This window comes from Micromonospora sp. NPDC007271 (assembly GCF_040634005.1).
In the GTDB taxonomy this organism is placed as follows: Bacteria; Actinomycetota; Actinomycetes; order Mycobacteriales; family Micromonosporaceae; genus Micromonospora.
This window is the reverse complement of sequence record NZ_JBEYER010000019.1, coordinates 1-57,474: the sequence shown is the minus strand read 5'-3', so window position 1 is coordinate 57,474 and position 57,474 is coordinate 1. Positions and strand designations below refer to the sequence as shown.

Genomic DNA, 57,474 nt, shown 5'->3' with positions numbered 1-57,474 from the left:
CGGCGCCGAAGGTGGCCGCGGCGGCCAGCCCCAGACCGACCGTGCCGGCGAGGAGCACCGGGGTGCGCTGGGCGCGGCCGATGAACGGCCGGGCCCGCAGCAGCGACAGCAGGGCCAGGACCAGGCAGAGCAGCACCGCCGGCAGCCGGCCGTTGTCGGCGAGCACCACCTGGCCGCCGAGCACCAGCAGCGCGACCGTCCACAGCAGACCGGTGAGGAACGCGTCGGCCCGCTCGCTGTTGCGCAGCACCTGCGGGCCGTCGACCGACTCGGAGTCGGTCTTCAGGTCGTCCGGCCCGGTCGGGATCGACGGCACCGGCAGCCGGGCCAGCCGGTAGGCGAGCATCGGCAGCGCCGGCAGGGCGCCGAACGCGATGGTGGCCACCACCGCCGCGGCGGCTGCCGCGCCCATGCCGTCGAAGGCCAGGCAGAGCACCGCGCCGAAGCCGACGGCCGCGCCCACCGCGACCGCCCCGAGGAACAGCGGCAGCCGGTCGCCGACGGCCAGCGCGGCGACCGCGCCGAAGAGCACGACCGCGGTCGCGGCCAGCAGCACGTGCGGGCTGGCCAGGTCGGCCGGTTTCCGGTCCCCGGCCAGGACCAGCAGGCCGCCGATCGCCGCGTAGCCGAGGCCGGCCATGGCCAGCACCGCGCCGGTCCGGCTGTCGCCGGCCGCCCGGGACAGCACCGCGGCGCTCACCACCAGGGCGACCGCCACGACCAGCGCGGCCAGCGCGCCGGGCAGCTGCGGCGGGCCGGCGAAGAGCGCCATGGCCGCGCCGGCCGCCAGGGCCACCCCGGCGAAGAGCACCGCGAACGCACGGGTGGTGCCGACCTGCCAGGTGCCCGGGCGCTGGCTGGTCGCGGTGGCGACGGCGTCCACCACGTCGTCGAAGACGATCTCCGGGGCGGCGGCGGCCCGGGGGTTGAAGTAGAGCACCTCGCCGTCGCGCACGCCGAGCTGAGCGGGGGTACGCCCACCGTCCAGCGGCTGCCCGCCGAGCCGGGACAGGCTCCAGCCGCCGTGCCGCACACCCTCGTCGGCGAGGTCCTCGCCGGCGTACCGCAGCAGCGTGGGCAGCAGATCGGCCAGCGGAACGTCCGATGGCAGCGCCAGATCCATCCTGGTCCGCGGCGCCACGATGGTGATCCGGCTCAGCCCGCCGGTCGCCGCCTTCGTCGCCACTGGGGGCCTCCTCGTGCTCGCCTACGATTCACCTCGGCCGGTGGCGTCGCCCCGGTATGGGACCACGACGCCTCGGGCAGATTACCTACGATGGTGGTCGCATAGGATGCCCACCCGGCGGCTCCGGTCGGTCGCGAAGCTGCAGGGCCGATCGAGGAGAGTGACCAGTTGTCTCCGGAAGGTCGTGGCGCACCGCCGGGTGCAGTCGCCTGGACAGAAGGGCGGCCGGGCCTCCCAGACCCAGAGATGAGCACGGGAGGCGAGCGGTGAAGGTCACCCGGGTCGCTTACTCGATGGAACTGAATCCGGGTAAGTACGCCGCTCTGCTCGAGCAGGCGCGTCGGCTGGGCCGGGTTCGTAGTGAGGTGTGGCAGCGGTACGGGGCGGTTGCCGGTGTGGGGTCCGGACTTCGCGACCGGCTGGTGCGGGATCGCTGGTTGGCTGACGGTACGCACGTGCAGTTTGGTGTGTTGGCGAACGTTCCCGGCAACGCCGCCTACACCTCACAAACCTGTCACCGCTGCGGCCGGTTCGGCCGCCGTAGTGGGGACCGGTTTCACTGCACCTCGTGCGGGGTGGTGTGGCAGGCCGACGTGAACGCCGCGATCAACATCCTGCACCGAGCCGGCGACCCCGACATCGCCCTGCACACCCCACACTTTGTGGTGAAGCAGATCCTGCAGGACCGGACCGATCGCCACCGGACCAGACTGCCGGTCCAGGACTCCAGCCCGGTAACCGCCGAGCGGAGAGCGAAATATCCAAACCGCTCAGCAATGAGCACGGAGAAGCAGGAAATGCCGTGAGCACAGTGGTGTTCCGCCGGCTTCCGCGTCAACCGGGGCCCGCGCTGCCGCGCGGCGAGGTGCTGCTGGAGTCCCCGCCGGAGCTGCCTGAGCAGCAGCCGCGCGGGATGGGTCAGGTGTTGATGATCCTGCCGATGCTCTGTGGCGTCGGCGCGATGGCCTTCCTCTACGCCGGGCGTGGCGGCGGCATGATGACGTACGTCGCCGGTGGCCTCTTCGGGGTGTCCATGCTGGGCATGGCGATCGGCACGCTCAGCGGCGGCGGCAACGACAAGGCCGAGTTGAACGCCGAGCGGCGCGACTACATGCGCTACCTGGCGCAGATGCGCAAGCGCACCCGGCGGGCCGCCGAGCAACAGCGGGCCGCGATGACCTGGCGGCACCCGGAGCCGGACGCGCTCTGGTCCGTCGCCGCGTCGCGCCGGCTGTGGGAGCGGCGGATCACCGAGGACGACTTCGGTGAGGCGCGCATCGCGCTCGGCCCGCAGCGACTGGCGGTGGAGATCGTGCCGCCGGAGACCAAGCCGGTCGAGGACCTGGAGCCGATGAGCGCGATCGCGCTCCGGCGGTTCGTCCGGGCCCACTCCAGCGTGCCGGACCTGCCCACCGCGGTCTCGCTGCGTGCATTCAGCCGGATCGCGCTGCGCGGCGACCGGGAGCCGGTGCTCGACCTGACCCGGGCCGCCCTGGGCCAGCTGGTCACCTTCCACGCCCCGGACGACCTGATGGTGGCGGTGGTGGCCGCGCCGGACCGGCAGCCGGTGTGGGACTGGGTGAAGTGGCTGCCGCACGCCCAGCACCCGGGACGTACGGACGCGGCGGGTGCCCGCCGGATGGTCTTCGCCAGCCTCGCCGAGGCGGAGGCGGCGCTCGCCAACGAGCTGGCCGGCCGCCCCCGGTTCGCCCCGGAGGCGAAGCCGCTCACCACCGCGCCGCACCTGGTGGTGGTGCTCGACGGCGGCGAGGTCGCCCCGACCTGCGCGCTGATGGGTTCCGGCCTGCTCGGCGCCACCGTGATCGACCTGTCCGGCACCGTGCCCCGCGACGCCGGTCGCTGGCTGCTCTGCCTCGACGCCGGTGACGGCAGCGGGCTGGACCTCGTGCGGGGCCCCACGTCGTCCCGGTTGGGCCGGCCGGACCGGCTCACCGTGGCGGCCGCCGAGGGGCTGGCCCGGCAGATCGCCCCCTACCGGCTCTCCCAACAGCAGGGGGCCACCGCCGAGGAGCCGCTGGCCCGCAGCATGGAGCTGCCGGACCTGCTCGGTGTCGGCGACGCGGCCACGGTGGACGTGCAGCAGACCTGGCGGCCACGCAGCCACCGGGACCGGCTGCGCATCCCGCTCGGCGTCGGGCCGGACGGCAATGTGGTCGAGCTGGACTTCAAGGAGTCCGCGCACGAGGGCATGGGCCCGCACGGCCTGGTGATCGGTGCGACCGGCTCCGGCAAGAGCGAGCTGTTGCGTACGGTCGTCGGGGCGCTGGCCGTGACGCACTCGTCCGAGGAGCTCAACTTCGTCCTGGTCGACTTCAAGGGTGGTGCCACCTTCGCCTCGCTGGACGCGTTGCCGCACACCAGCGCGGTGATCACCAACCTCTCCGACGAGCTGCCGCTGGTCGACCGTATGCGCGACGCGCTGGCCGGCGAGATGAACCGCCGCCAGGAGGTGCTCCGGGCGGCCGGCAACTACGTCTCCCGCTACGACTACGAGAAGGCCCGGGCGGCCGGTGAGCCGCTGGACCCGATGCCCAGCCTGCTGATCATCTGCGACGAGTTCAGCGAGCTGCTGGCCGCCAAGCCGGACTTCATCGACCTGTTCGTCATGATCGGCCGGCTCGGCCGGTCGCTCGGCGTGCACCTGCTGCTGGCGAGCCAGCGGCTGGAGGAGGGGAAGCTCCGAGGGCTCGACACCCACCTGTCGTACCGGATCGGTCTGCGGACGTTCTCCGCGGTCGAGAGCCGCATCGTGCTCGGCGTGCCGGACGCGTACGAGCTGCCGAACGCGCCCGGCCACGGCTACCTCAAGACCGACACCAGCACGATGCTCCGGTTCCGGGCCGCCTACGTCTCCGGGCCGTACCGGGCGCCGGGGCAGGTGCAGCGGTCCACCCGGGCGCAGGTGCAGCGGCGGATCGTCCCGTACGGCATCGACTACGTGCCGGTGCCGGCTCTGCCGACCCCGGCCGAGACCACTCCGGAGCCGGAGCAGGCGGCCGACGGCAAGGCCGTGGCCATGCTGGACGTGCTGATCGACCGGCTCAAGGGGCGGGGCCGCGCGGCGCACCAGGTCTGGCTGCCGCCGCTGGCCGAACCGCCGGGCCTGGGCGAGCTGCTGCCGCCGCTGAGCGTGCACCCGACGTACGGCCTGACCACCGCGAACTGGCCGGGACGGGGCCGGCTCACCGTGCCGGTCGGCATCGTCGACCGCCCGTACGAGCAGCGGCGCGACCCCATGATGGTGGACCTGTCCGGCGCGGGCGGCAACGTGGTGATCGTCGGTGCCTCGCTGAGCGGCAAGAGCACGATGCTGCGCTCGATGCTCGCCTCGCTGGCGCTCACCCACACCCCGCGCGAGGTGCAGTTCTTCTGCCTCGACTTCGGCGGCGGCGCGCTGCGCAGCCTGGAGCGGCTGCCGCACACGTCCGGTGTGGCCGGCCGGCGGGACATCGAGGCGGTCCGGCGGACCGTGGCCGAGGTGGTCGCGATCATCGACGAGCGGGAGCTGCGCTTCACCCAGCACGGCATCGACTCGGTGGCCAGCTACCGCCGCCGCCGGGCGGCCGGTGAGTTCGCCGACGACCCGTTCGGCGACGTCTTCCTGGTGATCGACGGCTGGAACACGCTGCGCCAGGAGTACGAGGAGCTCGAGCAGACCATCACCAACCTGGCCAACCGGGGGCTCGGGTTCGGCGTACACGTGGTCATCACGGCCGTGCGCTGGGCGGAGATCCGGATCAACATGCGGGATCTGCTCGGCACGAAGCTGGAGCTGCGGCTCGGCGACGCGGCCGAGTCGGAGATCGACCGGCGGGCCGCGCAGAACGTGCCGGTCGGCTCGCCGGGCCGCGGTCTGACCCACGACAAGCTGCACTTCCTCGCCGCGATCTCGCGGATCGACGGCAAGCGCGACGTCGAGGACCTGACCGAGGCGTCGGTCGCCCTGGCCGGGCACGTCGCGGCGAACTGGCCGGGCCGCCCGGCACCGAAGGTACGGCTGCTGCCACGCAAGTTGGCGGTCAGCGAGCTGGCGAAGGTGATCGACCGGTCGGTGCCGGGCATCCCGATCGGCGTCAACGAGTCGGCGCTCGCCCCGGTCTACCTGGACCTGGCGAACGAGCCGCACCTGACCGTGTTCGGGGACGCCGAGTGCGGCAAGACAAATCTGCTGCGGCTGATCGCCCGGAGCATCGCCGAGCGCTACACCCCGGCCCAGGCCCGGCTGGTCATCGCCGACTACCGGCGCGGCCTGCTGGGTGCCGTGGAGGGCGACCACCTGCTCGACTACGCGCCGTCCAATCAGGTGTTCAGTCAGGGGCTGGGCTCGATCCGCAGCGCCCTGCAGAACCGGCTGCCCGGCCCGGACGTGACCACCGCCCAGCTGCGCGACCGGAGCTGGTGGAAGGGTCCGGACCTCTACATCCTGGTCGACGACTACGACCTGGTCGCGTCGGGCGGCAACAACCCGCTCAGCGCGTTGCACGAGCTGCTGCCGCAGGCCCGGGACATCGGCCTGCACCTGATCGTCACCCGCCGGGCGGGCGGTGTGGCCCGAGCCCTGTACGAGCCGGTGCTGCAACGCCTGCGCGAGCTGGACTCGCCGGGCCTGCTGATGTCCGGCAACCGGGAGGAGGGCGCGGTCTTCGGCAACCTGCGCCCGAGCCCGCAGCCACCCGGCCGGGGCACGCTCGTCCGGCGGCGGGACGGGCAACAGCTGATCCAGACCGCGTGGTCCGAGCCGAGCTGAGGGGCAGACCGGGTGGAGCCCGAGCGTTAGGCTCCGCATCACGGGAGGGAGGGGTAGGAGCACAGTGGACGTCAGTGACGACACCCGGCGATGGTTCGGCCGGCTCGTGGAGGAAACCCGGAGCCGGTTCGCAGGGCTCGGCCAACTCGGTGCCGACCCGGAACGACTGTACGGAACGGCCGAGGCGCCGGAGGGCGGCGTCACGGCGGTGGTGGCTCCCGGCGGCCTGCCGGTGCGGCTCACGCTGAGCACCTCGGCGCTGCGACTCACCCCCGACGAGCTGGCCGAGCGGATCGTCCGTACCCAGCGGGAGGCCGCCGAGGACGCGGCCCGACGACAGGCCGAGGTGGCCCAGGAGCTGATCGGCCCGGCGGAGCAGGGCCTCGACGTGCGGGCCATGGTGGAGCGGGCGGCGGCGAGCGCACGACTGCGCGAGGCGCAGGAGCGGCTCGACTCGGCCGCCGACGACCTGCGGGGCGGCCCACGGTGAGCGGCGCCGGGTTCCACGTCGACCCGGACGTGCTGCAGCAGGCCGCCGCCGCCCAGGAGGCACTCGCCGAGGGGGCGACACAGACCGCCCGTACGGTCGAGGCGGCGACCGCGCAGGGCAACCTGTTCGGCGTGGTGGGCCAGCTGGCGGGCCTGGACGCGGGCTACCGCGGCTGGGTCGCCGACGAGGTGGCCTCGCTCGACGGCCTCGCCCGCTATCTGGCCGACCTGGCCGACGGGCTGCGCGACAACGCCGCGTCGTACACGTCGGCCGACACGACCAACGCGGAGCACCTCGCCAACCGGTATCCGGAGCGGTGATGAGCCAGCCGAACGCAGTTGACGTCGCGCAGGGCTACCAGCAGGCGCGGGACACCTGGAACCAGGTCACCAGCCCGCTGTCCGAGGGGCTGAACAACGCCCTGGACACCTTGCTCTATCCGTTCGTCTGGCCGCTGCTGCAGCTGCTGGAGCTGTGCATCGGCGACCCCGATCAGCTGGACGCCCACTCGGGCGCCTGGCAGGCGGCCGCCACCCAGCTGCGCCAGCTCGCCGAGCGGGAGCGTGCCGACCTGGCCGCGTTGCGCAACCACTGGGAGGGCCCGGCGGCCGACGCCTACGCCAAGCGGATCACCACGCTGTGCGAGGGGCTGGAGGCGGCGGCCGGCGAGATGGCCCGGACCGCCGACACGCTCGGCGACACCGCGATGGACCTCCGCAACTGCGAGGAGATCATCCGGACGATCATCCGGGAACTGGTCGAGTGGCTGGTCATCACCTGGCTCGCCGCGCAGGCGCTCGCGATCATCACCGCGGGCGCCTCCGAGGCGGCGGCCGCCGTGGCTTCGGCCGCCGAGACCGGCGTGGCAGTCAGCCGGACCACCCGGATCATGGCCCAGCTCCACCGGGCGCTGGAGGCGTACAAGGCCGTGATGGAGGCGCTCAAGGCGATGGGTACGGTCGGCAAGATCGCCGCCTGGACCATCAACAAGCTCTACGGCCCGAAGCACTGGCTCAAGGCGGGAATCAAGCTCGTCACCCCGCTGGACGGCTCGATCGTCGGCGAGGGACTGGAGTCCGTCGGTGACCTGGTCATCGACTCGGCCGCGGACGAGTACGACGACCGGCGGCGCGGCGACGACGGAGACGGCAGCCGGTGGCGACGTACGGTGAGCTCCTGGGTGGATCCGGCGGCGGACCGGATGCCGTGAGGGTGGGAGGGCGATGGACGAGCGGGCGACGCGCCGGGAGCAGCTGCTGACCAGGGTGGCGCAGGCACTGCCACCCGGAGAGACGGTCCGGGAGGCGTGCTGGTTCAGCCGGGTGCCGGGGCGGCGGTCGGCGGGCGAGGTGCTGCGCGCCGAGCTGAACCCGGCGCGGGTGGTCGAAGGGCTGGCCTGGGACGCGGTCGGGATGACCGCCTCGACCGGCCCCGACGTGGCGTGGTACCAGGCGGCCCGGGGCGGGGTGCTGGGCGGCGCCCCAGGTTCCGCCGCCGCGGTCCTGGACGGGCGACTGCCCGAGCCCGCGGTGGTCCAGGTGCTCGCGGTGACCGATCGGCGGATGCTGGTCCTCGCGCCCCGCCGGGTGGCGTCCGACGCTTCGCCGGTGGCCGCCGCCGGTGGGCTGCGGGAGCGGTTGACGGCCGCCGCCCGCCAGGTACGCGCTGCGTGGCAGGGGCCCGGGTCGGCCGGTCCCGCCGCGCCGCTCGACCTGACCTGGGAGATCGACCGGGCCGGTGTCGCCCGCGCGGACGCGATGCCCGGCAACCAGCTTGGCCGCCTGGCGCTGCTCTTCACCGACGGGTCGTGGATCGTGGTCGGTCCGCCCGACGAGGAGGCGGCACGGGTGATGGCGGCCGCGTTGGGCTGACCCGTCCACTGTGGTTTCGCGCCAACCGGAGTGGGGCTGCGGGGGTTGGACGTCGTCCGCTACGGTTCGTTTGAAGTGTCCGTCGGTGGGGTGCGTACGCCTTGCCGCGGGGGAGGGGCGCGGCGGATCCGCCGCCACAAGATGACGGAAGGGTGTGAAGCATGGCGTTCGAGGTCAGTGCAGCGACTCTGCACACCGCCGCGAGTGACGTGCGGTCCACGCGCAGCGACGTCGACGGCGAGCTCAAGAAGCTGTGGAACGTGGTCGACGACCTGGCCATGGCCTGGAAGGGCCAGGCGTCCACGGGTTTCCAGAACCTGATGCAGCGCTGGAACGAGGACACGGTCAAGCTGCTGACGGCGCTGGACAGCATCGCCGACCTGCTCGACAAGTCGGGCACGACGCACCAGGTCAACGACGAAGAGCAGCAGCAGATGCTGGACAAGTTCCACTCTGCTCTCAACCCGTGATCCGCGAAGACAGGCAGAGGAGGAATTCATGAGCATCAAGGTTGACTACGCCGTCCTCGAGAGCAGCAACCAGCAGATGCAGGCCATCTCGCGGACCATCGACGAGAAGCTGGACACGCTGCGCTCGATGCTGACCAAGCTCGAGTGGGAGGGCCAGGACCGCGTCGCGTACGAGCAGCACCAGGCCCAGTGGGACGCCGCCGTGCGGGACATCAACAAGGTTCTGAACGACATCGGCCAGGCGGTCGGCATCGCGCGGGAGAACTACGTCTCCACCGAGATGAGCAACGCCAAGGTGTGGGGCTGAGATAATTCGGCCGGGCGGCTCCGGTCCGGCTCGACCGGGCCGGAGCCGCACTGCGTTGCGCCGTCGAGGTCTTGGGAGGGTCATGCGTACGCGGAAGATGGCGAAACTGGCCGGGGCCGCGCTCGCGCTGTCCACGGTGGTCGGGGCACAGCTGGTCGCGCCGGCGCCAGCGCGGGCCGACACTGTGCGGGACCTGCAGTGGCACCTCGACGCGTTGAAGATCCCCGAGGCCCACAAGATCACCAAGGGGCGGGGAGTCACCGTCGCCGTCTTCGACAGCGCGGTCGACCCGACCACCCCCGACCTGCGCGGCCAGGTGCTGCGCGGGCACAACGTCAGCACCGGCCCGATCGACGGCTGGGGTCGCGACGGCGACGGGCACGGTACGGCGATGGCCGGCGTCATCGCGGCGCGGGGCGGCGGCCCGATGCGGGCGCTCGGCATCGCGCCGGAGGCGAAGATCCTGCCCGTCGCGTACGGCGGGTCGGCCCCCGACGGCGCGGTCGCCGAGGGGATCAGGTGGGCGGTCGACCACGGCGCCGACATCATCAACATGTCGTTCGGCAACCCCGGCAGATCGTCGCCGGAGGTGGTGGCCGCCGTCCGCTACGCCCTCGACAAGGACGTGGTGCTGATCGCCGCGGCCGGCAACACCGCGAAGGGCGCGTTCAGCGTGACCAAGCCGGCGAACACTCCCGGGGTGCTCGCGGTGACCGGGGTGGGTCGGGACGGCTCCTTCTCGTCGGGCAGCGCCCGCGGCCCGGAGGCGGCCCTCGCCGCGCCGATGGAGAAGATCATGGCCCCGCGGCCCACCTCCGACAACGGCTACGGTCTCGACACCGGCACCAGCGACGCCACCGCGATCGTCTCCGGGGTGGCCGCCCTGGTCCGCGCCCGGTACCCGAAGCTCGACGCGGCCAACGTCGTCAACCGATTGATCCGCACCGCGCGGGACAAGGGCCCGGCCGGCCGGGACGACCAGTACGGCTTCGGGACGGTGGACCCGCTCGCCGCGCTGACCCGGTCGGTGCCGGCCGTGACGGCCAATCCCCTGCTCGCCGATGCCCCCACCGGCCCGGCCGCGGGCGAGTCGGCGCAGCCGTTGCCGGAACGGACCGGCAACGACGGCCCGGCGGTCAGCTTCGGGGTGACGAACAAGACGGGCGCCGTGATCCAGGGCGCGCTCTGCCTGCTGGTGCCGGTAGCGGTGGTGGTCCTGGTCGTCGTCCTCCGTCGCCGCTCGCGCCGCCGGGCCCCGGCACCCGGGGCCGGCCGGCCGCCGTACCCACCGGTCCCGCCGTCGGGTCCCGGCTTCCCGCCGCCCGGGCCGGGCGCTCCTCCGGCCGCCCCGTACGGGCAGCCCGCGCCGCACGGCTTCCCGCCGGCCGGCGGCCCGTACGCGCCGCCGCAGGGCGGGCCCCAGGCCCCGTTCGCGCCGCCGGGCGGGCCCTACGCTCCGGTCGCGCCGCCACCGGCCGGTCCGCACGCCACACCGGCCCCCGGGCAGCCGTCGGGGCCTTACGGCCCGCCGGGCGCCGTGCCGCCCGCGCCCCAGTCGCCGCCGGCCGGGGCGCCGCCGACCGGGCCCGCCGGGCACCACCAGTGAGCCATCGAGTCAGTTGGTGACGGGGAGGAACCAAGATGCACGACAACACACCGGGCGGCAGCGCGACCCAGCCGGAGCGGATCGAGGTCGACACACCGAACATTCCGCTCTCGCCGACCATGCCGTTCACCACCCTGAACGGCTACTCGCTGGACAACGTCAACGCCAACGCCGTTCACCAGCCGACGCATCTGCAGGCCACGCCGGGTGGTGCCGGTGCCGAGACGGAGTGGGACGCGTCCACCCTGGACAACGCGATCACCTGGCTCGACGAGCACGCCGACTTCCTGCACAAGCAGTCGTACCAGATGGAGGAGGACATCCGGAAGTGGATGCGCAACCCCTCCGGTGACGCCGCCGCCGCAGCGGCCGCGGGCGGCCAGAAGAGCCCGCTGGGCAGCTTCGAGCGGGCCACCACGCTGGCCGGCAAGCACGCCTCGCTCTACCAGGCGACGCAGCAGAACCTGCGGGCGCTGGCCAAGGAGTTGTGGAAGGCCGCCCACGCGCTGCAAGAGGTCAAGAAGGGCTACGAGACCGCCGAGGAGCGCAACCGGATGAACGCCGACCAGATGCGCCGCACGCTCTCCGGCGCCTCCGACCACGACCTGCAGAGCTGACGGAGGGAGACGGAGATGCCGAGCTGGGAAGAGATGTGCCAGCAGATCGTCGTCGACGGGCGGCCGGGTGACGTCAGCTCCGCGGCGGCGGGTTGGGAGGTGCTGCTGAAGAACCTCACCACGGTCAAGCAGAACCTCGAGACCAACGTCAAGGACCTGAACGAGACCTGGAAGGGCCCGGCGTACGAGGCTTTCAAGACCCACGTGGAGGGGCTGGCCAAGCGGATCGGCGGGGTGGTCGACGACGCCGAGGCCAACGGTGGCATCGCGCCCGCGCTGCGGGATGCCGCGGAGCGGCTGAACGCCGCACAGGCGGCCTTCCCCGTTCCGCTGTCGTGCGTGAACGACATCCTGGAGGCCCGCAACGCCGAGCTGACCATCGGCATCGGGTTCTTCGAGGCGAAGGTCAAGCCGGACTTCCTGGGTCTGGTCGATCCCATCAGCTCGATGATGGACTGGTTCAACGACAAGACCGAGGACGCCGCCAAGGTCTACAACCAGGTCAGCGGCGAGTACCTCGAAATCGAATCCCGGGTACCCGAATCCACCACGACCCGGCCGCCCGACATGAGCGAATGGGAAAAGCCCAAGCTGGACGATGGCGGCGGTGGCGGTGGGGGCGGGGGCGGCGTGCCCGATATCGGTGGCTCCCCCGACACCGGTGGCCTCGGTGACCGTCCCTCGCTGGGCGGCGGCGGCAAGCACCCCAGCATCGGCTCAACCGGGCCCGGCATCGGCTCAGGCGGGCCCGGCATCGGCTCGGGGGCCCACCCCGACCTCTCCTCGGGTGCCGGTGGCTACCACCCGGGCGCTGGCGGTGCCGGCACGGGCAGCCTGGCCGGCGAGTACGGCAGCGGCCTGGCCGGTGCCGGCGGTGGGCTGCCGCCCAGCACCGGGCTCGGTGGGGGTGGTGGCGGCCTGCCTGGTACCACCGGGCTGGGCGGTGCCGGCGGCGGGCCGGGCGGGAGCAGCGGGCTCGGCGGCGCCGGTGGCGGTTTCCTGGGCGGCGGTTCACTCGGTCGGCCCGTCGGCACGCCGATGATGGGCGGCGGGATGGCCGGCGGTGGCCGCGGCGGGACCGGCCGCGGTGCGGCCGGTGGCATGGCCGGGGCCGGGGGCCGGGGCGCGGGTGCCCGGGGAGCCGGCATGGCCGGGATGGGTCACGGCGGCGGGCGGCACGGCGAGCAGGAAGCCAGCCAGGACACCTGGCTGCGCGAGGACGAGGATGTCTGGGGCGGCGACAGCGGCGGAATGCCGGGCATCCTGCGGTAGGTGGTGCGAGTGCGCGTCCGGGGCAACCGGGCGCGCACTCGGACCGACGGTGGAATGCCGACCGGCTCAGGCGTCCCGAGTCGCGGGACGGCGGCCGGGGCGCCAGCCGCGCTGGCGGCCGCGGAGCAGGATCGGCCGCAGCGCCAGCAGGACGGCGGCCAGCAGCCCGCCGACCACCCCCGCCCAGATTGCCGCGGTCCGCTGCCAGCCGAGCGGGTCGGCCGGCGGCGCCGGCTCCGGCATCGCCCCGAGCGGCGGGTCGGTGCGCGTGCCCAGCAGGCTGGTCACCGCCCGGTACGGGTTGACCATCCCGTAGCCGACCTCCGCGTTGTGCCCGTCCGGCGGGTTGTCGGCCGTCCGGGTCAGCCGGTGGGCGACCTCCTTCGGCGTGAGCTCGGGGTGCGCGGCGCGGACCAGGGCGGCCACTCCCGAGACGTACGCCGTGGCGAAGCTGGTGCCGCCATTCGGCACGAACTGGTATCCCGAACCCTGCGGCGCCGGGCCGACGATGTTCAGCCCCGGCCCGGCGACGTCCACGTAGTCGCCGGTCACCGAACTGCCGACGTGTTCGCCCTTGTCGTCGATCCCGGCGACCGCGATGACCCCGGGGTACGCGGCCGGGTACGCGGACTGGTTCTGCTGGTTCTCCTCCCGGTTGCCGGCGGCGGCCACCACGATCACACCCTTGTCGAGGGCGTGGTCGACGGCCTTCTTCAGCGCGGGGTCGTCGAGCGTGACCAGGGACAGGTTGATCACGTCGGCCCCGTTGTCGGCCGCCCAGCGGATGGCCTGGCCGATCTGGGCCGGGATCGACTCGTCGAAGGTGCGCCGGCTGTCCTCCAGCACGCGTACCGGGAGGATCTTCGACTCCGGTGCGATCCCGCTGTACGGCGCGCCCGTGCCCTCCCGCCCGGCGATGATGCCCGCCACCAGGGTGCCGTGGCCGACCTCGTCGCACTGTCCCTTGAGCTCCGTCAGGTGGTTGAAGTCCGCGCCCTCGAGCACCCGGCCGCGGAGCAGCGGGTGGCTCGGCGAGACGCCGGAGTCGATGACCGCCACCGTGACTCCCTCGCCCCGGGTGATCCGCCACGCCGCGGACGGGTCGAGCCGGTCCAACGCCCATGGCGTCTCGGTCGGTGCCGGGTTCCCGGCCGGACCGCACTTCGGTGCGGCCGCGGCGGATGCGGGCGCGGCCAGGGCGCCGCCGAGCAGCGCCACCACCGCCGTTCCACAGAGGACTGACCGGATCCGGTGTCCGGTACGGACGCTCACCGGCGTCCCGTCCGGCCGTAAGCTGTCGCGCACGCGCTGAGATTACCGTCGCCGCGCCCGCGGCAGGGTGACGGGAGCATGGTTCCCGGGTGCAGGCGTCAGGCCTCGGCGCTGGGGTCGGCGGCCGGCTCGGCGGTGAAGAGGGCGAGCAGGGCCCCGACCTGCTGGTCGGCCTCCGCCGGGTGGCGGAAGTGCCCGCTCGGGTTGATCGTGTACTCGTTGCGTCGCCCCACCCGGGTGCGACGCAGGTACCCGCCGGCTTCCAGGTCGGCGACGATCGCCTGGGCGGCCCGCTCGGTCACCCCCACCTCGTCGGCCACGTCCCGTAGCCGGGCGGTCGGGTTGCGCGCGATGGCCAGCAGCACGTGCCCGTGGTTGGTGAGGAAGGTCCAGTTCCGACCGCTCCCGCTCCCGCCCGCTGTCGTCGCCATGATGACCATGGTATGGCCTCGTGTGGTGGAGGCGGTCAAGCGTCTGCCAATGTATGAAATACGTATCACGTAAATCTTGACGTATCTTTGCCTCGGGTGTGACCGTGGTTGGCGCGGCCGTCTCCGCCGCCGACCTGGGCTGACCAGGTCGTTCCCCGCGAGGACGAGGTGACTGCCGTGACGTCGATCACTCCCGCCCATGCGCTCGCCGAGCTGTACGCCGGCAACCGGCGCTTCGTCACCGGCGTACCCCGTCATCCGAATCAGGACGCCGATCACCGCGCCGCCGTCGCCGACGGCCAGCACCCGTTCGCGGTGATCGTCGGCTGCTCCGACTCCCGGCTCGCCGCGGAGATCATCTTCGACCGTGGCCTCGGCGACCTCTTCGTGGTGCGCACCGCCGGCCACACCGTCGGCCCCGAGGTGCTCGGCAGCGTCGAGTACGCGGTGACCGTCCTCGGCGTCCCGCTGGTCGTGGTGCTCGGCCACGACTCGTGCGGGGCGGTGCAGGCCGCGCGCGAGGCGGTCGCCACCGGCACGTCCCCGGCCGGGCACCTCGGCGCGGTGGTCGAGGCCGTCGTGCCCAGCCTGCGCCGGGCCGCCCGGCAGGGCGTCGAGGACGTGGACGGGATCGTCGACATCCACATCGCGCAGACCGTGGAGGCGCTGCTGGCCCGTTCCACCGTGCTCGCCGAGTGGGTGTCCGCCGGCCGGTGCGGGGTGGTCGGGATGTCGTACCGGCTCAACGCGGGCGAGGTGCGGACGGTGGCCGAGGCGCCGGCCGGCACGCCGACCACGGCGGCGGCCGACCGGGTCGGCGGTTAGAGCAGCGACATGTGGACGTGGTCGGTGTGGTCGGAGGGCCCGCTGTAGGACTTCCAGCCGGTCGCCGGGAACCAGATCTGCCGGTTCCAGATCACGTAGTAGATGCCCAGCCGGTCGGCGTTGCGAATGAGGAACGCGGCGAGGTTGTTGCCGTACATCCGCATGTCGTTGTTGTGCCAGCGCGCGAAGCCGCTCCTCTGCAACGACCAGTCGCAGGCCCGGCCCTTGGGATGCTCCCACGGCCCGCCCGGCCGGTAACAGCCGGCGAAGCGGTCGAAGCCGGCGCGCCGGACCTCCTTGTAGGCGTGCAGGGTGCGCGGGGTGATGTAGCCCGAGGTGGTGGGATCCTTCACGCTGCGTGACTCGGGCTTCCAGTCCCCGTCGGCGGTGCGACCGGGCCCGATCCGGGCGACCGGAGAGGTGGCCGAGACCAGGCCGCCGGTGAAGCCGCGCCCGCCCACCAGCGCCAACGCCTTCTCCGCCTCGGCCTTCTGCCGGGCCATGGCGTTCTTCTGCTTCTGCTGCTCCCGCACCTCGACGTCGAGTGCGATCTTGGCCTGCTCCGCGCGGGTCTTCGCCTCGTTGACCGCCGCGAGCTTCTGCGCGTTGACCATGTTCAGCTCGTCCAGCGCGGCGGCCCGTCGGACGAACGAGTCGGGCGTGTTGCTCTCCAGCAGCATGGCCAGGGCGCCGATCCGGCCGGTGCGGTACGACTGCGCGGCGATCTGGCCCACCTGCGGGCGCAGCGCGTCGAGCTCGGCCTGGGTCGCGCTCACCTCGAGGGCCAGTTGGAGCTGGCGCTTCTTCGACTTCTCCAGCTTCGCCTTGGCCTGCAGGTAGCCACGGTTCGCGGCGGCGATGACATCCGTGATGAGCGGCCGGTCGTCGTCCTCCTCGTGCCCCGAGGGGGTGGGGGTGCCGGGTTCGGCCATGGCCGGGGTCGGTCCGGCGGCGAGGGTGAACGCAGCGAGTACGGCCACCACGGGTGTCAACCAGCGGCGCAGGGGTGCCGTCACAGTCTTCCCTTCCATCGACCGCCGACCGGGTTAGCTGCCGGGTTCGGGACGGAAGCAGCCCCTACCGCTGGCGCGGATTCACCCCAGGTACCTGGTTCCCCGGCTCGCCCTCGGGCGATTGGGCGGTGGCACCGCAGGCGCCGGTGCGCGCCTCCAGCGGTGACCGGCAGCGAGGTTACCCGAGAGCCCCCACCGTGATCTACGCCCGGAAGCCGACCAATAGTGCGATTTTGCCGTTGCCGTGCGTGACCAGCATCGCGTTGGACGCCGATCGTCACGCTGTGGAGTGTCACCATGCGGCGTCCGTACTCCCGCCCGGGCCGCGCCGTCCGGCGACCGCCCCGCCGAGTGCCTCCAGTGCGGCGTCCCGCTCGGTCGGCGGCCGGGCGGCCGGGGGTGCCGGCGGCTCGACGTCCGCCCGGTTGCCCCCGCGGGCGGGGGCCACCAGCGCGGCCAGACCGGTGGTCAGCGGTACGGCGGCGATCAGGCCGAGCGTGGCCACCGTGCTGCGGACGATCTCCGTGGCCATGAACTCGCTGGTCAGAATCTGGGTCAACGGGCGCGAGTCGGCGACGAGCAGGAGCAGCAGCGGCAGCGAGGCGCCCGCGTACGCCAGCACGATGGTGTTGACCGTGGAGGCGATGTGCGCCCGGCCCACCCGGGTGGCCGCCCGGTAGAGCTGGAGCCGGGACAGTCCCGGGTTCGCGTACGCCAGCTCGGTGACCGTGGCGGCCTGGGTGACGGTGACGTCGTCCAGCACGCCGAGCGAGCCGATGATGATGCCGGCCAGGAGCAGCCCGTGCAGGTCGACGTCCTGCTGGAACATCGACAGGGTGGTCGCGTCCTCGTCGCCGAAGCCGGTGAGGTGGGTGGCCGCGATGGTGAGGGCGCCGAGAACCCCGGTCAGCACCAGGCTGCCCAGTGTGCCGAGCACCGCCACCGAGGTCTGGGCGGTGATCCCGTGGGTCAGATAGAGCACCACGAACATGATCAGCGCGGCTCCGACGATCGCCACCAGCAGCGGCGACTGGCCGGCAGCGATCCCGGGCAGCACGAAACCGAGCAGGATCGTGAAGCTCGCGATCAGGCCGCCCAGCGCGGCCAGCCCGCGCCAGCGGCCGAACGCGACGATGACGACGGAGAACAGCACGGCCAACCAGATCAGCGGTTTACCGCGCTGGTGCTCGGCGATCTGGTAGCTCTTTGCCGCTGGATCGGCCGGATCCGTCAGCTCGACCAGGACGATCTCGTCGCCCACCTCGACCCGGGGCGCCCCGGGCCCGGCCGGGATCGGCACCTCGATCTGCCGCCCGGCGTCCGGGCCCTGCTCGGCGGTGACGGTGACCGTCCCGCACGGACCGGTCGGCCCATCCGAGCCGCCCTCCGGCGTCCCCGGGGCCGGTGGGCAGGGCTCGCTCACCACCCGGGCCACCGTGCCGTGGTATCGCGGCACGTCCGCGCCGGCCGTCGGCTCGTGGGTCCCGCGCGGCCAGAGCACGAGCGCGGCGACCACCGTGGCCAGGAAGAGCGGCACCACCGCCACGACGAGGATCCGTCGTACCCGCGGCGGGGCGGACGGTGCGGGACGGGTGTGATCGGCACCCATGACGGCTCTCCCAACGATTCACGACGGAACACGTTTCGCCCGGACCGGGCGATTCGCCCGGTTTCTGGCAGGGGGCGACGAGCCTCGCCAGGCCCAACGAACCGGACGACCCGATTGAATCGGCCCCGGACCCGGCGAGTCCTGCCAGCCGTTCAGCCGCGCTTCAGCAGCCGGCCGACGGCGGCCATCATCTCGGTGGCCATCTCGTCGGCGCGGCCCTCGGCGGCGCCCTCCCGCATGCAGTGCCGGGCGTGCCCGTCGAGCAGGCCCAGGCCGACCTTGTCCAGGGCGGCCTGGATGGCGGAGATCTGGGTCAGCACGTCGATGCAGTAGCGGTCGTCCTCGACCATCTTCTCGATGCCGCGGACCTGGCCCTCGATGCGGCGGAGCCGCGCGAGCAGCTGATCCTTGCTGGCGGTGTAGCCCCGGGTCGGGGTCGTCGGTGCGGTCATGGCGTCGAGGATAGCGTACCCCTGAGGGGTATGATATGTTCCTGTCCGCGGCCGATACCCCCACCGGGTACTGGTAATGGAGGGAGATTCGCGATGGTCACCAGCACGTACCAGGTCAAGGGCATGACCTGCGGGCACTGCGTCAACGCGGTCAGCGCCGAGGTGGGCGCGATCCCGGGCGTCAGCGACGTCCAGGTCGACCTGGCCTCCGGTCAGGTCACCGTCACCAGTGAGAGCCCGTTGGACGCGGGGACCGTCCGCGCCGCCGTCGACGAGGCCGGCTACGACCTCGTCGAGGCGTGACGAGTCCCCAGGACCCGAAGAAACCGAGGTAGCACCGATGAACACGGCGACGAAGCTGAGCGGCTTCACCCTCGGCCTCGCGGCGGTGTTCGGCGCGGCGTACGGGGTCGGTCACCTGTCCGGCCCCGTCACGCCCGCCGCCGAGACCCGCCACGACGCCACCGAGCCCGGCCACACCGACGGCGACCACGCGGCCGCCGCCACCGACCACCTGCCCGGCGGGCTCCTCGTCTCCGACCGCGGCTACACCCTTGCGCCGGTGACCGCGCCCGCCGGAGAGTTCGCCTTCCGGATCACCGGCCCGGACGGCCGGCCGGTCACCCGTTACGACGTGGCGCACGACAAGCGCATGCACCTGATCGTCGCGCGGCGCGACCTCTCCGGCTTCCGGCACGTCCACCCGGAACTGGCCCCCGACGGCACCTGGCGGGTCGCCTCGCCGCTCGCCGGGCCGGGTGTCTGGCGGGCGTTCGCCGACTTCACCCCGACCGGCGGCGAGGCGCTGACGCTCGGGGTCGACGTCACCGTCCCCGGCCCCCTGGTGGACCGGCCGCTGCCGCCACCCGCCACCAGCACCACCGTCGACGGCTACACGGTCACCCTCAGCGGCGCCCCGCAGCCCGGCCGCACCAGCCGGCTCACCCTGACCGTGAGCCGGGACGGCCGACCGCTCACCGACCTGCAGCCCTACCTCGGGGCGTACGGGCACCTGGTGGCGCTGCGGCAGGGCGACCTGGCGTACCTGCACGTGCACCCGGAGGGCGCGCCCGGCGACGGGCTGACTCCGGCCGGGCCGGCGGTCATCTTCTCCGCCGAGGTGCCCTCGGCCGGGACGTACCGCCTCTTCCTGGACTTCCGGCACGGCGGCGCGGTGCACACCGCCGAATTCACCGTCGTGGCCGGCGACCCGGGCGCCCCGGGTCACGGGCACAATTGACTGGAGGTGCCGTGATGACATCCACCGCCAAGTCCCTGCCGGTCGCGCCGAACCAGATCGAACTCGCGATCGGGGGCATGACCTGCGCCTCCTGCGCCGCCCGGATCGAGAAGAAGCTCAACCGGATGGACGGCGTCGAGGCCACGGTCAACTACGCCACCGAGAAGGCCAGCGTCCGGTACGCCGACGACGTCACCCCGGACGACCTGATCGCCACCGTGGAGAAGACCGGCTACACGGCCGCCGTGCCGGCACCCGCCACGGCCGACGCCGAGGCGACCACCGAGCCGGTGGACGAGCTGCGCGGGCTGCGTACCCGGCTCTCGGTGTCGGTCGCGCTGGCCGTGCCGGTGATCGCGCTGGCCATGGTGCCGGCCTGGCAGTTCACCTACTGGCAGTGGCTGTCGCTGACCCTGGCCGCCCCGGTCGTGGTCTACGGCGGGCTGCCGTTCCACCGGGCCGCCTGGATCAACCTGCGGCACGGCGCGGCGACCATGGACACCCTGGTGTCGCTGGGCACCCTCGCCGCGTTCGGCTGGTCGCTCTGGGCACTGTTCCTCGGTGACGCCGGGATGCCCGGGATGACCCACCCGTTCCGCCTCGACATCACCCGCAGCGACGGGGCCGGCAACATCTACCTGGAGGCGGCGGCCGGGGTGACGGTGTTCATCCTCGCCGGCCGCTACTTCGAGGCCCGGTCCAAGCGGACCGCCGGCGCCGCCCTGCGCGCCCTGCTCGAGCTGGGCGCCAAGGACGTCGCGGTGCTCCGCGGCGACCGGGAGACCCGGATCCCGGTGGACCAGCTCGCGGTCGGGGACCGGTTCGTGGTCCGGCCCGGGGAGAAGGTCGCCACCGACGGCGTGGTCGAGGAGGGCACGTCGGCGGTCGACGCCAGCATGCTCACCGGCGAGTCCGTCCCGGTCGAGGTCGGGCCGGGCGACACCGTCGTCGGCGCCACCGTCAACGCCGGCGGCCGGCTGGTCGTCCGGGCCACCCGGGTCGGCGGCGACACCCAGCTCGCCCAGATGGCGAAGCTGGTGGAGCAGGCGCAGACCGGCAAGGCGGCCGTGCAGCGGCTGGCGGACCGGATCTCCGGGGTCTTCGTACCGATCGTGATCGCGCTGGCCGCCGGCACGCTGGGCTGGTGGCTCGGCAGCGGGGCGGGGACCACGGCCGCCTTCACGGCAGCGGTGGCCGTGCTGATCATCGCCTGCCCGTGCGCCCTCGGGCTGGCCACCCCGACCGCGCTGCTGGTCGGCACCGGGCGGGGAGCCCAGCTCGGCATCCTCATCAAGGGACCCGAGGTGCTGGAGTCCACCCGCCAGGTGGACACCGTGGTGCTGGACAAGACCGGCACGGTCACCACCGGGAAGATGACCCTGGTCGACGTGCTTCCCGTCGCCGGCCAGGACCCTGCCGAGCTGCTGCGGCTGGCCGGCGCGCTGGAGGCCGCGTCCGAGCACCCGATCGCGCGGGCGATCGCCGACGGGGCGGCGGAGGCGGGGGCGGTGCCCGCGGTCACCGGCTTCGCCAACACCGAGGGGCTGGGGGTGACCGGTTCGGTCGACGGCCGGAACATGGTGGTCGGACGGCTCCGGTTGCTGCGGGAGCGGGGTCTCGACGTGCCGGAGGAGGTCGTGCGGGCGGCGACGGAGGCGGAGGCCGCCGGCCGGACTGCGGTGCTGGCCGGCTGGGACGGCCGGGCCCGCGGCGTGCTCGCGGTGGCCGACGTGGTGAAGCCGACCAGCCGGACGGCGGTCGCCCGGCTGCGCGAACTCGGGCTCACCCCGGTGCTGCTGACCGGCGACAACACCACCGTCGCCCGGGCGGTGGCGGCCGAGGTCGGCATCGACCAGGTGATCGCCGAGGTGCTGCCGGCCGACAAGGTCGACGTGGTGCGGCGGCTCCAGCACGAGGGGCGGACGGTCGCGATGGTCGGCGACGGGATCAACGACGCCGCCGCGCTGGCCCAGGCCGACCTCGGGCTGGCCATGGGCACCGGCACCGACGTGGCGATCGAGGCGTCCGACCTGACCCTGGTCCGGGGCGACCTGACGGCCGCCGTGGACGCCATCCGGCTCTCCCGGCGGACGCTGGGCATCATCAAGGGCAACCTGTTCTGGGCCTTCGCCTACAACGTGGCCGCCCTGCCGCTGGCCGCCGCCGGCCTGCTCAACCCGATGATCGCCGGTGCCGCGATGGCCTTCTCGTCGGTCTTCGTGGTGGCGAACAGTCTCCGGCTGCGCCGCTTCGGCCCGGTCTGAGTCGGTGCGCCCCGTCACGCTCGGTGAGGTTGTCGCCGGTCGTCGGGTTGAGCGGCCGGATGTCGGGGTACCTCCACAGCGTCACGGAAACCTGCTGAGTGGAGGTCCCATGGGCATCGATGACAAGATCGACAACACGGCCGAGAAGGCCGCCGGCAAGGTCAAGGAGGGCGCCGGCCGGGCCACCGACGACGAGCGTCTCGAGGCCGAGGGCCGCACCGACCAAACCAAGGCCAACCTCAAGCAGGCCGGTGAGAAGGTCAAGGACGCCTTCAAGAGCTGACCTGGCGTTCGTACGCACAGCCGGGCCGGCACCTCGCCGGCCCGGCGTGCTGCGTGCGCACCGCGGGTCCGGCGGACCGCGACGGGTCCCTGGCACACTCGATCCGTCGCCGCTCGATCTGGCCGGGGTGCGCGCGGCGGCCCGCGACGGAGCCCCGGCTGACCACGCGCCGTCACCGACGGCCGACGACCGTACGGAGAGACCAATGTCGGGTACCACGATCCGAGCCGCCGCCCTGGTGACCATGACGACGCTCGCCGCCGGCTGCCAGTCGTCCGGGGCGGACCGCGGGGCGCCGACCGGCAACCGGACGGCCACGGCGAGTGCCTCCGCCGCACCCGCCCCGACCGCCACCGGCTCGCCGTCGCCGGTGACCGCGGCGAACACCGCCGAGGTCTGCGCCGAGGTCGACAAGCTCATCATCGCCAAGAGCAAGAAGATCGCCGCCGACTCCGCCGCGGCCACCCGCCGGGACCTCACCCCGGAGCAGATCAACGATCAGGTCAAGGCGACTCTCGCGGAGCTGGCCGGCGGCGTACGCCGGCAGGCCGCCCGGGCGCAGGATCCGGAGATCAAGGCGTTGGTCACCGACGCCGCGCGGCGGATCGACGCCGGGGCGAGGTCGTCCGCACCGGTCAAGTGGCTGGGCTCCACGTTCGTCGCGATCCCGCAGCGGCTGACCCGGGAGTGCCACGCCTGATCAGTTCGCTCGCCCGCGGTCGTCGATCGCGCCGGGCGTCGCTGCTCATTCGGCGGCCAGGCGCGCGGCGCGTACCTCCAGATAGCGCTGCTCGGGCCGGCTGGTGGTGGCCCGGGCGGCGGTCCGGTACGCCTCCCGCGCCTCGTCCCGCTCGCCGGCCAGTTCGAGCAGGTGGGCGCGGACGGCGGCGAGCCGGTGGTGCCCGGCGGTGCGCTCGTCGGCGGCGAGCGGCGCCAGCAGGGCGAGCCCGGCCCGGGGGCCGTCCACCATGGCCACCGCGGCGGCCTGGTTGAGGGTGACCATCGGGTTCGGCGCGATCCGGGCGAGCACCTGGTAGAGCGCGACGATCTGCCGCCAGTCGGTCTCCGCCGCCGTCGGCGCCTCGGCGTGCACCGCCGCGATCGCCGCCTGCACCTGGTACGGGCCCGGTGGCGACCAGGTCAGCGCCTCGGTCACCAGGGCGATGCCCTCCTTGATCTCCGCCCGGTCCCAGCGGGTGCGGTCCTGCTCGGCCAGGGGGATCAGCTCCCCGCCCGGGCCGGTCCGGGCGGCCCGGTGCGCGTCGGTGAGCAGCATCAACGCCAGCAGCCCGGCGACCTCGCCGTCGTCGGGGAGCAACCGGTGCAGCTCCCGGGCCAGCCGGATCGCCTCCCCGGTCAGCTCCGCCCGGTGCAACTCACCGCCGCTGGAGGCGGTGTAGCCCTCGTTGAAGATCAGGTAGAGCACGTGCCGCACGGCGCCCAGCCGCTCGTCGCGGTCGGCGGGCGAGGGCAGCACGAACCGGGCACCCGCCGCCTCGATCCGCTGCTTGGCCCGGCGGATCCGCTGGCTCATCGTCGCCTCCGGCACGAGGTACGCCCGGGCGATCTCCGCGGTGCTCAACCCGCCCACCGCCCGCAGGGTCAGCGCCACCTGGGCGGAGCCGGTGAGCGACGGATGGCAGCAGAGGAAGAGCAGCTTCAGCGTGTCGTCCCCGCTCGGCGGCTCCTCGTCGGCGGGCGGGGCGACCCCCGCGTACGTCGGCTCCCGGACGGCCACCGCGACCTCGCGGTTCCGGCGGGCCCGCTCGCTGCGCCACTCGTCGGTGAGCCGGCGGGTCGCCACGGTGACCAGCCACGAGCGGGGATGCTCCGGGACGCCCTGCTCCGGCCACTGGGTGGCGGCGGCGAGCAGCGCCTCCTGCACGGCGTCCTCGCAGGCGTCGAACTGGCCGTGCCGGCGGACGAGCACGCCGAGGACCTGCGGCGCGAGGTTGCGCAGCAGGTCCTCGACGGGCGCGGACGTCACATCTCCGTCCCGGCCTGGTCCATCACCGCGCGCACCTCCAGCACCCCGAGGCCGCGCCGGACGTCCGGCCAGCTCGCGGCGATCTCGGCGGCCCGCTCCGGGGTCTCGCAGTCGATCATCAGATAGCCGGCGAACTGCTCCTTGCTCTCCACGTACGGGCCGTCGGTGATCTCGAAGCCACCGGACCGGGGCCGGACCGTCCGGGTCTGCGACGGGTGGGCCAGCGCCTCGCCGCCGACCAGCTCCCCGGACTCGGCCAACTCCTTCATGATCTCGTCGACCTCACCGAAGATCGCGTTCCGCTCCGCCTCGGACAGCTCCTCGACGAAGCCGGGCCGGTTCCAGATCAGCAGCATGTACTTCACGGTGCACTCCTCGGGTACGGGCCACCGGCGGTGGCGCCTCTCGCAGACGGGTCGGAGCCGGGACGTCCGATCCGACATCCTGCCCGAGAAAATTCAGTGGCCGGGGCGTACCGCACGGCGCGCCGGGGCGCCGGCGTCGAGCGAGGCCCGGTCGGCAGCCGAGGTGCCCGAGGCCCAGCCCTCGGCGTCCCGCACCTGGAGCCGGTGCCGGGTGACGCCGGGAAACAGCTGGTCGACACGCTCCCGGACGGCGTCCGAGCGGGCGGCGAGCACCGGAAGCAGCCGGCCGTCACCGCGCTCCTCGGCCGCCTCCCGGTCCGCCGTCGCGGTGGCCGTCCGGAGCCGTTCCCCGATCCGCAGCGCGAACGCGTTGAGGAACGACTCGTCGTAGCCCCTGGTGCGCCGGCCGCCGTCCGCGCGGCGCTCGGCCTGGCCGCTGCCGATGCGGCGTCCGACCTGGCCGCTGCCGGTGCGGCGCTCGGCCCGGCCGCGCAGCATCGCCGTGGTGGCCTGCACCAGCAGCGAGGTGTGCAGCAGCTCGACCGCCGCCAGATCGGCGGGGAAGCCGAGCACGGTGGCGAAGCCGAGATCGTCGGACCACACCGACTCGCACCGGTTCGCCGCCGCCACCTCCTGGATCAGCAGCGCCTTCGCCGCCGCGTACGGGGCGTCGGTGCCGAGCCGGACGCCGGCCGGCTGGTCGGGCCGCTCGGCGGTCGCGTCGAGCAGCGCGGCGTCGATGCTGTGCCGGGCCATCAGCTCCTGCGCCTTACCGGTGAGCGCCTCCGCCTCGGCGGGGAAGGTGGTCGACTCGGCCTTGGCCAGCAGGGCGCGGACCCGGTCCAGCATCCGGGAGGCACCGGCCGGGGCGGCGACGCGCGGTGTGGTGGCCGCGCCACCGGGTGGCGGGCGGAGCACCGCGATCGGCGGCAGCCCCTCCACCAGCACCAGCGCGTCAACGGCGTCGCGCAGGGCGGTGATCCGGTCGCCCTCGGCCCGTCGGTCCAGCCAGCCGGCGTCGCCGGCGAAGCGCGCGTCGAGCTCGGCGAGCTGGTCGTCGAACCACTGCGGAACCGCGCCGGGCTGCTCCCGGCGCTGAGCGGCCAGTACGTCCCGGAGGAGCCGTACGCCACGCGGGGCCAGCCGCCGGCTGGCGATCCGGTCCAGGTCGACCGGCTGCCAGCCGCGCCGCCACAGCCGTCCCACCCCGCGTACCAGGCGGGCGAGCAGCGCCCCGTCCACCGCCGGGCCGTCGCCGACCACCAGCCGGTCCAGCGCGCGTTCGGCCTGGCGTACGTCGGTGCCGCGCGCCGCCGCGAGAGCGTCGGCGAGCAACTGCTCGGCGTCCGGCACGGCGTGCTCCTCTCCTCGCGGGTGTCCCGTGATCCACTCGGGGTGCGGCAGATCGGGCCCTCGCGCGGGCGGGACAGCGCGAGGTGCCGCAATTCGCCGGCCGGTCCGGCGGTCGCGCCCCGATCAGGAACGGTACCGACCCGCCGTGGTCCGCCCCGCCTGCTGCCGGTCGAGGACGACCGTACCCTCACCGACCTGCGCACCGATGGGGGATACGCTGGGCCGGCAGCAGTCCCCGACCGCCCGAGTCGAGCGGGCTGGTGTCGCTGGCCCGCTGAGCCGTCCGAGCGGTCCCGGGCCGGCTCCCGCTTCGCGGGGAACCGGCCCGGGCGCGGTCACCGGCGGAGCAGGGCGAAGACTCCCCAACCCAGGTACTCCCGCTGGTAGCGGACGTACCGCAGCGGGTCCTCGGTCAGCTCCCGGCGCAGTTCCCCGGCCAGCTCGTCGTCGGGGTTGGCGTCCAGCCAACGGCGCAGGTTGAGCCAGTGCGCCGCCGCGTACCGGTCCCAGCTGTCCTGGTCGGCGAGGACCATCTCGACCAGGTCCCAGCCGCATTCGCCGAGGAGCCGGACCAGCCCGGGCAGGTCCCGGAACTCGTCCCGGGACCGGGCGTGGGAGCCGGCCACGGCCTCCTCGTCCGGCGGGTCGAGCCGCCAGTACGGCTCCCCGACCAGGGCCATCCCGCCGGGGCGCAGGCTGCGCTCGAGGATCTCCAGGGTGCCGGGGACACCCCCGCCGATCCAGGTGGCGCCGACGCAGGCGGCCACGTCGACCGGCTCCGGCGCGACGTGCGCTGCGGCGTCGCCGTGCAGGAACCGGACCCGGTCGGCGACGCCCAGCTCGGCGGCGCGTTCCCGGGCCGCGGCGGTGTTGGCGGTGCTGATGTCCACCCCGGTGCCGGTGACGCCGTGGTCCCGGGCCCAGGTGCAGAGCAGTTCGCCCTTGCCGCTGCACAGGTCGAGGATCGACGTGCCGGGTTCGAGCTTGATCGCCCGGCCCAGCGTGGCCAGCTTGCCGGCGTCGAACGGGTTGATGATCCGGAGGTCGCCCTCGCGGATGGTGAAGCTACGTGGCAGATCCAATGTCGTCACTCCAGAAGGTGGTTCCGTGGGGCAGGTCAATTCGCTTGATCGCGCTCAGCACGGGCACCAGAACACCCTCTTCGAGAAGTCGGAGTGACGTCGAGGCGACGCTAACCGTCATCCCGCCGGCGGCCAACCGAAATAACCCGGTGGACCGCCCACACCACGGACCGCACGGAGGTGTCGGCCGTACGGATATCCGCTGTGGTCAATGTCACGTTAGCGTTCCGGCACGCCGGCCGTCCCGCCGGCGCTCCGACGGGAGAACGCCATGAAGACACCGTGGAAAGCCGCCGCCACCCTCGCCGCGGCACTCCTCCTGGTCCTGCCCGGTGGCACCGCCGCCCGGGCCGCCGGCACGCCGTACACCAAGACCCCGGTCGGCGGCTCGCTCCGCAGCTATCCGGTCTCCGCCGTGTACGTCGCTGGGGTCTCCTCCGGTGGCTACCTGGCCACCCAGCTCCAGGTCGCGTACTCGGCGCGGATCCGGGGCGCGGCCGTCTTCGCCGCCGGCCCGTACTACTGCGCCCAGAACAACGTTTCCCAGGCGCTCTACGGCTGCGGTGACAACATCTACCCGACGTACGTGTCCACGTTGGAGAGCTACACCCGCACCTGGGCCGGGTACGGCTGGATCGACGGGACCGGCAACCTCTCCGGCCAGCCGGTGTACGTCTACCACGGCGGCAACGACAACACCGTGAAGAAGTCCGTCACCGACGATCTGGTCCGCTACTACCAGGACTTCGGCGCGAGCGTCCGGTACGACTCCGGCAGCGCCGCCGGCCACGCCTGGGTCACCCCGTACGGCACGGTCGGCTGCACGGCGACCGCCTCGCCGTTCCTCAACGACTGCGGCACCGACCCGCAGGGCAGCTTCCTCGGCAAGCTGCTCGGCTCGGTGTCCCCGCCGAACACCGGGCCGCTCGGCGGCACGCTCATCCGGTTCAGCCAGGACACCTTCGCCACCAACGGCTGGGCAAACGGGCTCAGCATGGACGCCAACGGCTTCGCGTACGTCCCGAGCGCCTGCGCCGCCGGCCAGACCTGCCGGCTGCTGGTCGCCCTGCACGGCTGCGCCCAGGGGTACGCCAGGATCGGCACCGCCTTCGTCGACCGGGCCAACCTCAACCAGTACGCCGACACAAACCGGCTGATCGTGCTCTACCCGCAGGCGATCTCGACCGGGGCGAACCCGAACAGCTGCTGGGACTGGTGGGGCTACCTCGGTGCCACCAACTATCCGATCAAGGGCGGTGCCCAGGTCGAGACGATCATGAACATGGTCCGCCGCCTGGACGGCTGACGGCGCGCCGGTTTCGCGGCCGGCGGCGGGCCGGGCAGCGGGCGGCACCGCCCGTGCGGCGGCGTCAACGGTGCGTCAGGCCGGCCAGGACCGGTGGTCCGGCAGCGGAGCGGCCGGAGTGGTCCGCCTCACCCCGGCGGCGGGTCCCCGTGAAAAGCGCGTCAACAAAGCGCCTGCCGCCGTCACGGTCGCGTTATGGCCCCTGTCCGTCCGGCTGGCCGGGCGTTGTCATTGCCTGGCGCGGCCGACAGGCGGTCGCGGGGAACGTCCGGTAAGAGGAGTCAGCCGTGTCTGACCTGGTGTACGTGCTGGTGACGGTGGCGCTGTTCGCGGTGCTCGCCCTCGTCGTGAAGGGCGTGGAAAAGCGGTGAGCGCGGTCAACGCCGTCGGTCTGGTGCTGGCGATCGGCCTGGGCGTCTTCATGGTCGTCGCGCTGCTGTTCCCGGAGCGCTTCTGATGACCACGACCACGGCCGGGGTCATCTTCGTGCTGGCCCTGGTGGCGGCGCTCGTCGCCGTCCACCGGCCGTTCGGAGACCACCTGTACCGGGTGGTCTCCGGCACCCGGCACTCGCGCTTCGAGCGGGGGATCTACCGCCTGGTCGGGGTGAACCCGGCCGCCGAGCAGAGCTGGGCCGTGTACGCCCGCAGCCTGCTGGCCTTCTCGGCCGTGTCGATCCTGTTCCTGTACGCGTTCCAGCGCCTGCAGAACCACCTGTGGCTCTCCCTGGGCCTCGACCCGGTGGTCCCGCACGGCGCCTGGAACACCGCGGTCTCGTTCGTGACCAACACGAACTGGCAGTGGTACTCGGGTGAGTCGACGATGGGCCACCTGGTGCAGATGGCCGGTCTGGCGGTGCAGAACTTCGTGTCCGCCGCGGTCGGCATCGCCGTCGCGGTCGCCCTGGTCCGGGGCTTCGCCCGCAGCCGCACCGGCGAGCTGGGCAACTTCTGGGTCGACCTGATCCGGATCACGCTGCGCGTCCTGCTGCCGATCGCGCTGGTCGGCGCGGTCGTGCTGATGATCGGCGGCGCGGTGCAGAACCTCTCCGGCGGCACCGACGTCATCACACTGACCGGCGGCCACCAGACGATCATCGGCGGCCCGGTGGCCAGCCAGGAGGTCATCAAGGAGCTGGGCACCAACGGGGGCGGCTTCTACAACGTCAACAGCGCCCACCCGTTCGAGAACCCGACGACCTGGACGAATTGGCTGGAGATCTTCCTGCTGCTGGTGATCCCGTTCAGCCTGCCCCGGGTGTTCGGCCGGATGGTCGGGCAGAACCGGCAGGGGTACGCGATCGTCGCGGTCATGGCGATCCTGGCGCTGGCCAGCATCACCCTGACCAACGCCTTCGAACTGGCCGGGCACGGCACGGTGCCGCAGGCGGTCGGGGCGGCCCTGGAGGGCAAGGAGGCCCGGTTCGGCGTGGCGAACTCGGCGACCTTCGCGGCGGCGACCACGCTCACCTCGACCGGGGCGGTAAACTCGTTCCACGACTCCTACACCGCACTCGGCGGCATGATGCCGATGATCAACATGATGCTCGGCGAGGTGGCGCCCGGCGGCGTCGGCGCCGGGCTCTACGGCCTGCTGGTCCTCGCGGTGATCACCGTCTTCGTCGCCGGTCTGATGGTCGGCCGCACCCCCGAGTACGTCGGCAAGAAGATCGGCTCGCGGGAGATGAAGTTCGCGTCGCTGTACTTCCTGGTCACGCCGCTCCTGGTGCTGGCCGGTACGGCGGCCGCGTTCGCCACCGGAAACAACTCCACCGCGCTGAACGTCGGCCCGCACGGCCTCGCCGAGGTGCTCTACGCGTTCACCTCGGCGAGCAACAACAACGGCTCGGCGTTCGCCGGCCTCACGGTGAACACGCCGTGGTGGAACACCGCGCTGGGACTGTGCATGCTGCTCGGCCGGTTCCTGCCGATCATCTTCGTGCTCGCGCTGGCCGGGTCGCTGGCACGCCAGCAGCCCACGCCCGCGTCCGAGGGCACCCTGCCGACCCACCGACCGCTCTTCGTCGGGATGGTCGTCGGCGTCACGGTGATCCTCGTCGCGCTGACCTTCCTGCCCGCCCTCGCGCTCGGTCCCCTGGCCGAGGGGCTGTGACCACCATGAGAGAGAACGACGTGAGCACCTCCACGCCGGCACCGTACGGCACCGCCGACGCGGCGACCGCCGGCACACCGGCCACCCAGGGCAACCGGGGCGGTGGGCTGCTCGACCCGAGGCAGCTGGCCCGGTCCCTGCCGGACGCGCTGCGCAAGCTCGACCCGCGCACCCTGTGGCGCAACCCGGTCATGCTGATCGTCGAGATCGGCGCGCTCTTCACCACCGTCCTCGCCGTCGCCGACCCGTCGGTGTTCGCCTGGGCGATCACGGCCTGGCTCTGGCTGACCGTGCTCTTCGGCAACCTGGCCGAGGCGGTCGCCGAGGGCCGTGGCAAGGCCCAGGCCGCCACCCTGCGCAAGGCGAGGAAGGACACCATCGCCACCCGCCTGCTCGGTTGGACCCCGGGCGCCGCCGGCACCTACCGTGACGAGACCGTCCCGGCCCCGGAGCTGAAGCAGGGCGACGTCGTGCTGGTCGAGGCCGGCCAGATCATCCCCGGGGACGGCGACGTGGTCGAGGGCATCGCCAGCGTCGACGAGTCGGCGATCACCGGCGAGTCCGCACCCGTCATCCGCGAGTCCGGCGGCGACCGCAGCGCGGTCACCGGCGGCACCAGGGTGCTCTCCGACCGGATCATCGTCAGGATCACCCAGAAGCCGGGCGAGAGTTTCATCGACCGGATGATCGGCCTGGTCGAGGGGGCGAACCGGCAGAAGACCCCGAACGAGGTCGCGCTGAACATCCTGCTCGCCGCGCTCACGATCATCTTCCTGCTGGCCGTGGTGAGCCTCCAGCCGCTGGCGATCTTCTCCAAGGGCCACCAGGCCGCCGCCCCCGACACCGGCGCGATCACCGACGCCGGCGTCACCGGCGTGGTGCTGGCGTCGCTGCTGGTCTGCCTGATCCCCACCACCATCGGGGCGCTGCTGTCGGCGATCGGCATCGCCGGCATGGACCGCCTGGTGCAGCGCAACGTGCTGGCCATGAGCGGCCGGGCGGTCGAGGCGGCGGGTGACGTGAACACCCTGCTGCTGGACAAGACCGGCACCATCACCCTGGGCAACCGGCAGGCGGACGAGTTCGTGCCGGTCGAGGGCGTGGACGTCGCCACCGTGGCCGACGCGGCGCAGCTGTCCAGCCTCGCCGACGAGACGCCCGAGGGCCGGTCGATCGTGGTGCTGGCGAAGAACGAGTTTGGGCTGCGGGAGCGCGAGCCGGGCCTGATCCCGCACGCCAGCTTCGTGCCGTTCACAGCGCAGACCCGGATGAGCGGCGTCGATCTCACTCCAGACGACGGGCCGGCGCGCCGGATCCGCAAGGGCGCCGCCGTCGCGGTGATGAAGTGGGTACGCGAGCACGGCGGCCACCCCACCGAGCAGGTGGGTCAGCTCGTCGACGAGATCAGCGGGATCGGCGGCACGCCGCTGGTGGTGGCCGAGCACGTCGACGGCGAGCCGGCCCGGGCGCTCGGCGTCATCCACCTGAAGGACGTGGTCAAGTCCGGGATGCGCGAGCGCTTCGACGAGATGCGCCGGATGGGCATCCGGACCGTCATGATCACCGGCGACAACCCGCGTACGGCGCGGGCGATCGCGGACGAGGCCGGGGTGGACGACTTCCTGGCCGAGGCCACCCCCGAGGACAAGCTCGCCCTGATCAGGAAGGAGCAGGAGGGCGGCCGGCTGGTCGCGATGACCGGTGACGGCACCAACGACGCGCCTGCCCTGGCTCAGGCCGACGTCGGCGTCGCGATGAACACCGGCACGTCGGCCGCCAAGGAGGCCGGCAACATGGTCGACCTCGACTCCGACCCGACCAAGCTCATCGAGATCGTGGAGATCGGCAAGCAGCTGCTGATCACCCGGGGTGCGCTGACCACGTTCAGCATCTCGAACGACGTGGCGAAGTACTTCGCGATCATCCCGGCCATGTTCGCCGGCCTCTACCCGAGTCTGGACGCGCTGAACGTCATGCGGCTGGCCAGCCCGGAGTCGGCGATCCTGTCCGCGGTCATCTTCAACGCGATCATCATCGTCGCGCTGATCCCGTTGGCCCTGCGCGGCGTCCGCTACCGGCCGGCCAGCGCGTCTCAGCTGCTCAGCCGGAACCTGCTGGTGTACGGCCTCGGCGGTGTCGTCGTGCCGTTCGTCGGCATCAAGCTCATCGACCTGCTCGTCCAGTTCGTCCCGGGGATCTCGTGATGCGCCTCCCTTCCTGGCTCGCCCAGCACCTGGCCGCGCTGCGCGCGCTGCTCGTGTTCACCGTCCTGCTCGGCCTCGCGTACCCGCTGGCCCTGGTCGCCGTCGGCCGGATCCCCGGCCTCGACGGGAAGGCCGACGGCTCGCTGGTGAGCGGGCACGGCCGGACCGTGGGCAGCTCGCTCATCGGCCAGTCCTTCACCGACGCGGACGGCAATCCCGTCCCGCGCTACTTCCAGTCCCGGCCGTCGGCGGCCGGCGCCGGCTACGACCCCACCGCGACCTCGGCCAGCAACCTCGGCCCGGAGAGCGTGGTCGACACCCTCGCCAGCAACCCGGCCGACTCGAAGCGGAGCCTGCTCACCCAGGTCTGCTCTCGCAGCAGGGCGATCGGCGAACTCGACGGCATCGACGGGCGGCGGCCGTACTGCACCTCGGACGGGGTGGGTGCGGTGCTGGCCGTGTTCCGCCGCGACGGGCTCACCGGGCCGGTCACCCGGGTGGTCAGCGTCAACCAGGTCGCTCCGGCCACCCCGTTCGTCGCCACCTACGCGGGGGTGCCGGTGGAGCTGGCCCAGCCCGGCCACGACTACCGCGCCGAGGGCGGGGTCATCACTCCGATCCGGGGCGACGCGCCCGCCGAGCCGGCGGTGCCGGCCGACGCGGTCACCGCCAGCGGCAGCGGCCTCGACCCGCACATCAGCCCCGCGTACGCGGAGATCCAGGTGGCCCGCGTGGCGCGTGAGCGGGGCGCGGACCGGGCTGCGGTCCGCCGCCTGGTGCGGGAGCACACCAGCGGTCGGGCGCTCGGCTTCCTGGGCGCGCCCGCGGTCAACGTGCTCGAGCTCAACCTCGCGCTCGACCAGGAATTCCCCGGCCGCTGACCGTGCTGAGAAGGGGCCCCTTCACCTCGCTGTGCGTCAAGAAGGAGCCCTCCTTACCCCAGTAAGGGAGGATTGCTTCCGTGCCAAGGGGAGAGCTCCGCATCTACCTCGGGGCCGCCCCCGGAGTCGGCAAGACGTACGGGATGCTGGAGGAGGCCCAGCGGCGGGCCGAGCGGGGCACCGACGTGGTGATCGGCCTGGTCGAGACCCACGGCCGGCCGCACACCGCGGCGATGATCGGGGACCTGGAGGTCGTGCCCCGCCGGGCGATCACCTACCGGGGCGCCGGCTTCACCGAGATGGACCTCGACGCCGTGCTGGCCCGCCGCCCCGAGGTCGCGGTGGTCGACGAGCTGGCCCACACCAACGTGCCGGGCTCCCGGAACGAGAAGCGCTGGCAGGACGTCCAGGAACTGCTGGACGCCGGGGTCACCGTGCTCACCACCGTCAACATCCAGCACCTCGAGTCGCTCAACGACGTGGTCGCGCGGATCACCGGCATCACCCAGCTGGAGACCGTGCCCGACCAGGTGGTCCGGGCCGCCGAGCAGGTCGAGCTGGTCGACATGACCCCGGAGGCGCTGCGCCGCCGGATGGCACACGGCAACATCTACCGCCCCGACAAGATCGACGCGGCGCTGGGCAACTACTTCCGGATCGGCAACCTCACCGCGCTGCGTGAGCTGGCCCTGCTCTGGCTCGCCGACAAGGTGGACGAGCAGCTCGACGCGTACCGCGCCCAGCAGGGCATCTCCGCCACCTGGGAGGCCCGGGAGCGGGTGGTGGTGGCGCTCACCGGCGGGCCGGAGGGGGAGACCCTGATCCGCCGGGCGGCCCGGATCGCCGCCCGCAGCAAAGGCGCCGACCTGCTCGCCGTGCACGTGGCCCGCAGCGACGGCCTGGCCGGGGCCGACCCGGTCCAGCTGGCCCGGCAGCGGGTGCTGGTGGAGAGCCTCGGCGGCACCTACCACCAGGTGCTCGGCGCCGACATCCCGGCGGCGCTGCTGGACTTCGCCCGCGGCGTCAACGCCACCCAGCTCGTGCTCGGCGCGAGCCGGCGCGGACGTTTCGCCCAGCTGCTGTCCCGGGGCGTCGGCGTCACCACCACCGCGCTCTCCGGGCCGATCGACGTGCACCTGGTCACGCACGCCGAGGCCGGGCGGGGCCGGCGCGGCGTCGCGGTGCCCGCCGCGCTGTCCCGGCGGCGCCGGCTGCTGGGGTTCGCGCTCGCCGTGCTCGGCATGCCCGCGCTGGCCGGGCTGCTGTGGGCGCTGCCCGACCTCACGCTGACCAACGACATCCTGCTCTTCCTCGCCGGGGTGGTCGGCGTCGCGCTGGTCGGCGGCCTGTGGCCGGCGCTGGTCGCCGCCCTCGGCGGTTCCCTGCTGCTCAACTGGTTCTTCACCCCGCCCTACTACACGCTCACCATCGCCGAGGCGGACAACCTGCTCGCGCTCGGCGTCTTCGTCGGCGTCGCGGTCGCTGTGAGCTGGGTGGTGGACGTGGCGGCCCGGCGTACCCGGGAGGCGGCGCGGGCCTCGGCCGACGCGCAGACCCTGGCCACCGTCGCCGGCGGTGTGCTGCGCGGGGAGCGGCCGCTGCGGGCGTTGCTGGACCGGCTGCGGGAGACCTTCGCGTTGCGGGCGGTGAGCGTGCTGGAGTTGGTCGCCGAGGCCGAGGGACGGCCGGGCCGGGCCCGGGAGGAGGCGGCCTGGCGGGTGGTGGCCGGCGTCGGCGACGACCCGCCCGGCAGCCCGAGCGCCGGGGAGACGGCCGTGCCGGTGGACGCACGGCTCACCGTGGTGCTCTCCGGCCGCCGGCTGGAGGCCGCGGACCGGCGGGTGGTGGAGGCGTTCGCCGCCCAGGCCGCCGTCGCACTGCGCCAGGAACGCCTCGCCGAGGAGGCCGCCGCCGTCCGGCCGCTGGCCGAGGCCGACCGGTTGCGTACCGCGCTGCTCGCCGCGGTCAGCCACGACCTGCGTACGCCGTTGGCGTCCGCGAAGGCGGCGGTGAGCAGCCTGCGCAGCCACGACGTCGAGTTCGGCGCGGACGACCGGGAGGAGCTGCTGGCGACCGCCGACGAGTCCCTGGACCGGCTCGGCCGGCTGGTGGCGAACCTGCTCGACATGAGCCGGCTCCAGGCCGGCGTCCTCGGGGTCACCGCCCGGGCGATCGGGCTGGAGGACGCCGTGCCCCGGGCGCTGGACGAACTGGGGCCGGACGCGGCCGACGTCGTCACCGACATCCCCGCCGACCTGCCGGCGGCCATGGCCGACCCCGGCCTGCTGGAACGGGTGCTGGTCAACATCGTGGCCAACGCACTACGGCACAGCCCACCCGGCCAGCCGCCCACCATCACCGGCAGCGCCCACGCCGGGCAGGTCGAGCTGCGGGTCATCGACACCGGGCCCGGCATTCCCGAGGACCAGTGGGAGCACGTCTTCCTGCCGTTCCAGCGTCTCGGCGACCGGGACAACCAGACCGGGGTCGGCCTGGGGCTCGCGCTGTCCCGGGGGCTCGCCGAGGCGATGGGCGGCAGCATCACCCCCGAGACCACGCCGGGCGGGGGACTGACCATGGTGTTGCGGCTGCCCGCCGCCGAGGCTTCGGAAGGGACACGCGGATGACGCGGATCCTGGTCGTGGACGACGAGCCGCAGATCCTGCGCGCGCTCCGGATCAACCTGCGGGCCCGGGGTTACGACGTCCAGGTCGCCGAGACCGGCACGGCGGCGCTGCGGGCCGCCGCCAGCCACCCGCCCGACCTGGTGGTGCTCGACCTGGGCCTGCCGGATCTCGACGGCGTCGAGGTGATCCGGGGCCTGCGCGGCTGGACCGGCGTGCCGATCATTGTGCTCTCCGGCCGGGCCGGCAGCGAGGACAAGGTCTCCGCCCTGGACGCCGGCGCGGACGACTACGTCACCAAGCCGTTCGGCGTGGACGAACTGCTCGCGCGGATCCGCGCCGTCACCCGCCGGCTCGGCGGCGCCACGCCCGGCGCCCCCGCGCTCCGGGTCGGCCGGCACACCGTCGACCTGGCCGACCGGACCGTCACCCGGGACGACGGCACCGAGGTCAAGCTCACCCCCACCCAGTGGGCCATGCTGGAGAAGCTGCTGCGCAACCCCGGCAAGCTGGTCAGCCAGCGCCAGCTGCTGCACGACGTGTGGGGCCCCGAGTACCACAACGAGACCAACTACCTGCGGCAGTACATGGCCCAGCTCCGGCGCAAGCTGGAGGACGATCCGGCCCGGCCTCGGCACTTGATCACCGAGCCGGGCATGGGCTACCGCTACCGACCTTGAATCAGCCTGTACCCATGCCGGTCAGGCGGCCCGACGGTCGGTGGCCCGGGCGGAGCCGGGATACGGCGGCAGCAGCCGCAGTCCCCGGGGCTCGGGCTGCTCCTCGGCGGGCAGGTGCCAGCGTGGCCCCTCCGGGCGCTCGCGGTGCGCCGGGCCACCGGGCCGCAGCCCCGGGCGGGACAGCGCGACGACGACCGCGTATCCAGCGAGCAGGAAGCCGTGGCTGATCAGCCGGATGGTCTCCACCCGGCCGGTGAGCAGGTCGTTGACCGAGAGCAGCACCAGCGTGCCGACGAACGCCGACAGCATCGGCATCAGCCCGGTCGGCGGGGTACGCCGCGCCGCGACGAACAGGAAGCCGGCGCCGACGGCGACGTTCCAGGCCGCAGATTCGTGCCACAGGTGCCCCGACGCCAGCGCGCCGGCCGCCGCGTGGACGTGGGGGCCGGCCGCCCCCCGGCCGATCTGGGCCAGGCCGAGGACGACCTGCAGCGCGCCGATGAGCCCGAGCACCACCCGCAGAGTGAGCGCGACCCGTGGTCGACGGCGCGGCGCCGGCGCCGGCAGCGCGGCGAGGATCGTGTCGGTGAGGTCGTCGCCGGGCAGGGTGACCGACAGTCGTGCCCGGCGGGTCACCGCGGCGGCCTGGTCGTACCAGGCCCGGCAGCCGCCGCACCCGCTCAGGTGGGCCTCCGCGGTCGCCCGCTCGGCGGCCGTCTCCTCCCCGTCCAACAGTGCCGACAGCACCTCACGCCACTGCTCACACCCCATGTACCGGTAGTCGGTCCGCAGATCGCGTGGGTTCCCGAGTATTTCTGCTGAGTCGTCGCTTTGGTACGGGCCACCCGGTCAGCCGGCCGCGTCGCCGCCGCGCCGTGTACCCGTTCCGGACCGGCTCGTCACGGCGGCGACGAGGTCCTCGCGGGCCCGGGCCACCCGGGAGCGGATGGTGCCGACCGGGCAGCCGCACACCTCCGCCGCCTCGGCGTAGGACATGCCGAGGACCTGGGTGGCGACGAACGCCTCCCGCCGTTCCGCCGGCAGTGCGGCGACGAGGCGCTCCAGCACCACCTGCCGGTCGAAGTCGCCGCGGTGCGCGTCGGGGGCGTCGTACCCGTCGGCCATCGGCACGGTGCGGGGGCGCGACGCGGCGGCCCGTACGTGGTCCACCGCGACCCGGCGGGCGATGGTGAGCAGCCAGGTGCGCGCCGAGGACCGGCCGGCGAACGAGGGCAACGACCGCGCCGCGCGCAGGAAAGTCTCCTGGGCCAGGTCCTCGGCCTCAGCGGGGGAGGTCAGCGCGGCGAGGAACCGCCGGACCTGCTGCTGCGTCGCGCGGACGAACCGGGCGGCGGCGTCCCGGTCGCCGCGGCCGGCCGCCAACGCCCACCCGGTGATCTCCGCGTCGTCGTCCGCCATCCGACACCTCCGGGTCGGTCCACCGACGGACGAGCATCGACGGCGGCCACGACGCGTTGTAGTAGTAATTGGCGGGTAGCGTACCGCAAGCGGTGCCGCTTCCTCTTCCACCGGTACGGTCGGTGGGCCACGTCGGATCAGTCTTCGCGAGATCCGACGGTCAGCCCGTGGTCACGGCGGCCGTCACCTCGACCTCCAGCACCGCACCGGCCAGGAAGAGCCGGCTCACCTCCACCGTGGTGCTGGCGGGCCTGGTGTCCGGGAAGTAGCGGTTGCGGACCGCCGCGTAGCCGGCCAGGTCGCCCAGGTCGGTCAGGAACGTCCGGACGTGCATGACGTCGGCGAATGTCGCGCCGTGCGCGGCGAGCAGGCCACCGATCAACTCGAAGATCCGTTCGGACTGGGCCCGGACGTCGCCGGGCGCCACCACGGCGCCGTCGTCGTCGACACCGACCTGGCCGGAGAGCACGAGCAGGGCGCTTCCCGGCAGGTCGAGGCGGGCCACGTGGGCGAACCGGTCGCCGAACGGCGCGGGGACGGTCGCGGGGTTGTCCAGGGTCACGGTCATGGTTGCTCCTTGTCGTGGGTCGAGGCGTCCGTGGGGCGGACACCGGCGAGGATGGCGATGTCCCCGTCGGGGTGGGGGGCGTTCGCCAGCACCGAGGCGGCGGCCTGCAGGACGGGCGCCGGCTCGCCGCCGAGCGCGTCGAGCGCGAGCCGGGCGTCCTTGGCCGCCAGGGTCACGGCGAACGCGGCGTCCGTGGCGGTCGCCCGGGCGACCGCGCCGCCGAGCGGTCCGGTGGCGAGGGCCTCGACCGCGGTACGCCGGTCCACGCCGACCGCGGCCGCCACCGCCAGCGCGTCGGCGGTGGCCGTGACGGCGGTGACCAGTGCGGTGTTGAGCACCAGCTTCAGCGCGGCGCCGCTGCCCGGACCGCCGCAGCGGCGCACCGTGCCGAGCAGTTCCAGGACCGGGGCGACCCGGTCGACGGCTGCCTCCGCGCCGCCGGCCAGCACCACGAGCCGACCTGCCTCGGCGGCACCGGCACTGCCGGCGACGGGCGCGTCCACCAGTGGTACGCCCGCCGGTAGGTGCTCGGCCAGTTCGGCCACGGCCCGCGGGCCGATGGTGGACATCTCGACCAGGTGGGTGCCGGGCCGCACGACCGCTGCGACCTTGAGCAGCACCTCCCGGACGGCGGTCGCGTCGGTGAGCATGCTGATCACCACGTCGGCGTCCCGGGCGGCCTCGACCGGGGTGGCGGCGGCCCGCGCCCCGGCCGTGACCAGCGGGCCGGTCCGGGCAGGGCTGCGGTTCCAGACGGTGAGCCGCCGGCCCGTGGCCAGCAGCCGGCGGCCGATCGCGGTGCCCATCGTGCCGGTGCCCAGCAGTGCGATGACGGTCATGGCCCGGAACGCTAGACGGCGAGCATCCATGCCACCAGCGAATGTTCCGCATCGCTGCCATGTCTGGCACGCATGGCAGGATGGGCGGCGTGCAGCCTCAGGCCCTTCAGGTCTTCCGTGTCGTCGCCGAGCACGGCTCCATCACCGCCGCGGCCCGGTCCCTGCGTTACACCCAGTCCGCCGTGTCCCGGCAGGTCGCCGCCCTGGAGGCCGAGCTCGGGTCGCCCCTGTTCGACCGGCTGCCGCGTGGGGTCGTTCTGACCGAGGCGGGCCGCTGCCTGCTCGGCCATGCCGAGGCGGTGCTCGACCGGCTCGACGCGGCCCGCCGCGACCTCGCCGCGCTCCGCGACCTGACCGCCGGCCGGCTGCGGGTCGGTGCGTTCCCGACGGCGGTCGCCGCGCTCGTCCCGCAGGCCCTGGCCACGTTCCGGTCCGCCCACCCGCAGGTGGCGTTGTCCCTGGTGGAGGGGCTGACGCCCGGGCTGCTGGACCGGCTGCTGGCCGGGGACGCCGACATCGTCGTGGTCAGCGCGGCCCCCGACCGGCCCCTCGACGACGAGCGGCTCGACCTGCACCATCTTGTGGACGAGGTCCTGCTGGTGGCGGTGCCCCGCACGCACCGGCTCGCTCACCGGCGCACCGTCCGGCTGCGCGAACTGGCCGACGACGCGTTCATCGCCGGTTCGGCCACCGCCGAGGAGACCCTGTTGCGGGCCACCCTGCCGGCGGGTTTCCGACCTCGGATCGACATCGTGGCCGCGGAGTGGACCGGCAAGCTGGGCTGTGTCGCGGCCGGGCTGGGCGTCGCACTGGTGCCCGCGCTGGCCGTCCGGGCCACCCCGCCCGACCTCGCCCTGCTCCGGCTCCATCCCGACGACGCCTCCGTCCGGCGGGTCTTCGCCGTCACCGTCGCCGGTCGCAGCCGACCACCGGCCGTGCAGCGGTTCCTCACCCACCTCGACGCGGTGGCGGCCGGGTTGGGCTGACCCGCCGGCCACGACCGTCAGTACGGCCAGCCGCTGAGCGACTGCCGGGGACGCCGTAAGCTGCTGCCGATCGCGGCGACCGGCAAATGCAAACAGGGCCTTTGTAGCTCACTGCACTTTTGTCTGATCTACGTTGCAATCCGGCCGACAGGCCAACCTGCTCCGTACATCTGGCGGCTCCTGCGAAGACACCAATTGGGTTTAGGTTCCACCAGTCCATCCCCATATCGGAGGCGCAGCTTTGAAGCTCCGAAACAGGCACCCAGTCAGTGCGTTGGGCATACTCGTCACAAGCGGTGCCCTCGTCCTGACCAGCGGTGTTCCCGCCCTCGCCGCCGAAACGGCGGCGAACCCGTTCATCAGCGAGATTCACTACGACAACGCCGGCACCGACATCGGCGAGGCGATCGAGATCGAGGCGCCCGCCGGCTTCGACCTGACCGGCTGGCAGATCGTTCTCTACAACGGAGCGAACGGCGCCGCCTACAACACCCGGACGCTGAGCGGCGCGGTGCCCGCAGCCGGTGTGGTGGTCGCGAACTACCCGACCGACGGCATCCAGAACGGTTCCCCGGACGGCGTCGCGCTGGTCTCGCCCACCGGCTCGGTGACGGAGTTCCTCACCTACGAGGGGACGCTCACCGCGATCGGCGGCCCGGCCAACGGGATGACCGGCATCGACATCGGGGTCGAGGAGACCTCCACCACCCCGGCCGGCCACTCACTGCAGAAGATCAACGGCAAGTGGAACTCCCCGGCGCCGAACACCTTCGGCGTCCGTAACGGCGGCGGCGACCCCGGCCCCGGTCCGGACCCGGACCCGGGCACCGGCTGCACCGTGACCGTCGACCGCACGATCGCCGAGATCCAGGGCACCGGCAGCGCGACGCCGCTGGCGGGTACCCGGGTCACCGTCGAGGGCGTGGTGACCGCCGACCACCGCACCGGTGGCTACAACGGCATCTACCTGCAGACCGCTGGCAGCGGTGGCGACCGCCCGGTGGCCGCCGGCACCGCCTCCGACGCCATCTTCGTCTACCTCACCACGAACACCGCCAACCACCCGTCCGTCGCGATCGGCGACCGGGTACGGGTCAGCGGCACCCCGAGCGAGTTCAACGGCCTCACCCAGCTGAGCATCGCCGCCAAGACCGACGTGCAGATCTGCGCGCACGGCGCGACCCTGCCCGCCCCGGTCCCGGTGAGCCTGCCGCTGACCGACGACGCCCGCGAGTCGGTCGAGTCGATGCTGGTGGCGCCGGTCGGCCAGTACACGGTCTCCGAGGTGTACAACACCAACCGGTACGGCGAGGTCGTGCTCGCCGCCGGTGACCGCCCGGCCCCGAACGCGACCGACGTCGCCCGTCCGGGCTCGGACGCCGCCAAGCAGGTGATCGCCGACAACAAGCTGCGCCGGGTCCTGCTCGACGACGGCAAGACGACCAACCTGTCCACCGCCGGGCTGCTGCCGCCGTACCTGTCGAAGGAGAACCCGCTGCGGGTCGGCGACTCGGTCGAGGCGTTCGGGCCGGTCGTGCTCTCGTACGGCTTCAACGAGTGGCGCCTGCAGCCGGCCAACCCGGTCAGCGCGGACACCCCGACGGTCGACCGCACCACCTTCAAGGCGACCAACCCGCGTACCCCGGCACCGGAGAACGTCGGTGGGGATGTGCGGGTGGCCAGCTTCAACGTCCTCAACTACTTCGTGCACTTCGGCGGCGACGCCCGCGGCGCGGCGAACGAGGCCGCGCTGGCCAAGCAGGAGGCGAAGATCGTCGCGGCGATCAGCGCCCTGGGCGCGGACGTGGTCGGCCTCGAGGAGATCGAGAACTCGGTCCGCTTCAACTCCAGCGACCCGCAGCAGGCGCTGAAGCGGCTGGTCAACGCGCTCAACGCCAAGGACGGCGCGGGCACCTGGGACTACGTCCGCACCCCGGCCGAGCTGCCCAGCCCCGCCGAGCAGGACTTCATCACCACGGCGATCATCTTCAAGCCGGCCAAGGTCCAGCCCAAGGGTCCGGGCCGGTCGGTGAACGACGAGACCGTCTGGTTCAACGCCCGCGAGCCGATCGCGCAGACCTTCACCGCGGGGAAGATCTCCTTCACCGTGGTCGTCAACCACCTCAAGTCCAAGGGCGGCACGGGCACCGGCGACAACGCCGACGCCGGTGACGGTCAGGGCAGCTGGAACGGCGACCGGATCCGGCAGGCCAAGGCACTGACCGCCTTCGTCGACCGGGTCAAGGCCGACAGCGGCAGCGAGGACGTGCTCCTGCTGGGTGACTTCAACGCCTACACCCAGGAGGACCCGATGCAGGTCCTCTACCAGGCCAAGTACAAGGATCTCAACAACACCGGCAAGGCCACCTACGTCTTCGGTGGCGAGTCCGGCTCGCTCGACCACGCCCTCGCCTCGCCGTCGCTGGCGTCGCGGATCACCGGGTTCGACGTCTGGCAGATCAATGCGGTCGAGTCGTTCGCCTTCCAGTACGACGGGCTGGCGGCCTTCTACGAGCCGACCCCGTACCGGGCCAGCGACCACAACCCGGTCGTGGTGGGCATCAGCACCAGCGCGAAGCCGGTCAACCTGCAGCTGCTCGGCATCAACGACTTCCACGGCCGGCTGGAGTCCCCGGCCACCGTGGGTGGTCAGCCGGTCGGCGGCGCCGCTCAGCTCGCCGGCCTGGTCGGCCAGCTGCGGGCGCAGAACCCGAACACCGCGTTCATTTCCGCGGGTGACAACATCGGCGCGTCCACCTTCGTCTCGGCGATCGACGGGGACACCCCGACGATCGACGCGCTGAACGCGGCCGGCCTGGTCGCCTCGGCGGTGGGCAACCACGAGTTCGACAAGGGCATCGGCGACCTCACCGGCCGGGTGTCGGACCGCGCCGACTTCCCGTACCTGGGCGCCAACGTCTACCGCGGCGACACCCGGGTGCTGCCGGCGTACTCGGTCAACACCATCGGTGGTGTCCGGGTCGGCTTCGTCGGCGTGGTGACCGAGCAGACCGCGTCGCTGGTCAGCCCGGACGGCATCGCCGGCCTGACCTTCCGCGACCCGGTGGCCGAGGCCAACCTGGTGGCCCGCCAGCTCAAGGACGGCAACCAGGACAACGGCGAGGCCGACGTGGTGGTGCTGCTCGCGCACGAGGGCGCCGCGACGGAGAACATCACCTCCGCCGAGGCGCTGGCCAACGACCCGGTCTTCGGCAAGTTCACCCGGGTCGACGCCACCATCGACGCGATCTTCAGCGGCCACACCCACCAGCCGTACGCGTTCAAGCTCCCGGTCCCCGGGTCGGACAAGCTGCGTCCGGTGGTGCAGGCCGAGGACTACGGCCTGCGGCTGGGCAAGGTCAACCTCACCTTCGACCCGAACACGGGTTCGGTGACCGCGGCCGACGCGCAGCTGGTCGACGTGGTCGGCGCGCCGCAGGACCCGACGGTGGCCGACATCGTGGCCGCCGCCAAGGTCAAGGCGACCGAGCTGGGCAAGCAGAAGCTCGGTTCGATCACCGCGGACATCAGGCGGGCCTACACCAACGGCAACGAGGACCGGGGCAAGGAGTCGGCGCTCGGCAACTTCATCGCCGACGTGCAGCTCGCCGGCACCAAGGACGCCGGCCGGGGCGGGGCGCAGATCGCGTTCATGAACCCGGGCGGCCTGCGGTCCGACCTGCTGTACCGGACCGACGGCACGGTGACCTACGCCGACGCCTTCGCCGTCCAGCCGTTCGCCAACGACGTGGTCACCAAGAGCTACACCGGCACCCAGATCAAGCAGGTGCTGGAGGAGCAGTGGCAGCCCGACGGGGCGTCCCGTCCGGTGCTGTGGCTGGGTGTCTCGAAGGGCTTCAGCTACACCTACAACCCCGAGGCGCCCAAGGACTCGCGGATCACCTCGGTGAAGCTCAACGGCACGCCGCTCGACCCGTCGGGCACGTACCGGGTCACGGTGAACTCGTTCCTCGCCGCCGGTGGTGACAACTTCGCCACCCTCGGCCGGGGCACGAACCCGGCGACCACCGGCGACAACGACCTCACCATGCTGGTGAGCTACCTGGCGGCGAACTCGCCGGTCACCGCGGACACCCAGCCGCGGTCGACGATCGGCCAGGCCGGGCCGCAGTGCACCACGACGATCACCGGCAAGTACAGCAAGCCGCTGGTGGTCAGCGCGGGCCTGGTCTGCCTGGAGAACGCCGTCATCGCCGGCCCGGTCACGGTCAACCCGGGCGCCTCGCTGGTCGTCACCGGCGGCACCATCAGCGGCCCCGTGTACGCCACCCGCCCGGTGCTGTTCGAGATCTCCGGCGCGACGGTGTCCGGCCCGGTCACGGTGTCCGGCGCGACCGGTGGTCTGAAGATCAGCCAGGGCAAGGTGAACGGCCCGGTGTCGATCACCAACAGCACCGGTGGGGTACGGATCGACTCGGTCACCGTCGGTGGTCCGATCACCGTCAACGGCAACACCGGCAGCGAGCCGGTGGTCGTCGCCGCGAACACCGTCGGCGGGCCGCTGGCCTGCTCCGGTAACACTCCGGCGCCGGTGAACGAGAGCCGGCCGAACACCGTGAAGGGCCCGGCGTCGGGTCAGTGCGCACGGTTGTAGTCCGCACGTGATTCCCGGTCCGCGGCCGGAGCCGACCAGGCTCCGGCCGCGGATCCTTTTCTGCCGTGCCCACCGGTCGGCCGGGTGGCGTCCGGTCAGCGGTGGCCGAGCAGGATCACGATCCTGGTCAGCGCCGATGCGCGGTGGGCCACTGTCCGACATGGAGCCAACCGGGCCGCTGCGGACTGCGACGGGGGCTTCGGGTAGGCCGCCTTCGGTACAATCGACCCCTGCTGGCACGGCCGATACCGTGTGGACGGTCGGGTGCGTACGCGGGCGGGTGGCCGCCTGTGGCACGGTTTGCCGGCGGTGGCGTGAGGCCGCATGTCGACGGGGAGGCGACGTGTTCGACGAGGACGGCTTGGATCGGCAACTCAGGGATGCGCGGGCCGCTCTGCGCGAGGTTGCCGAAGCGTCGCACGCTCACGAACCCACAGAGATCGTGACGGAGGCTGCGGCGGGTCGGATCGTGGTCACGCTCGGCACGGACGGGCGCATCAGCTCCCTCGAGATCAACCCGACCGTGCTGCGGGACGGTGTCCAGTACCTGGCAGCGGAGCTTCAGGTCGCGGTGAACGCCGCGCTCGACGAGCGTGGCGCCGTCGCGCGTACCGATGAGCCTGTCCCGGACCTCGCGGCGCTCACCGCCACCGTCGAGCGCCTGCAGGACGAGGGCCTGCGGCAGATGCGGGTGCTCACCACGAGCGTCAGTGACGTCATGCGCAAGCTCCACGGGAGGTGACCGTGGACCCGCTCGATGTCGACGTCGATTCGCTGCGCCAAAGTGCTGACGAGCTTGAGCGGGCGAAGGAGGCCGTCCGGGAGACCTTCGAGGGCTTCCAGGCCATGGCGGCCAACTACGCCGATGCCTTCGGGGGCGACGAGATCGGCATGCTGCTGGGCGTCGCCCACCAGGCCTGCGTGGACGCGGCCACGGAGTGCTTCAGCACCAACGTCACGGAGTTGGAGAGCTATGTCGATGGCCTGCACGAAATGGCGGAGCGCTTCCAGCGTGTCGAGGATGCGGCGGCGGCGAGCTTCCGGCGGATTTTCGGCTCGCTCGGCGGCTGATCGCCGTCGCCGGCAGGTAGGAGGAAGGAGCTCCCGGTGGGTTTGACTCTCCCTGCGGAACTGGCGTCCCTGCTGTCGATGCTCGGTTACGACTGGCCGGAGTCCGACGAGACCAAGCTGTTCGAACTTGCTGGCGAGTGGACCGGGATGGCCGACAGGATCGGTGGTTCGGTCGAACACCTCAACTCCGCAGCGGCCACGATCGTCGCGAACCACAAGGGCGCCAGCATCGCCGCGTTCGCCGACGAGTGGGCCGACGCCGAGTCCGCGGGGCGCAACATCGCCGACGCCGTCACGCCGTCGCACATCGTCAGCATCGGGTTGATGGTCGCCGCCGGGGTGATCCTGGTGTTGAAGATCCAAGTGATCGTGCAGTTGATCCTGCTGGCGATTCAGATCGCCCAAGCGGTGGCCACAGCGGTGGCCACCTTCGGTGCTTCACTGGCCGAGATTCCCATCTTCAAGATGATCACCGGCATCATCATCGACCAGCTCATCGGTATGGCCGTCGACGCGGTGCTCAATGGGTAAGGGCAAGCAACGTACGGCACCGAAACGGTCCACTCAGGCCGGCGGCGGTCGGATCGTGTCCGCGGTACTGGAAAACGCTGACGTCTTCCGCACCGCCAAGACCAACGGGATGGTGCCGAAAGAGCCGGCGAAGCTGGTCCTGCGGAGACCGCCCGACTTCGACAAGAAGGACTTCGACCGCAAGGCGAGGGATCTGCAGCGACTCAGCCAGCAGGGGAAGCTCAAGAAGGCCAAGTCGGAGCGACCGAGGATTCGCGACCGAAGGACCGGCGAGCTGCGTACGAAGAGCCAGATCTACCGTGAGCGGATGATCAGGAAACTGGAACGCAAAAGGCGGCAGGGGCACGATGTGAAAGAGACCCTGTGGCGACTGCATGCCGGCAAGGGCAACGTGGGGCCCGGTAAGGGGTTGGACCCCGACCACATACACGAGCTGCAACTTGACGGGCCCGACGAGTACTATAACCTTCGACTGAAGGACACGTACACCAACCGCATGATGGGCTCCGACATCAGCACCCAGCTACGCGATGTTCCGGAAGGCCACCCAGTGACGATAAGGGTGATCCCGTGACCGACGGCAACGAACTCGCGGGCACCCTCGCGGAGATTCGGGAAAAGATAGAGCTGCTCAGGCGCGTCGAGGCGGAGCACGGGTTCGGCGTTGTCATCGAAGAGGCGCAGGGCTTGGAACCCATTCCGGGGCTGCCCGCGGGCGTCACCGAAGTGTTCAGTATCTTCCGCCGGCTGCAAGGCAATTACTTCTGCTTTCTGCAGCCCGAGGAAATCGGCGGCAGAGCATCCTGGGAGGGGCGGTCGCCGGTGTCCTCAGAGTCGCCCCTCGGGGAGGCTCTGGCCATCGGTTACGGGATACGAGGCATTCCGGCGGAATTGCTCGAAGAGATGGGCCCCGCCGGCCGTCAGGTCTCCGTCGACGTCGCGGAAGGCTACGTCTACTACATCGATGGCGATGACCTCGCGGATTATTACCATTCCGGCGAGGACGTCGTCGTCCAGGAATTCGCGGGGGACGCGGCCAGCTTCTTCAACGACTGGGTCCTCGGTGCGGACTATCCGGAACTCGTGGAAACCGTCCTGGGGGCCGACGCCGCCTCGCACCGGATCCCCAAGGGCAGGGGCGCGGGCGAATACAGCGACACGTGGCGGCGGCTGCTCGTGACGGCCGGCCTCGCCTCATGAGCCCGACGACTCGACGACCCGCCAGCACACACCTGCGAGGGCACCGCCATGGCAGCTGATCCCCGGTTCCGCGCACTGTGGGACGAGGACGACCTGGTCCCCTACCCCCGGCAAGCCTGGCTTGACCTGGGCTTCCCCGCGCACACGCTACCCGCCGGAGACGAGATCCCGTTCGAGGTCGAGGTGGTCTACACCGCCTACCTGGAAGGCGAGATCGAACTCTTCGACACCATCCAGCTCAGCACCGAGGACGGCTCCCTCGACATCCGCTTGATCGTGGTCGGCGCGGTCGCGGACAACCCGGACCTGCTCTACGTGCTCGACCCCAAGACCGGGGAGATCCTCCAGTTCGACCTCGAAGTCCAGGACGTGCAGGCGGTCAACTCCAACTTCCGCTGCTTCGTCGAGTTCCTCTACCAGTTCGCCCTCTTCGTCGAGGCCGACGAGGGGAAGGCCGGCCGGGCCGAACGCGCTGCCGTGCTGGCCAGCACCCTGCGCGGCATCGACCCCGCGGCCTTCGCCGCCGACGCCTGGTGGCCCCTGGTACTCAGACAGCTCCACTGACCAGAACCCCCGTTTCCGGGCCGCCCGGTTCACCCCGAACAGGGACGCGGCTCGGCGGGCTGCGAGGCGTCGTACTCCCACAGGTGCGGCACGGCCCGGATGATGCCCGCGACGGCGAGGATGGTCAGCACCCCGCCCACTGAGATCGCCCAGCGTGCTCCCCAGGCCGCTCCCGCGACGCCGTGCACGACGTTCGCGATCTGTGGCCCACCCACCGTGACAACGGTCATCGAGCCCTCGATACGGCCGCGTAGCGCGTCGTCGGTGTTCGCCTGGCTGATGGACCGGCGAAAGGTGCTGAGCACGAAGTTCACACCCCCGCCCGCCAGCAGCGCGGCGGCGGCGAGCCACAGCTGGGGCGCCAGACCCAACAGCACCACCGTCGCACCCCAGACGAGGGCGGCGGACGCCATCAGCGCACCGTGCCGCCGGGCCCGGGTGAACACGCCCGACACCAATCCGACCGCGAACACGCCCGCCGGGTAGCTGGCGTAGAGAACGCCAAGCTGGAGACCGCCCCCGACCGGGCCTTCGAATTCGCGCTGGGCCAACTCCGGATAGAGCGCCCACGGCGCCCCGAACACCATCGCGGCGAGGTCGACCCCGATCAGCGCCACCAGCAGCCGACGGGAGAAGAGGTAACGGAAGCCGTCCAGCAACTGGCCGAGCATCGACCGGCGGGCCGCCACGCTGCGGCCAACCGAGAAGGGCCTCCCCACCGGCGATACCGGCGTCGGCGCGGGCGCGGGTGGTTGTGGTGGGAGCGGCGGCAGCCGGAACACCGACCACGCGACGACCAGCAGCGCCAGCGTGTCCGACAGGTACAAGGTGTCGAGCCCGACCACCGGGATCAGCGCCCCGGCCAGCAGCGGGCCGACGACCGACCCGCTGTACCGGACCAGCGAGCTCAATCCGTTCGCGGCGGCCAGCAGGTCGGCCGGCACCACGCGGGGCACGGCCGCGCCCATCGCCGCCATGATCGCCCCGTAGCTGAGGCCCTGGCAGGCGACCAGTGCCAGCAACACCAGCACCGACCGCAGGTCCAGCGCCGCCTGCACCCACAGCCCGGCGTACGTCAGGGCCAACGCGCCGTTGGCGGCCACTAGTAGCCAGCGCCGATCCATGGCGTCAGCGAGGACGCCACCGCACAACGCCGAAACCACCAGCGCGACCAGCGACACCACCGCCGATACGCCCACGGCCGCGGACGAGCCGGTCAGCGTGAACAGCTGCGTGGGAACGGCCAGCGCGCTGAACGAACCACCCACCGCGGCGATCACCGACGCGATCCACAGCCGCCGGTACGCCGGGATCGCCAGCGGTCGTCTGTCCACCAGGTAGGCGCCCAGCCTTCGTCCCCTGGCGGCGTCGCCGGTTCCGCCACCGGCGCTGCCACCAGTACCGGCCGCTGTCGTCGACGGTCGCATACCCCTGCCCCTCCGGTCGACTCCTGCCGGCGCTGGCCGGCGTCGACGATGCTGGGCCCTGACCCAGGGGAAAGGTCCAGCACCGACCGGGGACCCGTTGGTCAACCTTCGGGCTGCACCCGTCGTCCTTGGTGGGGACGAGAGGGGTGCGGGTGGGACCTGGTGGACAGGCGACCGCCGGCGATCACGGTCGCCCGCGGCGGGGACGCGACGGAAGTCGACGGCGCGCCCGGGGACGCGTACGTGACGCCCTCCGGCACCTCGCCGGTCACCCTGGCGCTGACGGTCGACAGCGGCTCGGCCGGAAGGCGAAGGCGCAGGTGCCCGAGGCGAACGTCGTGCTGGCGTTGAGCGTGTCGGCCGATGCCGCCGGAATCTTCGCGGCGGGCACGCGCTACCGCTTGAGCAGGGACCGCAGCGTCTCGGTGATCTCGGTGGGCGCTTCCTCCGCCATGAAGTGCCCTGCTGAAGTGGTGCGGTGTTCCAGGTTCGAGGCCCACGCGCGCCACAGTGCGACGGCGTCGTATCCCAGCGCCGCTCCCCAGTCCTGCTGGATGACGGTGACCGGCATGGCCAGCTTGTTCCCGGCGGCCCGGTCGGCCCGGTCATGTTCGATGTCGATGCCGGCCGAGGCGCGGTAGTCGGCGACGATCGAGGGGATGGCCGCGCGCGAGGCGCTCAGGTACTCGGCACGCACGTCGGCCGGGATGGCCTGCGGGTCGTGGGCCCACAGGTCGAGGAAGTAGCCGAAGAAGGCGTCTGCGCTGGCACTGATCATCTGCTCGGGCAGGCCGGGCGATTGAGCCATCAGGTAGAGGTGGAATGCGACCGAGGCGCTCGCTCCGTGCAGGATGTCCCACATGTCCAGAGTCGGCAGAACGTCGAGCGCGGCCAGGTGGGTGATCGTGTCCGGGTGGTCGAGACCGGCGCGGATGGCGACGAGAGCACCACGGTCGTGCCCCGCGAGCGCGAAGCGTTCGTGGCCGAGCTTGCGGGCGAGGGTGACGATGTCGGCCGCCATCGTCCGCTTCGCGTACGTGCCGGCGTCGCGCGCGGCGGGCTTGTCGCTGGCTCCGTAGCCGCGAAGGTCGGGGCAGATCACGGTGTGGTCGACGGCGAGGTCGACGGCGACATGCCGCCACATCAGGTGGGTCTGGGGGAAGCCGTGCAACAGCACGACCGGGCTGCCGGAGCCGCCCACCGCCACGTTCAGCGTCACGTCCTCGTCGACCACCACGCGCTGGTAGTCGAAGCCGGGAATGTCAGATGTCATGGTCATACCTTCCTCATCTCGTGGGCTGGTCCAGCGTGCCGGCTGCGGATGAGTAACCGATGAGCGCGATACGTTGAGCCGAGGCGCGGAAGGGCGGCGACAGGTGCAGGTCACGTTCGGTGTTCTCGGGCCGGTGGTCGCCTGGGACGCTGCCGGCGTGCCGATCGACGTGAAAGGGCCCAGACACCGGGCAGTGCTGGCACGGCTGGTCGTCGCACGCGGCCGGATCGTCCCGGTCAGCCGCCTCGTCGACGATCTGTGGGCGGAGCCCCCGACCGGCGCGGTCAGCGCCGTGCGCACGTTCGTCGCGGCGTTGCGGCGGGCGCTGGAGCCGCAGCGGCCACCACGGGAGCCGGCCCGGCTGCTGATCACCGAGGGGCCGGGGTACGCGCTGCGGGTGGCGCCGGACGCGGTCGACGCCTGGCGGTTCGAGGACGAGGTCATCGCCGCCTCCCACGCCTCGGCCCATGAGTCGCTCGAACGCCTGGATCGGGCGCTGCGCTGGTGGCGCGGGCCCGCGTACGCCGGCTTCGAGGACGAGCCGTGGGCGCGCGCCGAGCGCTCCCGGCTCGAACAGCTACGGCTGAATGCGATCGAGCTGCGGGCCGAGGCGCTCCTGACGGTCGGGCGGACCGCCGACGTCGTACCGGATCTCGACGCCCACGTGGCCGAGCATCCGTGGCGGGAGGAGGCGTGGCGGCTGCTGGCCCTGGCCCTGTACCGCGCGGGCCGCCAGGGGGACGCTCTCGCGGTGCTGCGCCGAGCGCGCGGCCTGCTCGTGGAACAGCTCGGTGTCGATCCGGGTCCGCGGCTACGTCGCCTGGAGATCGACATCCTTCGGCAGGCCGACGAGGTGGGCCAGGGCGGGCCGGGCCCGGAACGGGTGTGGGCGGACGCCGCGGCGGCATTCGACCGTACCGTCACGGCCCGCTCCCGGGCGCGGCTCGAGTCGACGGTCGGGCTGCTGCGGAGCCTCGCGGTGACCGGGCCGACCGGGCTGGAGGCGGCCCGGGAACAGCGGGTCGCGGCCATTGCCGCGGCCGAGCAGCTGGGCGATCCCGAACTGACGGCCCGAGTGATCGGGGGCTACGACGTACCCGCGATCTGGACCCGCTCTGATGACGCGGAGCAGGCGGCGCGGATCGTGGCGGCGGCCGAGCGGGCGCTCGCGACCCTCCGCCCCGGCTCGCCCGACGCAACCCGGGCCCGCCTGCTGGCCACGATCGCCGTCGAGTCACGCGGCACCCGGGCGGCGCGCGGACCCGAGGCGGCCCGGGAAGCGGAAGCGATCGCCCGCCGCCTGGGCGACCCCGCGCTGCTCGCCCACGCCCTCAACGGCGCGTTCATGCAGACCTTCCACCGCGCGGGCCTCGCCCCCGAGCGAGACAGGATCGGCAGCGAGCTTGTCGCGCTCTCCACCCGGCACGGCCTGGTGACGTTCGAGATCCTCGGACACCTGATCCGAGTCCAGGCCCGCAGCGCCCTCGCGGACTTCCCCACCGCCGACCGGCACGCCGCCGCCGCAGAGCAGCTCGCCGAGCGGCACGAGAGCCCTCTCGTGGGCGTGTTCACCCACTGGTACCGAGCCTTGCGCCGCGCCGCGACCGGGGCACCGGCGCAGGACGCAGAGGCCGCCTACCGGGACGCAGCGGCCAAGCTCACGGGCACCGGCATGCCGGGCGTCGAGCGGGGCCTCCTACCGCTGGCCCTGTTGTGCCTGCGAGTGTGGCGCGGGCTGCCGACCGACTTCGACGACGGCACCGACTGGGGCCCCTACGCTGCGTGGGCGCGCCCGCTTGTCCTGCTGGCGCGCGGCCGGCCGACCGACGCTGCCGCGGCGCTGCGGCGCACCCCCGGCCCGCCACGCGACCTGCTCTTTGAAGCACTCTGGTGCCTCACTGCCCAAGCCGCCATCGCGCTCAACGACCGGGTCATGATGCAACGCGCCAAGAGCGAACTCGCCCCAGCCGCGAAGGAGTTGGCCGGCGCGGGCAGCGGCATGCTCACCATCGGCCCGGTCGCACACTATCTCGACCAACTCGTGTGAGCGTCCCGCCAGCATTTGTCAGCAGATGCCGACACCAAACTCCGACAAAACTTTGACACCGTTCTGGGCCGACCCGCCTCAGCTGCTGATCCCGGCAGCTCGGCCCCGGCGACAACCCTGGTGACCTGCGCATTCTCCGCCGGCACCACCGGCCGGGCCCGCCCGTACGCACCCCGACATTGCGGCTTCGGGCGACCCGGACGGTCACAAGCGGCAGCTATGGTCGAAGCGCATCGTGACCGCAGCGTCCGTAGGCGATGGGGAGTAGCAGCGATGGCCGACAGTCACGAGATCAAGGCTGCCCGGCGTGACCTCGGCCGCCGGCTCGCACAGTTGCGTAAGGCCGCCGGTCACACCCAGCACAGTTTCGCCCGGCTCGTGCAGTATGGCCGCAGCTCCGTGGCGAACACCGAGACCGGCCACCAGTACCTCGACCGTGCGTTCTGGACGCGCTCCGACACGATCCTGCAGGAACGACGCGCGCAACGGCGGTTGCGGCCGAGACTCCTCGTGTCCTCTGGCTGGCCGCCGGGCCTACGGGCGTCCAACCAGAAAATCTATGCTGGAACGGCTAGACATCCTTGATGGTGCGGGATACTCTTCCTCAGGTCGAGAGAAGAGAACTATCAAGACCCAGACGGACCGCCCGGCCGTGAGGTCACGACGGGCGGCGGGAAACGGGAGCAGGTTTCACCGTTTCTCTCGAACGGCAGTAGAAGCACGTCAGCCCCGACGTGACGCGCGACGGGGCACCGCAGGTGGAGCCAAAGCGTCTTCAGGGCTCCACCTGAGGTTCGCCGTACGTGTACGGGGCCATGAAGTCGCGTGGGCTCCGACACCGGTGGACCGCACGTCAGCAAAGGAAAGAAGAGGAAAGGGAGGGCGTACACCGTTGGATCGCCCGCCGTCGGCCGTCAATCCAGGCCGGGCGGACACCGCAGTTTCCATCGAACGAGAGGTGGTCTCCGGTCACGCTTATGCGATCCTCGCACCCGAAGCCGCCACGTGCGGCTGGTGCGGATACGACAAGCCGACGCTCCTGTCGGTAGATGGTGTTCTGACCCGTAACCCTGGGCCCCGGCGCTTGCGCGCCGGGGCCCTCGACGTGGAGGTGACATGGGGCAAAACCCCGAGGACATGTTCGGCGACGAGAACTACCCGGCCTACACCATCGGCCAGGCCGCGGAGATGCTCGGCACCACGCAGGACTTCCTGCGCCGCCTGGACGAGGCGAAACTGATCAACCCGCACCGCTCTGCCGGTGGGCACCGCCGCTACTCCCGCTACCAGCTGCGCCTGGCAGCCCGGGCCCGCGAGATGGTCGACCAGGGCACCGCCCTGGAGGCGGCCTGCCGGATCATCATCCTCGAAGACCAACTCGAGGAAGCTCTGCGACAGAACCAGAACCAGCAGCATGGGACGCGGCAACGCGACTGACCGGACCACTTTCGGGTGAGGTCGTCGACGTGCGGTGAGTCGGCTGGCCCGCCAGTGCGAACCACCCCGGCCCTGGCAGCCCGTACTCCTGCTCGTCGGACCTCTTCCCGTCCCGGCCGCCGGCCGGGTTGCGGTGCGAGACCGAGGTCCGAGGCGTCGCCTCGCCTCCGTGCCTGATGACTCCCAACACCCACTCGCGCCGATCGTCGGCAGCCTCCCCGGCATGGGCCGTTAACGTCCGCTTTCGAGACTCAGCTGCGGGCCGTCTCGTTGCGGGCCGGGCGCTTGTCGTGCCACGGACGCGCCCGCTCGAACTGCGCGGCCACATTCAGGACGAGTGCGTCGGCGTGCAGGCCGCCGCCGATCTGCAGCCCCACCGGGAGGCCCGATTCGGTGAACCCGGCGGGCACCGTGATGGCGGGGGTGGCGAGCATGTTGTACGGGTAGGTCAGCAACCAGCCGAGCACCCGGTGCCGTAGGGACTCCCCCCGCAGGTCGTCCGGACAGAACTGCCCCACCGGGAACGGCGGCCTCGCCAGCGTCGGGCTGACCAGCACGTCGAAGCGCCGCATGAACGCGGCAAACTGGTCCCACATGAGACCGCGCGCGGCGTCGGCGCGACCGAACTGCGCGACCGGCAGCTCCCGAGCCTGCCGCATGAGTTCGATGAAGCCGTCGTCGACCTGGCCATGGAGCGACTCCCAGTCGGCCATGTCCACCTCGCAGGCGAATCCGGGCACCCAGACGCTCTCCCACATGGCCTGCTCCGGGTTCGCCCAGCCCGGGTCGGCTTCCTCGACAGTGGCGCCGAGATCGGCGAACGCCCGCACCGCGCGCTCGCAGACGGCGACGATCTCCGGATCGACATCGGCGTAGCCCAGGTCGGGTGACCACCCGACCCGCAGCCCCTCGATCGGCTGATCGAGGACATCGACGAACCGGCCCGGACGGTCGGGCAGGGAGAGCGGGTCGCTGGTGTCCTCGCCGGCGATGACGTCCAGCATGAGAGCGGCATCGGCGACGGTCCGCGCGATCGACCCGTGGAAACACCAGGTGGCGTATCTCGAGGGCAGCAACGTCTGCGGTGCCAGGCCGAGGGACGGCTTGAATCCGACGACGCCGTTGAAGGCCGACGGGATCCGCACCGACCCGGCCCCGTCAGCACCCTCGGCGATCGGGGCCAGCCCCGACGCCACCGCCGCCGCGGAGCCGCCGCTGGACCCGCCCGGCGACAGGCCCTGTCTCCACGCGTTGTGGGTGGGACCGTACAGGTGGTTGTCTGTCCCACCGTAGTAGCCGCCCTCCGACGCGTTTGTCTTACCGAGGAACAGCCCGCCCGCCTGCCGCATCCGGGTGACCACGGTGGCGTCGACCTCTCCCACCCGGTCGCGGAAGGGCGGCATGCCCGAGTTGTACGGCAACCCCTTCATCGATGTCAGCAGCTTGATCGCGTACGGGACGCCGTGCAGAGGGCCGAGGTACTCACCCCGGGCGGCCGCGTCGGTCAGCTGCTTCGCGTCCGACCTGATCTGCTCCGGATCGTGGTGTACGAACGCGTTGAGGTCGGGGTTGACCTTGTCGATGCGGTCGATGAACGCCTCGGCGATCTCGCTGGGTGAAAGGCCCTTGGCCCGTACCATGGCTGACAGCTCCACCGCGGGCTTCCAACACAGCTCCTCGGCGTCGCTGACGGCCCTACCTTCTTTCGTCATCGGGAACCTCCGACGATCGCTTATCGGCGACATACTGCTCCGGCGCCTCGATCGACAGGGCGCTTCTCCATGGGCTGCCGGGCGACCCCGGCGTGTTCAACCCCGCCTCGCGCAGTGCCCGGAACCGGCGTACTCGCCGCCGTCGCGGTCCAAGTCCATTCCCGCCCGCCCATCATAAGCACCTCAAAAAACGACAAAAGCGTGGTTTCGCTGACCCGCTCCACCTGCCGACCAGGACCGCGTAACACTCCTCGGCGCACCGGTGATCCTGGTCGAGCAACGACAGCGCAGCGGCAGGCAGTCGAGTGCGCTCCTCGGCCAGGTGACGAGCGTGTTGGGCGGGACCGCAACCGCTTGCGTGAGGCGGGGCCAGGGGGGCGGGCTTGCCAGCGGGCACCCTGCCGCTATGAGCTGGTCACGGCGGCCACAGAGCCGCTCTGACCAGCGGTTCCACTACCGTACAGGTGAACACGGCCACGGCGGCGGTCACTTGGCCTGGCGGCGCCGCTGCCTGCCCGACTCCGCGTCGCCGCAGCTGATGTCGGATGCCGAGATTCGGCCACGAGGCGGGCGGAAAATCCGCTCCTCGAAGTGCCCCTGAGCTGGGCATATCTTTATGATGTGCGTGGTGCGTGCTCTCCAGCCGGTGCCACGGTAGGGCAACCCGTGCCACTGCGGGTCAACCGGGATCAACGATCATGACTGCGGACGCGCCCCGTGTGGTCCACGTGTGGTCATCGCCCGGGCCAGCCGGCCGGGATAACGCAGGTCAACGCGGGCCACTCCCTGCCACCCCGGGTCAACGCGCAGGTCGCTACACTGAGCGCTCGCGCCCTCGTAGCTCAGGGGATAGAGCAACGGTTTCCTAAACCGTGTGTCGCAGGTTCGAATCCTGCCGGGGGCACCAGGTCAGACCCCTGACCGACGATCATTGCTCCGTATTCCGGGGCTTCTGTGCCCGATCGTCTCGCCACACCACCTTCGCCCGGCTCGCGTCCAGGTGCTGAGCGCCTCAGCTGGCGTCGGCGAGACGACCCACCGCGACGAGGAAGCCGCGGCGTACGCCAAGGCCATCGAACGACTCTGGAACGAAGCCGTCACCGGCGGGTGGTTCAGACACTGGGTGATCCGACAACCGGATGGGCAGCTCGTCGCTCTAACTTGATCTTTAACCTGTGCGGCGTGGCCTCGGGTTATTCGAAGTCTTCGTTTTCT

The 57,474-nt window shown here is 72.2% G+C and carries 52 protein-coding genes, 1 tRNA gene and 1 riboswitch (1 of these 54 only partly in view); of the genes, 36 read left to right on the top strand and 17 right to left on the bottom strand.

From position 1 onward, the window contains the following. Positions 1-1,186, bottom strand: the 5' portion of a protein-coding gene (eccD, locus tag ABZ570_RS09835; protein WP_358059654.1) for a type VII secretion integral membrane protein EccD. 215 nt of this gene lie to the left of the window's left edge; only the first 1,186 of its 1,401 coding nucleotides appear in the window; the start codon lies at positions 1,184-1,186; its stop codon lies off the left edge, out of view. A gap of 266 nt (positions 1,187-1,452) precedes the next feature. Here eccD and ABZ570_RS09830 point away from each other — a divergent pair, with 266 nt between their 5' ends. The 11 genes from ABZ570_RS09830 to ABZ570_RS09780 all read left to right on the top strand — a co-directional run bounded on the left by ABZ570_RS09830 (position 1,453) and on the right by ABZ570_RS09780 (position 12,587). Next, complete coding sequence (locus tag ABZ570_RS09830) at positions 1,453-1,992, top strand: zinc ribbon domain-containing protein (RefSeq protein WP_358059651.1); 540 nt, start codon at positions 1,453-1,455, stop codon at positions 1,990-1,992. Beyond that, positions 1,989-5,954 carry a type VII secretion protein EccCa gene (eccCa, locus tag ABZ570_RS09825; RefSeq protein WP_358059648.1) on the top strand — a complete coding sequence of 1,322 codons (3,966 nt, stop codon included), beginning with the start codon at positions 1,989-1,991 and terminating at the stop codon, positions 5,952-5,954. The genes ABZ570_RS09830 and eccCa overlap by 4 nt, the downstream gene beginning before the upstream one ends. A 64-nt stretch (positions 5,955-6,018) precedes the next feature. After that, entirely contained in the window at positions 6,019-6,444 is a 426-nt protein-coding gene (locus tag ABZ570_RS09820; protein WP_358059645.1) for a hypothetical protein, read from the top strand. Beyond that, complete coding sequence (locus tag ABZ570_RS09815) at positions 6,441-6,764, top strand: type VII secretion target (protein WP_358059642.1); 324 nt, start codon at positions 6,441-6,443, stop codon at positions 6,762-6,764. Before ABZ570_RS09820 ends, ABZ570_RS09815 begins: the two co-directional genes overlap by 4 nt. Then, positions 6,764-7,654 carry a WXG100 family type VII secretion target gene (locus ABZ570_RS09810; protein ID WP_358059639.1) on the top strand — a complete coding sequence of 297 codons (891 nt, stop codon included), beginning with the start codon at positions 6,764-6,766 and terminating at the stop codon, positions 7,652-7,654. Before ABZ570_RS09815 ends, ABZ570_RS09810 begins: the two co-directional genes overlap by 1 nt. 13 nt (positions 7,655-7,667) lie before the next feature. Beyond that, the gene (locus ABZ570_RS09805) at positions 7,668-8,315 is read left to right on the top strand and encodes a hypothetical protein (RefSeq protein ID WP_358059636.1); all 648 of its coding nucleotides are present in this window, start codon (positions 7,668-7,670) and stop codon (positions 8,313-8,315) included. A 161-nt stretch (positions 8,316-8,476) separates the two neighbouring features. After that, positions 8,477-8,785: a WXG100 family type VII secretion target gene (locus ABZ570_RS09800; protein WP_358059633.1), complete on the top strand. Its 309-nt coding sequence runs from the start codon at positions 8,477-8,479 to the stop codon at positions 8,783-8,785. A 28-nt stretch (positions 8,786-8,813) separates the two neighbouring features. Next, on the top strand, positions 8,814-9,092 hold the full coding sequence (locus ABZ570_RS09795; protein WP_358059630.1) for a WXG100 family type VII secretion target: 279 nt from the start codon (positions 8,814-8,816) through the stop codon (positions 9,090-9,092). 82 nt (positions 9,093-9,174) lie between these two features. After that, the gene (locus ABZ570_RS09790) at positions 9,175-10,698 is read left to right on the top strand and encodes a S8 family serine peptidase (RefSeq protein WP_358059627.1); all 1,524 of its coding nucleotides are present in this window, start codon (positions 9,175-9,177) and stop codon (positions 10,696-10,698) included. 35 nt (positions 10,699-10,733) lie between these two features. Further along, positions 10,734-11,315, top strand: a complete 582-nt coding sequence (locus ABZ570_RS09785) for a hypothetical protein (RefSeq protein WP_358059624.1) — start codon at positions 10,734-10,736, stop codon at positions 11,313-11,315. A gap of 15 nt (positions 11,316-11,330) precedes the next feature. Then, positions 11,331-12,587, top strand: coding sequence for a hypothetical protein (locus ABZ570_RS09780; protein WP_358059621.1), 1,257 nt, complete (start codon positions 11,331-11,333; stop codon positions 12,585-12,587). Positions 12,588-12,653: 66 nt separating this feature from the next. Here ABZ570_RS09780 and mycP read toward each other — a convergent pair whose 3' ends face one another. Both mycP and ABZ570_RS09770 read right to left on the bottom strand, forming a co-directional pair. Then, on the bottom strand, positions 12,654-13,892 hold the full coding sequence (gene mycP / locus ABZ570_RS09775; protein WP_358059618.1) for a type VII secretion-associated serine protease mycosin: 1,239 nt from the start codon (positions 13,890-13,892) through the stop codon (positions 12,654-12,656). Between the two features lie 65 nt (positions 13,893-13,957). Then, on the bottom strand, positions 13,958-14,299 hold the full coding sequence (locus ABZ570_RS09770; protein WP_358059615.1) for a MarR family winged helix-turn-helix transcriptional regulator: 342 nt from the start codon (positions 14,297-14,299) through the stop codon (positions 13,958-13,960). A gap of 168 nt (positions 14,300-14,467) precedes the next feature. Here ABZ570_RS09770 and ABZ570_RS09765 point away from each other — a divergent pair, with 168 nt between their 5' ends. Next, complete coding sequence (locus ABZ570_RS09765) at positions 14,468-15,115, top strand: carbonic anhydrase (protein WP_358059612.1); 648 nt, start codon at positions 14,468-14,470, stop codon at positions 15,113-15,115. Here ABZ570_RS09765 and ABZ570_RS09760 read toward each other — a convergent pair. From ABZ570_RS09760 to ABZ570_RS09750, 3 genes are all read right to left on the bottom strand, one after another. Then, on the bottom strand, positions 15,112-16,131 hold the full coding sequence (locus ABZ570_RS09760; protein WP_358059609.1) for a hypothetical protein: 1,020 nt from the start codon (positions 16,129-16,131) through the stop codon (positions 15,112-15,114). The genes ABZ570_RS09765 and ABZ570_RS09760 overlap by 4 nt on opposite strands. Before the next feature lie 3 nt (positions 16,132-16,134). Next, positions 16,135-16,266, bottom strand: a riboswitch (cyclic di-AMP (ydaO/yuaA leader). A 154-nt stretch (positions 16,267-16,420) separates the two neighbouring features. Further along, entirely contained in the window at positions 16,421-17,737 is a 1,317-nt protein-coding gene (locus tag ABZ570_RS09755; RefSeq protein WP_358059606.1) for a YibE/F family protein, read from the bottom strand. A gap of 152 nt (positions 17,738-17,889) precedes the next feature. Beyond that, a complete protein-coding gene (locus tag ABZ570_RS09750) occupies positions 17,890-18,189 on the bottom strand; it encodes a metal-sensitive transcriptional regulator (protein ID WP_089009543.1) in 300 nt (99 codons plus the stop codon). A 93-nt stretch (positions 18,190-18,282) separates the two neighbouring features. Here ABZ570_RS09750 and ABZ570_RS09745 point away from each other — a divergent pair, with 93 nt between their 5' ends. From ABZ570_RS09745 to ABZ570_RS09725, 5 genes are all read left to right on the top strand, one after another. After that, positions 18,283-18,492 (top strand): copper ion binding protein, encoded by a 210-nt coding sequence (locus tag ABZ570_RS09745; RefSeq protein WP_358059602.1) that lies wholly within the window; start codon positions 18,283-18,285, stop codon positions 18,490-18,492. Between the two features lie 37 nt (positions 18,493-18,529). Continuing rightward, positions 18,530-19,429: a hypothetical protein gene (locus ABZ570_RS09740; RefSeq protein WP_358059599.1), complete on the top strand. Its 900-nt coding sequence runs from the start codon at positions 18,530-18,532 to the stop codon at positions 19,427-19,429. A gap of 14 nt (positions 19,430-19,443) precedes the next feature. Next, positions 19,444-21,693, top strand: coding sequence for a heavy metal translocating P-type ATPase (locus ABZ570_RS09735; RefSeq protein ID WP_358059596.1), 2,250 nt, complete (start codon positions 19,444-19,446; stop codon positions 21,691-21,693). 109 nt (positions 21,694-21,802) lie between these two features. Then, entirely contained in the window at positions 21,803-21,976 is a 174-nt protein-coding gene (locus ABZ570_RS09730) for a CsbD family protein (RefSeq protein ID WP_358059593.1), read from the top strand. 205 nt (positions 21,977-22,181) lie between these two features. Next, positions 22,182-22,676: a hypothetical protein gene (locus ABZ570_RS09725; protein WP_358059590.1), complete on the top strand. Its 495-nt coding sequence runs from the start codon at positions 22,182-22,184 to the stop codon at positions 22,674-22,676. Positions 22,677-22,721: 45 nt separating this feature from the next. Here ABZ570_RS09725 and ABZ570_RS09720 read toward each other — a convergent pair whose 3' ends face one another. From ABZ570_RS09720 to ABZ570_RS09705, 4 genes are all read right to left on the bottom strand, one after another. Beyond that, positions 22,722-23,963, bottom strand: a complete 1,242-nt coding sequence (locus ABZ570_RS09720) for a sigma-70 family RNA polymerase sigma factor (RefSeq protein ID WP_358059587.1) — start codon at positions 23,961-23,963, stop codon at positions 22,722-22,724. Beyond that, positions 23,960-24,319 carry a YciI family protein gene (locus tag ABZ570_RS09715; RefSeq protein ID WP_358059724.1) on the bottom strand — a complete coding sequence of 120 codons (360 nt, stop codon included), beginning with the start codon at positions 24,317-24,319 and terminating at the stop codon, positions 23,960-23,962. Before ABZ570_RS09715 ends, ABZ570_RS09720 begins: the two co-directional genes overlap by 4 nt. Before the next feature lie 102 nt (positions 24,320-24,421). Further along, positions 24,422-25,681: a DUF2786 domain-containing protein gene (locus tag ABZ570_RS09710; RefSeq protein ID WP_358059584.1), complete on the bottom strand. Its 1,260-nt coding sequence runs from the start codon at positions 25,679-25,681 to the stop codon at positions 24,422-24,424. A 335-nt stretch (positions 25,682-26,016) separates the two neighbouring features. Beyond that, a complete protein-coding gene (locus ABZ570_RS09705; RefSeq protein WP_358059581.1) occupies positions 26,017-26,772 on the bottom strand; it encodes a methyltransferase domain-containing protein in 756 nt (251 codons plus the stop codon). Positions 26,773-27,034: 262 nt separating this feature from the next. Here ABZ570_RS09705 and ABZ570_RS09700 point away from each other — a divergent pair, with 262 nt between their 5' ends. The 7 genes from ABZ570_RS09700 to ABZ570_RS09670 all read left to right on the top strand — a co-directional run bounded on the left by ABZ570_RS09700 (position 27,035) and on the right by ABZ570_RS09670 (position 36,570). Next, positions 27,035-28,069 carry a PHB depolymerase family esterase gene (locus ABZ570_RS09700; protein ID WP_358059578.1) on the top strand — a complete coding sequence of 345 codons (1,035 nt, stop codon included), beginning with the start codon at positions 27,035-27,037 and terminating at the stop codon, positions 28,067-28,069. 367 nt (positions 28,070-28,436) lie between these two features. Further along, the gene (gene kdpF / locus ABZ570_RS09695; protein ID WP_073839165.1) at positions 28,437-28,526 is read left to right on the top strand and encodes a K(+)-transporting ATPase subunit F; all 90 of its coding nucleotides are present in this window, start codon (positions 28,437-28,439) and stop codon (positions 28,524-28,526) included. Continuing rightward, the gene (gene kdpA / locus ABZ570_RS09690; protein WP_358059574.1) at positions 28,526-30,181 is read left to right on the top strand and encodes a potassium-transporting ATPase subunit KdpA; all 1,656 of its coding nucleotides are present in this window, start codon (positions 28,526-28,528) and stop codon (positions 30,179-30,181) included. Before kdpF ends, kdpA begins: the two co-directional genes overlap by 1 nt. A gap of 107 nt (positions 30,182-30,288) precedes the next feature. Further along, complete coding sequence (gene kdpB, locus ABZ570_RS09685; protein ID WP_358059721.1) at positions 30,289-32,385, top strand: potassium-transporting ATPase subunit KdpB; 2,097 nt, start codon at positions 30,289-30,291, stop codon at positions 32,383-32,385. Continuing rightward, complete coding sequence (locus ABZ570_RS09680) at positions 32,385-33,266, top strand: potassium-transporting ATPase subunit C (RefSeq protein ID WP_358059571.1); 882 nt, start codon at positions 32,385-32,387, stop codon at positions 33,264-33,266. Before kdpB ends, ABZ570_RS09680 begins: the two co-directional genes overlap by 1 nt. Positions 33,267-33,346: 80 nt before the next feature. Next, entirely contained in the window at positions 33,347-35,893 is a 2,547-nt protein-coding gene (locus ABZ570_RS09675) for a DUF4118 domain-containing protein (protein ID WP_358059568.1), read from the top strand. Then, positions 35,890-36,570 carry a response regulator gene (locus ABZ570_RS09670; protein ID WP_358059565.1) on the top strand — a complete coding sequence of 227 codons (681 nt, stop codon included), beginning with the start codon at positions 35,890-35,892 and terminating at the stop codon, positions 36,568-36,570. Before ABZ570_RS09675 ends, ABZ570_RS09670 begins: the two co-directional genes overlap by 4 nt. 21 nt (positions 36,571-36,591) lie before the next feature. Here the strand turns inward: ABZ570_RS09670 and ABZ570_RS09665 are convergent, their stop codons facing one another. The 4 genes from ABZ570_RS09665 to ABZ570_RS09650 form a co-directional block, all read right to left on the bottom strand. After that, a complete protein-coding gene (locus ABZ570_RS09665; protein WP_358059562.1) occupies positions 36,592-37,341 on the bottom strand; it encodes a zf-HC2 domain-containing protein in 750 nt (249 codons plus the stop codon). Between the two features lie 78 nt (positions 37,342-37,419). Next, positions 37,420-37,989, bottom strand: a complete 570-nt coding sequence (locus tag ABZ570_RS09660; protein WP_358059559.1) for a sigma-70 family RNA polymerase sigma factor — start codon at positions 37,987-37,989, stop codon at positions 37,420-37,422. Between the two features lie 160 nt (positions 37,990-38,149). After that, positions 38,150-38,557, bottom strand: coding sequence for a RidA family protein (locus ABZ570_RS09655; RefSeq protein ID WP_358059556.1), 408 nt, complete (start codon positions 38,555-38,557; stop codon positions 38,150-38,152). Continuing rightward, complete coding sequence (locus ABZ570_RS09650; protein WP_358059553.1) at positions 38,554-39,396, bottom strand: NAD(P)-dependent oxidoreductase; 843 nt, start codon at positions 39,394-39,396, stop codon at positions 38,554-38,556. Before ABZ570_RS09650 ends, ABZ570_RS09655 begins: the two co-directional genes overlap by 4 nt. Before the next feature lie 89 nt (positions 39,397-39,485). On the opposite strand from ABZ570_RS09650, the gene ABZ570_RS09645 reads away from it, so the two are divergent. The 8 genes from ABZ570_RS09645 to ABZ570_RS09610 all read left to right on the top strand — a co-directional run bounded on the left by ABZ570_RS09645 (position 39,486) and on the right by ABZ570_RS09610 (position 48,363). After that, positions 39,486-40,382, top strand: coding sequence for a LysR family transcriptional regulator (locus ABZ570_RS09645; RefSeq protein WP_358059550.1), 897 nt, complete (start codon positions 39,486-39,488; stop codon positions 40,380-40,382). A 274-nt stretch (positions 40,383-40,656) separates the two neighbouring features. Beyond that, complete coding sequence (locus tag ABZ570_RS09640) at positions 40,657-44,997, top strand: ExeM/NucH family extracellular endonuclease (RefSeq protein WP_358059547.1); 4,341 nt, start codon at positions 40,657-40,659, stop codon at positions 44,995-44,997. A 343-nt stretch (positions 44,998-45,340) separates the two neighbouring features. Next, positions 45,341-45,739, top strand: coding sequence for a YbaB/EbfC family nucleoid-associated protein (locus ABZ570_RS09635; protein WP_358059544.1), 399 nt, complete (start codon positions 45,341-45,343; stop codon positions 45,737-45,739). A 2-nt stretch (positions 45,740-45,741) separates the two neighbouring features. Further along, positions 45,742-46,068, top strand: coding sequence for a hypothetical protein (locus tag ABZ570_RS09630; protein ID WP_358059541.1), 327 nt, complete (start codon positions 45,742-45,744; stop codon positions 46,066-46,068). Between the two features lie 36 nt (positions 46,069-46,104). Further along, the gene (locus ABZ570_RS09625) at positions 46,105-46,599 is read left to right on the top strand and encodes a hypothetical protein (RefSeq protein WP_358059538.1); all 495 of its coding nucleotides are present in this window, start codon (positions 46,105-46,107) and stop codon (positions 46,597-46,599) included. After that, positions 46,592-47,173 (top strand): hypothetical protein, encoded by a 582-nt coding sequence (locus tag ABZ570_RS09620; protein ID WP_358059534.1) that lies wholly within the window; start codon positions 46,592-46,594, stop codon positions 47,171-47,173. Before ABZ570_RS09625 ends, ABZ570_RS09620 begins: the two co-directional genes overlap by 8 nt. Then, a complete protein-coding gene (locus ABZ570_RS09615; protein ID WP_358059531.1) occupies positions 47,170-47,799 on the top strand; it encodes a hypothetical protein in 630 nt (209 codons plus the stop codon). Before ABZ570_RS09620 ends, ABZ570_RS09615 begins: the two co-directional genes overlap by 4 nt. Before the next feature lie 48 nt (positions 47,800-47,847). Next, positions 47,848-48,363, top strand: coding sequence for an SUKH-4 family immunity protein (locus ABZ570_RS09610; RefSeq protein ID WP_358059528.1), 516 nt, complete (start codon positions 47,848-47,850; stop codon positions 48,361-48,363). Between the two features lie 29 nt (positions 48,364-48,392). On the opposite strand, the gene ABZ570_RS09605 is transcribed toward ABZ570_RS09610, so the two are convergent. Then, positions 48,393-49,697, bottom strand: a complete 1,305-nt coding sequence (locus tag ABZ570_RS09605; RefSeq protein WP_358059525.1) for an MFS transporter — start codon at positions 49,695-49,697, stop codon at positions 48,393-48,395. Positions 49,698-50,184: 487 nt separating this feature from the next. Next, positions 50,185-51,063, bottom strand: coding sequence for an alpha/beta hydrolase (locus ABZ570_RS09600; RefSeq protein WP_358059522.1), 879 nt, complete (start codon positions 51,061-51,063; stop codon positions 50,185-50,187). Positions 51,064-51,166: 103 nt separating this feature from the next. Here ABZ570_RS09600 and ABZ570_RS09595 point away from each other — a divergent pair, with 103 nt between their 5' ends. The 3 genes from ABZ570_RS09595 (at position 51,167) to ABZ570_RS09585 (ending at position 54,547) form a co-directional block, all read left to right on the top strand. Then, positions 51,167-53,110, top strand: a complete 1,944-nt coding sequence (locus tag ABZ570_RS09595; protein WP_358059519.1) for a BTAD domain-containing putative transcriptional regulator — start codon at positions 51,167-51,169, stop codon at positions 53,108-53,110. Positions 53,111-53,383: 273 nt separating this feature from the next. Further along, positions 53,384-53,695, top strand: coding sequence for a helix-turn-helix transcriptional regulator (locus ABZ570_RS09590; protein ID WP_358059516.1), 312 nt, complete (start codon positions 53,384-53,386; stop codon positions 53,693-53,695). 531 nt (positions 53,696-54,226) lie between these two features. Beyond that, complete coding sequence (locus ABZ570_RS09585) at positions 54,227-54,547, top strand: helix-turn-helix domain-containing protein (protein ID WP_358059513.1); 321 nt, start codon at positions 54,227-54,229, stop codon at positions 54,545-54,547. A 251-nt stretch (positions 54,548-54,798) separates the two neighbouring features. On the opposite strand, the gene ABZ570_RS09580 is transcribed toward ABZ570_RS09585, so the two are convergent. Continuing rightward, complete coding sequence (locus ABZ570_RS09580) at positions 54,799-56,259, bottom strand: amidase family protein (RefSeq protein ID WP_358059510.1); 1,461 nt, start codon at positions 56,257-56,259, stop codon at positions 54,799-54,801. Between the two features lie 831 nt (positions 56,260-57,090). Between ABZ570_RS09580 and ABZ570_RS09575 the strand changes: the two genes are divergently transcribed. After that, a tRNA-Arg gene (locus ABZ570_RS09575) sits at positions 57,091-57,166 on the top strand. Positions 57,167-57,474: the final 308 nt, after the last annotated feature.

Excerpts from the sequence above, each read along its gene's own strand:
- ABZ570_RS09800 (WP_358059633.1), top strand. The coding sequence starts at position 8,477 with ATGGCGTTCGAGGTCAGTGCAGCGACTCTGCACACCGCCGCGAGTGAC.
- ABZ570_RS09600 (WP_358059522.1), bottom strand. The coding sequence starts at position 51,063 with ATGACATCTGACATTCCCGGCTTCGACTACCAGCGCGTGGTGGTCGAC.
- ABZ570_RS09735 (WP_358059596.1), top strand. The coding sequence starts at position 19,444 with ATGACATCCACCGCCAAGTCCCTGCCGGTCGCGCCGAACCAGATCGAA.
- ABZ570_RS09585 (WP_358059513.1), top strand. The coding sequence starts at position 54,227 with ATGGGGCAAAACCCCGAGGACATGTTCGGCGACGAGAACTACCCGGCC.
- ABZ570_RS09810 (WP_358059639.1), top strand. The coding sequence starts at position 6,764 with ATGAGCCAGCCGAACGCAGTTGACGTCGCGCAGGGCTACCAGCAGGCG.
- ABZ570_RS09700 (WP_358059578.1), top strand. The coding sequence starts at position 27,035 with ATGAAGACACCGTGGAAAGCCGCCGCCACCCTCGCCGCGGCACTCCTC.
- ABZ570_RS09620 (WP_358059534.1), top strand. The coding sequence starts at position 46,592 with ATGGGTAAGGGCAAGCAACGTACGGCACCGAAACGGTCCACTCAGGCC.
- ABZ570_RS09580 (WP_358059510.1), bottom strand. The coding sequence starts at position 56,259 with ATGACGAAAGAAGGTAGGGCCGTCAGCGACGCCGAGGAGCTGTGTTGG.
- ABZ570_RS09780 (WP_358059621.1), top strand. The coding sequence starts at position 11,331 with ATGCCGAGCTGGGAAGAGATGTGCCAGCAGATCGTCGTCGACGGGCGG.
- ABZ570_RS09660 (WP_358059559.1), bottom strand. The coding sequence starts at position 37,989 with ATGGCGGACGACGACGCGGAGATCACCGGGTGGGCGTTGGCGGCCGGC.
- ABZ570_RS09655 (WP_358059556.1), bottom strand. The coding sequence starts at position 38,557 with ATGACCGTGACCCTGGACAACCCCGCGACCGTCCCCGCGCCGTTCGGC.
- ABZ570_RS09610 (WP_358059528.1), top strand. The coding sequence starts at position 47,848 with ATGGCAGCTGATCCCCGGTTCCGCGCACTGTGGGACGAGGACGACCTG.
- ABZ570_RS09790 (WP_358059627.1), top strand. The coding sequence starts at position 9,175 with ATGCGTACGCGGAAGATGGCGAAACTGGCCGGGGCCGCGCTCGCGCTG.
- ABZ570_RS09650 (WP_358059553.1), bottom strand. The coding sequence starts at position 39,396 with ATGACCGTCATCGCACTGCTGGGCACCGGCACGATGGGCACCGCGATC.
- ABZ570_RS09745 (WP_358059602.1), top strand. The coding sequence starts at position 18,283 with ATGGTCACCAGCACGTACCAGGTCAAGGGCATGACCTGCGGGCACTGC.
- ABZ570_RS09750 (WP_089009543.1), bottom strand. The coding sequence starts at position 18,189 with ATGACCGCACCGACGACCCCGACCCGGGGCTACACCGCCAGCAAGGAT.
- ABZ570_RS09770 (WP_358059615.1), bottom strand. The coding sequence starts at position 14,299 with ATGGTCATCATGGCGACGACAGCGGGCGGGAGCGGGAGCGGTCGGAAC.
- ABZ570_RS09755 (WP_358059606.1), bottom strand. The coding sequence starts at position 17,737 with ATGGGTGCCGATCACACCCGTCCCGCACCGTCCGCCCCGCCGCGGGTA.
- ABZ570_RS09785 (WP_358059624.1), top strand. The coding sequence starts at position 10,734 with ATGCACGACAACACACCGGGCGGCAGCGCGACCCAGCCGGAGCGGATC.
- ABZ570_RS09725 (WP_358059590.1), top strand. The coding sequence starts at position 22,182 with ATGTCGGGTACCACGATCCGAGCCGCCGCCCTGGTGACCATGACGACG.
- ABZ570_RS09805 (WP_358059636.1), top strand. The coding sequence starts at position 7,668 with ATGGACGAGCGGGCGACGCGCCGGGAGCAGCTGCTGACCAGGGTGGCG.
- ABZ570_RS09795 (WP_358059630.1), top strand. The coding sequence starts at position 8,814 with ATGAGCATCAAGGTTGACTACGCCGTCCTCGAGAGCAGCAACCAGCAG.
- ABZ570_RS09740 (WP_358059599.1), top strand. The coding sequence starts at position 18,530 with ATGAACACGGCGACGAAGCTGAGCGGCTTCACCCTCGGCCTCGCGGCG.
- ABZ570_RS09590 (WP_358059516.1), top strand. The coding sequence starts at position 53,384 with ATGGCCGACAGTCACGAGATCAAGGCTGCCCGGCGTGACCTCGGCCGC.
- ABZ570_RS09680 (WP_358059571.1), top strand. The coding sequence starts at position 32,385 with ATGCGCCTCCCTTCCTGGCTCGCCCAGCACCTGGCCGCGCTGCGCGCG.
- ABZ570_RS09665 (WP_358059562.1), bottom strand. The coding sequence starts at position 37,341 with ATGGGGTGTGAGCAGTGGCGTGAGGTGCTGTCGGCACTGTTGGACGGG.
- ABZ570_RS09670 (WP_358059565.1), top strand. The coding sequence starts at position 35,890 with ATGACGCGGATCCTGGTCGTGGACGACGAGCCGCAGATCCTGCGCGCG.
- ABZ570_RS09715 (WP_358059724.1), bottom strand. The coding sequence starts at position 24,319 with ATGCTGCTGATCTGGAACCGGCCCGGCTTCGTCGAGGAGCTGTCCGAG.
- ABZ570_RS09730 (WP_358059593.1), top strand. The coding sequence starts at position 21,803 with ATGGGCATCGATGACAAGATCGACAACACGGCCGAGAAGGCCGCCGGC.
- kdpA (WP_358059574.1), top strand. The coding sequence starts at position 28,526 with ATGACCACGACCACGGCCGGGGTCATCTTCGTGCTGGCCCTGGTGGCG.